We start from the raw sequence: 57,535 nt of genomic DNA, 5'->3' as shown, positions 1-57,535 counted from the left end.
ACGGGTGACGACACTGCCCGCACCGACCACGGTGTCCTCCCCGACCGTCACCCCAGCGCACACGGTGACACCCCCGCCGAACCAGACGTTGTCGCCGATAGTGATGGGCGCGGCACTCTCCCACCGCCGCCGCCGCGCCTCGTGATTCTCGATCGGATGCAGAGCAGTCAGCAACTGCGCGCGCGGTCCGATCGACACGTCGTCACCGATCCGGATCGGTGCGCAGTCGAGCAGGATGGCGTCGTAGTTGAGGAAACTGTTCGAGCCGATGTCGATCAGGTAGCCGTAGTCGCACTGGAACCGCGGCATGATCCAGGAACCGTCCCCCAGGGAGCCGAGCAGCCTGCGCAGCACCCCGTCCCGCCGGTCGGTCTCCTCCGCGCCGGTGCCGTTGAACTCGTCGACCAGAGCCTGCGCCCGGCGGCGATCGGCGATCAGCTCCGGATCGCTGTCCTGGTACAACTCGCCGCGCAGCATGCGGTCCTTGTGCTCTCCCATGCGCCGCGACGCTACCGGGCCCGCGACGGCCGCGTGGCCGGGCCGGAGGAGGATGGCCGGGGCGACCAGGAACGAAACCGGTCCGCCGCACCGAACCACGGAACGGAGCCGCCGTGCCCATCGACCCCGCCGTCGCGATCGGGGCGGAGCAGCCCCCCGTCCCGTTCTCCTGGACGCGATCGGACGTCCTGCTCTATCACCTCGCGCTGGGCGCCGGCGCCGATCCGCTGGATCCGCGGGAACTGCGTTACGCCTACGAAAGCGACCTGCGGGTCCTGCCGACCTTCGCGACCGTCGCCGCGGAGCCGCGCACCTTCGAGCCTCCGGCCGTGACGTTCCCGGGCGTGCGCCTGGACCTCGCGAACGTGCTGCACGGCCACCAGGAAGTGGCGGTGCACGGGCCGATTCCCGCGGCGGGCCGGGGAATCCGCCGCAGCCGCGTCGTCGAGGTACTCGACAAGGGCACCGCCGCGGTGATCGTCGTCGAGACCACCGCCTCGCTCGACGACGGAAGTCCACTGTGGACGACAAAGGAAGGGATCTTCGCCCGGGGTGAGGGTGGATTCGGCGGCGAGCGCGGCCGTTCGCCCCGGATCACGCCGCCGGCACGGCAGCCGGACGTACTTCTCGACGTGCCGACGCTGCCGCAGCAGGCACTGCTCTACCGGCTGTGTGGCGACCTCAATCCCCTGCACGCCGAGCCGGAGTTCGCCCTGGCGAGCGGTTTCGACGCACCGATCCTGCACGGCCTGTGCACGTACGGGATGGCCGCCAAAGCCGCCACGGACGCGATGCTCGACGCCGACGTCACCCGGATCCGTTCGTTCACGGCCAGATTCGCGGGGCCGGTCACCCCGGGCGAACGGCTGCGCGTGGCGGTCTGGGACGAGGGCGACCGATTCCCGCTCACCGTCACCGTCCCCGCACGCGGCGAAGCGCCGGTGCTGACCGACGCCGTCCTCGTCACGGACTGAGCCCACCCGTGCGGCGAACCCGCCAGGTGCGGCCGGGTTAGGCTCGGACGATGCGTCCGACGTTCGTCACCCGTCGAGCCGTGCAGCTCGCACTGGCCGCCAACGCGCTGCGGCCCGCCAGGACCCGGTTTTCCGCGATCCCCTCGTTCTTCGCGGGCTGGCTCACCGCCGAACTGGCCCCGCACCTGCTCGCCGTCACCGCCGCCGACACCGTGGCTCACCTGGCCAGGCGCGGGCTGCACACGCGCTCGGACCGCGCCGGGCTCATGCTGGCCGGGCTGAGTGCTGCCGCGCTGGGCAGGCTCGTGCTCACCGCGCACCGTGCCCGCGACGAGGTCGAGGACGCACTCACCGGCGCGCTCGGCGAGGACTACGCCACCGGCCTGGCGGAACCGCCGGAGGCCGAGGATCTCGCGACACCGTGGAAACAGCTCGTGCTGCCGTTCCGGATGAGCGCTCCCGGAGTGCGTCGCGACCGCGACATCGCCTACGCCCCGGGCGGCAGACGGTTCCTGCTCGATGTCTACCGCCCCGACGACAGCGAGAACGAGGACCCGGCAGAAGGGCGGCCGGTGCTGCTGCAGGTGCACGGTGGCGCGTGGATGCTCGGAAGCAAGGACCAGCAGGGCGTACCCCTGATGCAGTACCTGGCGCAGCGCGGCTGGGTGTGTGTCGCGATAAACTACCCGCTCTCACCGACCGCGCACTGGCCGGACCACATCGTGGCAGCGAAACGCGCCGTGGCCTGGATCCGGGAGAACATCGGCGAGTACGGAGGCGATCCGTCGTTCCTGGCGGTGACCGGTGGTTCGGCGGGTGGCCACCTGGCGGCGCTGCTCGCGCTCACGGCGAACGACACCCGGCTGCAGCCCGGTTTCGAGGACGCCGACACCGGCATCTCCGCCTGCGTCCCGCACTACGGCGTCTACGACTTCGCCGCCAGCACCGGCTCGCGCGCCAGCCGCTACCGGCTGCAGGCCGTCCTCGCCCGCTACGTCGTCGGCAAGGACCCGGAGGAGTTCCTCGACGAGTACGTCGCCGCCTCACCGCTCGACCGGGCGGCGGACACCGCGCCGCCGTTCTTCGTGATCCACGGTGACCAGGACACGGTGGTGCCGGTGGCCGAAGCACGCGGCTTCGTCGACCGGCTGCGTGAGGTGTCCGCGAACCCGGTCGCCTACGCGGAGATCTCCGGCGCGCAGCACGCGTTCGACGTCTTCCCGTCGATCCGCAGCGCCCATGTCGTCCGCGGGGTCGCCCGCTTCCTGGACTGGACGTACCGCTCGGCCCGGCGCTGAGCGGCAGCCCTCGCCGGCCCTGTCACGGCCGCCGGCTGTCAGGCGGTGAGCTTCGGGATCACCTCGCGGCCGAAGGTCTCCAGCCACTCCTTCTGGTTGCGCCCCACGTTGTGCAGGTAGATCCGGTTGAACCCGGCGTCGACGAAGCGCTGCAGCGCCGCCCGGTGCTTGTCCGGGTCCGCCGAGATCACCATGCGCCCCTCGAAGTCCTCGGGGCGCACCAGTTTCGCCATCTGCTCGAAGTCGAACGGCGACCGCACGTCCGCCTTGGGGAACTTCATGCCGCCGTTGGGCCACTGCTCGATCGCGTTCGACAGCGCCTCCTCGTCGGTGGCCGCCCAGGACAGGTGCACCTGCAGCAGTTTCGGCATCGTGTCCGGGTCCTTGTCGGCCTTGCGCGCGCCCTTGCCGAAGTTGTCCAGGATGCCTTCGAGCTTCTCGATGGACGCGCCCGGCGTGATGATGCCGTCGGCGAGTTCACCGGTCTTACGGGAGGTGTACGGCCCCGCGGAGGCGATGTAGATCGGCGGCGGCGCGTCGGGCAGCGTCCACAGTCGCGTGTTGTGCAGCTTGAAGAACTCGCCGCTGTGCTTGACATCCTTGCCGGAGAACAGCTTCCGGATGACCTCGAGCGCCTCGAACATCCGGCGGACTCGTTCCGGGGCCTCCGGCCAGTAACCGCCGACGATGTGCTCGTTCAGCGCCTCGCCGGAGCCGATGCCCAGCCAGGTGCGCCCCGGATAGGTGGCCTCCAGCGTCGCGGCCGCCTGCGCCACCATCGCCGGGTGCAGCCGGAACGACGGGCAGGTCACCCCCGGACCGAGATCACCGGCGGTGTTCTCGGCCAGCGAGGCCAGCACACTCCAGACGAAGGAAGCCTCACCCTGGGCGGGTACCCAGGGCTGGAAGTGATCCGCCGCCATCTGACCGGAGAAGCCGTGCTGCTCGGCCAGCGCCGCCAGTTCGATCGACTCTCTCGGCGAGAACTGCTCCAGCGCGGCCGCCATCCCGATCTGAACGTCACTCACAAGCGTGTCCCATCCCTCTCAACACCGTTGTTCCCTCTTTCGCCAACCTACCGCGCCGGTGGCCCGGCCGACGGCTCGTCAGCGGTAGCCCTGCGTGAGTCCGGCCAGCTCGTCCAGCTTCCGCAGCGTCTCGTCGTAGGGCTTGGTGCCGAGGATGAACGCGACCCGGTCGACACCCGCGCCGGCGAAGCCGTCCAGGGCGGCGGTGTCCCGCCCGGCGCCGAAGATGCTGACCGGGACCTCGGGCTTGCCCTGATCGGCCAGCCAGGCGCGGACCCGGGTGATCTCGGCCGGGGCGGTGTCGGCGCGGGGCAGCCAGTGATCGCCGAAGTCGGCCAGCCTGCGCAGCGCGGCCTCGCTCTCGCCGCCGATCAGGATCGGCGGGTGTGGCTTCTGCACCGGCTTGGGCCAGGCGTACATCGGGTCGAAATCGACATGGGTACCGTGGAACTCGGCTTGTTCCTTGCCCCAGATCTCCTTCAGCGCGGCGAGTTGCTCATTGAGCAGGGCACCCCGGGTGCGCGGATCGGTGCCGTGATCGCGCATCTCCTCCCGATTCCAGCCCGCACCCACCCCGAACAGCGCACGGCCGCGTGAGATGAGGTCGAGGCTGGCGACCTCCTTGGCGGTGTGGATCACGTCGCGCTGCATCAGCAGTGCGATGCCCGTCCCCAGGAGCAGGTTCTCCGTGGTCTGTGCGGCCGCGGTCAGCGCGATGAACGGGTCGAGCGTTCGGTAGTAGACGTCCGGCAGGTCACCACCACCCGGATACGGCGACTCGCGGCTGGCCGGGATGTGCGAATGTTCGGCGAGGAACAGCGAGTCAAAACCGCGTTCCTCCAGCGCACGGCCCAGATCGTCCGGGCGGATCCCCTGGTCTGTCACGAAAGTGGCGATACCGAATTTCATACGCTGTGCCAACGACCGCCGCGCCGCCACTATTCCGGACCGAAGCCCATGCCGTGTCGCGCGCCTGGGCATGCCGTGTCGGGCATCTCGGCATGCCGTGTCGGGCACTGTCGTAGCCGGACTCAACCGGGGACGCGGGTAGACGCGGCGTGCATCCGACGTGACGCCGCAGATGCCGTGCACATCGGACACACGCCACCCGTTCCGTCGCCGCACAGCAATTTGCCGGCGAACGGCTACGGTCGACGCCGCGATACGGGGTGCCGGATCGCACGACACGGCATGCCGGCCCGCACGACACGGCATGCCGAAGCGCGCGACACGGTTGCGCTGGAATGCGTGTCGGTTCCGGTGGGGCGGCTGCTCAGACGTTGCGGCGGTACTGGCCGCCGACCTCGAAGAACGCCTCGGTGATCTGCCCGAGCGAACACACCCGCGCGGCATCCATCAGGGTGCCGAAGAGGTTGCCACCCCGGGTGGCCGCCTCCCGCAACTCGCGCAGCGCGACCTGCGCCTCGTCGTGGTGGCGCCGCTGGAAGTCGGCGAGCCGATCGAGCTGCGACTGTTTCTCGTCCTCGGTCGCCCTGGCCAGCTCGACGGTCTGGTTCTCCTCGTCCGAGTGCGGGTTGCGGAAGGTGTTGACGCCGACGATCGGCAGCGACCCGTCGTGCTTGAGCCGCTCGTAGAGGATCGACTCGTCCTGGATCTTGCCGCGCTGGTACCCGGTTTCCATCGCACCCAGTACACCGCCCCGTTCGGAGATGCGGTCGAACTCGGTGAGCACCGCCTCCTCCACCAGATCGGTCAGCTCGTCGATGACGAACGATCCCTGCTGCGGGTTCTCGTTCTTCGACAGGCCCCATTCCTTGTTGATGATCATCTGGATCGCCATCGCGCGGCGGACCGAACTCTCACTCGGTGTGGTGATCGCCTCGTCGAACGCGTTGGTGTGCAAGGAGTTCGCGTTGTCGTAGAGCGCGCAGAGCGCCTGCAGGGTGGTGCGGATGTCGTTGAAGCTCATCTCCTGCGCGTGCAGGGAACGCCCCGAGGTCTGCACGTGGTACTTGAGCTTCTGCGCCCGGTCGTTGGCCCCGTAACGCTCTCGCATGGCCACCGCCCAGATCCGGCGGGCCACCCGGCCGAGCACCGAGTACTCGGCGTCCATTCCATTGGAGAAGAAGAACGACAGGTTCGGCGCGAAATCGTTGATGTCCATCCCGCGAGCGAGGTACGACTCCACGTAGGTGAACCCGTTGGAGAGAGTGAACGCGAGCTGCGAGATCGGGTTCGCCCCGGCCTCGGCGATGTGGTAGCCGGAAATGGAGACCGAGTAGAAGTTGCGGACCCCGTGGGCGATGAACCACTCCTGGATGTCGGCCATCATCCGCAGCGAGAACTCGGTGGAGAAGATGCAGGTGTTCTGCCCCTGGTCCTCCTTGAGGATGTCCGCCTGCACGGTGCCGCGGACGTTGCGCAGCGCCCATTCGCGCAGTTCCGCAGCCTCGGCCTCGTCCGGCTTGCGGCCGTTGTCCCATTCGAACGCCGCGAAGCGCTGGTCGATCGCCGTGTTGAGGAAGTACGCCAGGATCGTCGGAGCGGGCCCGTTGATCGTCATCGAGACCGAGGTGGACGGCGAGGTCAGATCGAAGCCGTCGTAGAGCACCTCCATGTCCTCGAGTGTGGCGATCGAGACACCGGAGGTACCCACCTTGCCGTAGATGTCGGGGCGGGTGTCGGGATCGTGGCCGTAGAGGGTCACCGAGTCGAACGCGGTCGACAGGCGCTTCGCCTCCGAATCCGCGGACAGGTACTTGAACCGCCGGTTGGTGCGGAAGGGGTCCCCCTCCCCGGCGAACATGCGCGCCGGGTCCTCACCCTCCCGCTTGAACGGGAAAACGCCTGCGGTGTAAGGGAAGTACCCGGGAAGGTTCTCCCTGCGCAGGAAGGACACCAGTTCGCCCGGATCGCTGTAGCGCGGCAGCGCCACCCGTGGGATACGGCTGCCGGAGAGGGTGTCCCGCCAGAGCTGGGTGCGCAGCTCCTTGTCCCGGATCTTCACCACCAGCTCGTCTTCGCGGTACGAGGCCGCGAGCTCGGGCCAGCCGGTCAGCAGCCGGTCGACGTCGGCGTCCACATCGGACTCGACGGCGGCGAGAAGACGGTCGATGGCCTCGATGTCCGCGCCCTCGGCGGCCAGCGCCCGCTTCGCCTCGGCGAAGTGCTCCCGGCGGCGGACGATCGCGGCCTGCGCCCGGGTGTACTCGTGGTAGCCGCGCACGGCCTCGGCGATGTCGGCGAGGTAGCGCGCCCGAGTGGCCGGAATGATCGTACTGGCGTCCGTGGACACCTTGCCCTGCACGGGCGGAAGCATTCCCGGCGAGACGACCAGACCCATCTCCGCGAGCGAGTCGCGTAACCGCTGGTACAACGCGGTGACGCCGTCGTCGTTGAACTTCGCCGCGCTCGTGCCGAAGACCGGCATGTCCTCCGGCGAGGAGTGGAACTCCTCCCGGTTGCGCACGAGTTGCCTGGCGACGTCGCGGCGTGCGTCCTCGGCGCCGCGGCGTTCGAACTTGTTGATCGCCACCGCGTCGGCGAAGTCGAGCATGTCGATCTTCTCGAGCTGCGAGGCCGCGCCGAACTCCGGTGTCATCACGTACAGCGCGTGGTCCACGTGGTCGACGATGCCGGCATCGCCCTGTCCGATACCGGGAGTCTCCACGATGACGAGGTCGTAGCCGGCGGCCTTGCAGGCGAGCACCGCCTCGTCCAGTCCGACCGGAATCTCTCCGCTGGTCGTCCGCGTGGCCAGGGAGCGGAAGAACACCGGGGAACCGTCGAGGCAGTTCATCCGGATCCGGTCACCGAGCAGGGCACCGCCGCCTCGACGGCGCGAGGGATCGACGGCGAGCACGGCGATCCGGAGCTTGTCCTCCTGGTCGAGGCGGAACCGGCGGACCAGCTCGTCGGTCAGCGAGGACTTCCCGGAACCACCGGTGCCGGTGATGCCCAGCACCGGCACGGTGCGCGCCCTGGCGGCGTCGGCGATCGCCTGGTGCCACTCACGCGGCAGGGCGTCCCGCTGCAGCGCGGTGATCACCCGCGACAGTGTGGGCACGTCGCCGGAGATGAGCTGGTCGACCGTGCCCGGCACGTCCGCCGCCAGGTCGACGTCGCAGGCCTTGATCATCGAGTTGATCATGCCCGGGAGGCCCATCTCGTAGCCGTCCTCGGGAGAGAAGATCCGCGCCACCCCCCTGGAGTGCAGCAGATCGATCTCGTCCTGCACGATGACCCCGCCACCGCCGCCGAAGACCTTGATGTGCCCGGCACCGCGCTCGGCGAGCAGCTCCACGAGGTAGCTGAAGTACTCGACGTGCCCGCCCTGGTAGGCGCTGATCGCGACGCCCTGGACGTCCTCCGAGATCGCGGCCGTGGCCACCTCGTCCACCGACCGGTTGTGGCCGAGGTGCACGACCTCGGCCCCCTGGGACTGCAGGATCCGGCGCATGATGTTGATCGAGGCGTCGTGCCCGTCGAACAGGCTCGAGGCGGTGACGAACCTGACCGGGTTCACGGGCCTGTGCAGTTCGGAAGTCATGCCACCAAAATACTTGGACTTCCTACTATTTCACAGTCGTACTTGCCTGTGATGACGGTCTCAGTGCCGGAAAGACGCCCTGGGCAGGCGAATCAGTGTGCCTGGGCGGCAGCCGCCGAACGCACGGCCAGCCACTGGCGCATCGCGTACTCGACCATGGTGATCAGCGTCTGCTTCGTCGACTCCCGGTTGCGGGCGTCGCACGGGATGATCGGCACGCTCGGATCGATCGACAGCGCCTCTCGGACGTCGTCGACCGAGTGCTGCCGCAGTCCGTCGAAGCAGTTCAGCCCGACGATGTAGGGCAGCCCCCTGTCCTCGAAGAAGTCGACCGGCGCGAACGAGTCCGCGAGCCTGCGGGTGTCGGCCAGGACCACGGCACCGATGGCACCCCGGACCAGGTCGTCCCACATGAACCAGAAGCGCTGCTGCCCCGGCGTGCCGAACAGGTACAGGATCAGGTCGTCGTCAAGCGACACCCGGCCGAAGTCCATCGCCACCGTGGTGGTCGACTTGTTCGGGGTGGAGTCGAGGTTGTCGATGCCGGTACTCGCGTCCGTCATCATCGCCTCGGTGGTCAGCGGCATGATCTCCGAGACCGAGCCGACGAAGGTCGTCTTGCCCGCGCCGAAGCCTCCGGCCACCACGATCTTGGCCGAGGTCATCGTCCTGGGAGCGTTTGACCGCGGTGCTTTATAGCCGACGGAGTCCACTCAAAACCCTTTCCATCAACGTAAAGTGCGCCTCGGCGCCGTCACTGCCGGAGATAGTCTTGTGCACGGTGACCAGGCCCGCGTCAGCCACGTCGCTGATGAGCACCCGGGCCACCCCGAGGGGGACCCGGAGCAACGCGGCGATCTCGGCGACCGATCGTGGGGTCTGGCATTCTTCCACGATTGATCGGTGCTCCATGTGATCGGGGACGCTTAACGTACCGTCGACATGGTTGGTGGAGATCAGTGTCTCCAGCTCCAGCGCATGACTGGAGCGTGTCCGTCCGCCGGTCAGCGCGTAGGGACGGACGAACCCCGTCTCCTCGGCCGCCGAGAGCGGCTCCGGCTCCCCCGGCCTGCTGTTCCGGCGCACGGCGCCCTCGAAGACACCCGTACCCCACCGCGGCGCCATGGCCGGACCGGGATCGCGCGGGGCGGGTTCCCGTTCCGGTGGCGGCGCGGTGGGCCACTGTGTCGCGTGGGGCTCGACGTACGGCCGTTCGGCCTGCTGCGAGCCCGCGGGCGACGGGGCATCGTGCTCGGCGGTGGGGTATGGGGGTTGCGGGGCGTACTGCTGCCGCGCGGGCTCGGCGCCGGTCTCGTCGGCGTCCTCGCGCTGCTTGCGCTTACGCCGCCCGCGCACGGTGCCGAACGAGAATCCGTTCAGCACGTCGGCGAAGGTGCCGTCGTCCTGCCTGCCGGCGCGGGGCGGCGACCCGTCGCGGGATTGCCTCCCCGCGTCGGGTTCATCACCCTGGAAGCCCGGTCCGGTCGTCATCGGGTCATCCGACCGGCTGGCCGATCAGCGGGCCGCTCGTGCCTTGCAACTGGGCCCGCAGTTCCGGGGTGAGAATCTGGCCCACCCGGTCGACGAGCAGCGTCATCTCGTACGCCACCTGGCCGATGTCGCAGTTCGGCGCGGCGAGCACGGCGAGGCAGGAACCGTCGCTGATCGACATGAGCACCATGACGCCGAGTTCCATCTCGACGACGGTCTCGTTGACGGCGCCCGCCTCGAAGCAGCGCGCGGCGCCCTGGGTGAGGCTGACCAGTCCCGACGCCACCGCGGCGAGCTGGTCGGCCCGGTCCAGCGGCAGCCGGTGCGAGGCGGTGAGCAGCAGTCCGTCCGCCGAGACCACCACGGCGTGCGCGACACCGGGGACCCGTTCGGCGAATTCGTTGACGAGCCATCCGAACTGGTTCTGCTGGGGCTGGGCCCGATCCGGCGAGGTCATTCACCCTCCACTTTCTCTTGGTTGCCGTCGGCCGACTGAGCACTGTGGTGCCGACCTCGGCGAATACCTTGCTGGAAGCTACTGAGCCGTCCGCGCACATCGTGAGCGTCGCGGGCGGTACGGGGCCCCGAGGCCGGGGCGGACGACGCCGCGCTGCCGGGCATCAACTGCTCGCCCCGGCGCCGCCGCGGCAGGCCGGACTGCGTGAAGCTCACCGGAGCCGACTGCGAGACGCTCTGCACCGTCCGCCAGCGATCGTCGGCCGCGAAGTTCCAGCCGTCCGCCGCGGACGCGGGACTCTCCCCCGCCTGCGCCGGTGTCGTGGCCACCACCTGGGACTGCGCGGAACCCGCCTCGAGTTCCGGATCGGTGGTCTGGCCGCCCGGCCACTGCGCCTGCTGGGCGAAGTCCCCGGCCGTCGTCCGCGCCTCCGCGGTCACCTGCGGCCCCGGATCCGCGGCCTGTGCACCGGCGGAAACGGCGGGCTGGGGTGCCGTCGTCTCCGGTGAGATCTCCGGCGGGGTCTCGGCGGGGGCGCTGACCCGGGGCTCCGGTGCCGGTACGTGCGGGGCCGCGAGGTGCGAGCCCTGGGCTTGCGCGGCCGGGCCGTGCGTCTCCGGAGCGTGCGTCTCCGGGGTGGTGGCGGACTCCTGCACGTCCGGTTTCCCGGCCGGCGGGGTGACCGCGGGGGACGCGGTGCCGGCCACGGCCGGCGTCTGCTCCCCCTCGGCGGCCCGCGCGCGCCTGCGCCCTCGGCTGACTCCTTGCTGGAAGCTGCTGAGGCGACCGCGGATCTGTGCCGGATCGCGCACCGGTACGTCCGGGCCGGACGCGGTGTCCGGTTCGGTGGCCCGGGTGGGCGTGCCCGCTGCGCTGCCGGGCAGGAGCTGTTCACCGCGACGCCTGCGCGGCAGGCCGGAGTCGGTGTAGCTCTCCGGTTCCGTCTTCGAGACGGCCTGCACGGTGCGCCAGCGTTCGTCAACGGCGAAGTCCCAGTTGCCGTCCTGTTCGGCGGGTGCCGCGTCGGGCGTCCGGGTCGGGCTCGCCGCGGGCGTCGCGGGCTCGGCGCGGAACCACACCGACAGCATCGCATCGAAGATCGGCGTCGTCTCCGAGAGCGGAGGCCGTTCGGCGGCCCGCGCCGCGCGCTCGGCATCGGCTGCCGTCGTCTCCGCCTTCCACCACTCGGTCAGGGCCGAACTGTTGGCGGCGAACAAGGTCTTGCCGCCGGGCAACGCGTCCCAGGACGGTGTCCGGCCGCGCGCGGTGCCGGAGTCTCCGTTCACCGACCGAGCCGATTCCTGTTCCTCGCCCGCGGACTCGGTGTCGTCCGCCGGTTTCGGGGTGGCCGACTCGACGGCCGGCTCCTCGGACTCCGGGCTGGCGGGCGGTTCCTCGGTGCCGGGTTCGGCCACCGGGCTGAACAAGGAGGTACCGGTGATCTCGACCTCCGGCGGCCGTCCGGCCGTGCCGGGCCGGGGCGTGACGCCGTTGGCGCGCGGCGCGGGCAGGCCGGTGCCGTTGGTGCGTTCGATCGCCGGGGCACCGGGCTGGGCCGCCACCTCCGCCTGCGGCGAGAAGTGCGCGAGCATCCCGGACCTGCCCGTCCCGTTGGACGGGGGCTGCCTGCGGGGCAGCGACCCGGACGAACGGTCGACGCCGGACAACGGCGGCGCGGGGCGTTCCGGCGGGGCCCCGGGGCCGGGTGGACCGAGCACCAGCTCGGCGGAGACGGTGACCGTGGCGCGGACACCGGTGATGTCCTTGCCACCGTGCAGCCTGACCTGGACACCGTGCCTGCTGGCGAGCCTGCCGACCACGAACAGGCCCATCCGGCGGGAGGTGGCCAGGTCGACCGTCACGGCCTCGGACAGGCGCGTGTTCGCCTCGCGGACCTCCGCCTCGTTCATCCCGATGCCCTTGTCCAGGATGTCGATCGAGAGCGAACCGTCGTCGCCGCGCCTGGTGGAGACCGTCACCTTGGTCTCCGGTGCGGAGAACGCGGTGGCGTTGTCGAGCAGTTCCGCGATGAGCCGCATCAGGTCGCTGGCCGCGTATCCGAGAATGCGGCTCGCCGGGGGCGTCTGGACAACCACCCGCTGGTACTGCTCGATCTCCGAGACGGCGGCGCGGAGCACGTCGGTGGTGCTGATCGGCGAGCCCGACCGGCGACCCGGTTCGGAACCGGAGAGCACCATGAGGTTCTCGTTGTTGCGGCGCATCCGGGTCGCGAGGTGGTCGAGCTGGAACAGGGTGGCGAGCTGGTCGGCGTCCTCCTCGTCACGCTCGAGACGCTCGATCAACTGGAGCTGGCGCTGGACGAGGCTCTGGCTGCGACGCGACAGGTTGACGAACACGGTGCTGTAGCCGGTACGCATGGCGGCCTGGTCGACAGCGAGCCGCAGCGCCTGGCTGTGCACCTCGTCGAAGGCCCGGGCGACCTCACCGACCTCGTCGCGGGAACCGACCGCCACGGGGGTGATCTCGGTGCTCTGCACCTGCCCGTCCTGGATGTTCTGCACCGCCGCGGGAAGCTGCCGGTCGGCGATGTCGAGCGCGCCGGTGCGCAACAGGCTCAGTGATCGCAGGAGCTGACGGTTGATCAGGAAGACCACGGCCGCCGCGAGCAGCAGCGCGCTGAACAGCAGCACGGCCAGCAGTCCCGCCGCGCTGCTCGCCTCGGACACCAGGTCCCCGGAGACCGAGCCCACGGCGCTGCCGAGCCTGCCGCTGACATCGGCGACCCGCTGGATCACCGCGGACGAACTCTCCTGCCACTGCTCGGCCGAGGTCGTCCGCAGGGCCTCCTCGCTCGGCAGCTCTTCCTCGCCGAGGACCGTCTGGATCAGCCGCTCGCGGGTCTGGAAGCTCGGGCCCGCGGCCGTGCTGTCGAAGTCCTGCCGCTGGATCTGGCTCGCGGAGGCGCGGAAGTCGGTCAGGCGATCGTTCAGCCGGACCTCCGCGGTGCGCAGCTGCGAGATCTCGCTGGGGGCGAGGTTGCCCCGCGCGATCCCGTAGGCCACCAGCGCCCGCTCGACCGAGAGATCCTCCTTGGCGACATCGAGGTCGTGCATCGCGCTCGGCGCACCGCCGATGGCGGCATCGCTGATGCCGGCCACGATCGTGGTGTCGAGTTTGAGCAGCGCCGTGGTGACGACCGTGTAGTCGTTGACGGCCTGGACCGGATCGAGCTGGCCCGCCACCGCCGCGTCGCGGATGCCGCGCAGCCGGTCGAGCTGGTCGGACAGTTCGGTGCTCGGCCCGATCACCCTCGGGTCGTACTCGCCGCCCTTCTCGGCGGCATCGCGCAGCGGCGCGATCGAGGAGTCGACCTCACCGCGGACGGCGTCGAGGGCGGGCGATCCGCCCACCGAGCCCGCCGTGAGCACGGCCGCCGTCTCGGTGCGCTCGCGCTGCAACCCGTCGAGTGTCGCCCGCACCTTCTCGTTGAGGGTGACCAGCCGGTCGATGCGCTGGTAGCTGTCGGCGCGCTCGACCTGGTTGGCGATCGTGACGACGCCCAGGATGAGCGCGATGACGATCGGCACCAGGGTGATCGCCGCCAGCTTGACGGGAAGCTTCCAGTCTCGCCATTGCAACACCGCGTGCCACCGGGACGGACGTGGCGGTTGCTGGCCGAGGAGGGTGCCCACGGGCACCTGGCCCTCTCCTGCATCGGTCACGAAGGGGACTCCCTGTTCAGCATGTGGGGTCGGGAAGTACGAATCATCGTGCGAGGACGACCGGACGCGCTCCGGCGCACCGCTGGGACATGGTGTTGTTCAGCCGCATCCGATCCATCCTCGTTGTCCGCGCTCAGTCATCCGCGCTCAGCGCCTCGTGAACTCGTTTCGCCCACCGACGCCGACCTCGACCGAACTGTCGCGGGCGCCGGGCATCCCATCAACAAGCTTCGAGAATGTCGGGATGCCACCACCCGCCGATCACAGCGGTCAGCGTGATCAACAGATCGTACACCCGGGACCGAATTCCCCATTCATTCTCCGCACACGGGTGCTGACCAGCAGAAATGGCAGGAACAATCGGTTTTCTGACACTGGGACGGTCATCGTTAGAGGGACACCGTGTGCGCTTCGTGAATGCGATCGGTATGGTTGCGAACAAAAGCCGAGCATCGTCACCCGTTCGGGTTATCAAGCTGAAAATGCGCCGGGATCTGCACTACTCCCCGTGTATATCTCCGGCCGGTTCGCCGGAAAGTGCCCACGATGTCGTGGCTTTTTCGATGAACGACCGCGCGGCGCGAGCATGTCAGCCTCAGCGCCCTGTCCAGCGGATTTCCACCCAGCCGGTTTCTGACATGCCGCCAACGATCGCGCCATCACCCGATGACACGGAACGTGATCATCAGGGCCGGGTGACCGGCAGGCGATCCACCCGCTGCCGCCGCATAAACGGGAAACGACACAATGGGTCACCAATTCGCCCACTGATTCGGGTGACAAATGACGGAGTGGGCACCGCGGCCGAAGAAAAGGATCATCGGTGAACCGAAGATCGTCACCGCGATCCCGGACAACCCCGTTAATCCCCGGCTGGACAGATCGTTACGCTGTGCCCCTCACAGATCCGCGCAGAACACGATCCACCGAATCGACCGGCGAGAGAACGTGGCCAACCAGGCACGTTCGGGAATTCGTCCCGGGATTCGATCGGCAAGGACGCGGATTTTCGGTTCGTTCAGACGGCGTGATCGATCAGCGCGCGCCCGGAGGTACTCATGCAGAACGTCACGCACTCCCCCGTGACCCGCGGCTCGGCAGAGGACACGGGACAGATACCCGTGGTCATGTTCGGCGGGAGCGCACCGCCCGGGCCACCGGAGCCCGCACCCACACCCACCGGGCCCGACTATCCGGCGATCCAGGCCAGTCCCGAGTTCCGGGCGCTGCGCTCCCGGTTCCGCCGCTTCGTCTTCCCGATGAGCCTCGCCTTCTTCGTCTGGTACATGACATACGTGCTGCTGGCCGCCTACGCGCACGACTTCATGAGCATCGCGGTGTACGGCGAGGTCAACATCGGGATCGTGCTGGGCGTGTTGCAGTTCGTCTCGACGATCGCGATCATGATCGTCTACGTGCGCTTCGCCGACCGCAGGATCGATCCGCGGGTGGCCGACATCCGCCGCCAGGCCGGGGTGTCCGAGGCATGATCACCACCATCGCCGCTCCCGGCACCGAGGACGCTGCCAACCCCGTCCTGAACACTCTGGTCTTCGCCCTCTTCGTCGCGATCACCCTCTACGTGGTGTACCGCGCCAGCAGCCGCAACCGGACCACGGCGGACTACTACGCCGCGGGCAGCGTGTTCACCGGGCGGCAGAACGGAATCGCGCTCTCCGGGGACTTCCTGTCTGCGGCCTCGTTCCTCGGCATCGCGGGCGCGATCGCCATCCACGGCTACGACGGGTTCCTGTACTCCATCGGGTTCCTGGTCGCCTGGCTGGTCGATCTGCTGCTGATCGCGGAACTGCTGCGCAACACCGGCCGCTTCACCATGGGCGACGTGCTCAGCTTCCGGATGAAGCAGCGCCCGGTGCGCGCCGCGTCCGCCACCTCGACCCTGATAATCTCGTTCTTCTACATGCTCGCGCAGATGGCTGGCGCGGGCGGCCTGGTCGCCCTGTTGCTCGACATCCACGGCGGGATCGGCCAGGCCCTGATCATCGGCGTCGTCGGGCTGATCATGGTGCTGTACGTGCTCGTCGGCGGGATGAAGGGCACCACCTGGGTGCAGATCATCAAGGCGAGCATCCTCATCGTCAGTGCCGTGCTGATGACGGTGTTCCTGTTCGGCAGGTTCGGCTTCAGCCTGTCGAACCTGCTGTCCGCGGCGGCCGAGAACAGCCCCAAGGGGGAGAGCCTGCTGCAGCCCGGCGGGCAGTACGGCGCGTCCGAGACGACCAAGCTCGACTTCGTGTCGCTCTCGGTCGCGCTCATCCTCGGCGCCGCGGCCCTGCCGCACGTGCTGATGCGCTTCTACACCGTCCCCAACTCCAAGGAAGCGCGCCGGTCGGTGGTCTGGGCGACCTCCTGCATGGCGCTGTTCTACCTGTGCACCCTGGTCATCGGTTTCGGTGCCGCCGCACTGGTCGGCGCGGACGACATCAAGGCCGCACCGGGCGGGGAGAACTCGGCGGCGCCACTACTGGCGCTGGAGATCGGCGGGACACTGCTGCTGGGCATCATCTCGGCGGTCGCCTTCGCCACCATCCTCGCGGTGGTCGCCGGCCTGACCATCACCGCCTCCGCCTCCTTCGCACACGACGTGTACGCCAACGTCGTCAAACGCGGCAAGGCGGAACCGACGGACGAGGTGCGGGTCGCCCGGATCACCGCGGTGGTCGTCGGCGTGCTCTCGATCGTCGGCGGGATCCTCGCCAACGGGCAGAACATCGCGTTCCTGGTCGCGCTGGCCTTCGCCGTGGCCGCCTCGGCGAATCTGTCGACCCTGCTGTACTCCCTGTTCTGGAAGCGCTTCAACACCACCGGAACCCTGTGGGGCATCTACGGCGGGCTGGCCGCCTGCCTGGTATTGGTGTTCTTCTCCCCGGTGGTCTCGGGTGCGCCGGAGTCGATCTTGCCCAACGCCGACTTCGCCTGGTTCCCGTTGAAGAACCCGGGCCTGATCTCCATCCCGTTCTCCTTCCTGTGCGGGTTCCTTGGCACGATCTTCGGCAAGGACAGGGCGGACGAGCGCAAGCAGGCCGAGATGGAGGTCCGTTCCCTCACCGGGATCGGTGCCTGACACCATCTCGGGGTGCCCGACACCCTCCGCCGGTTCCTCGACGAACACGCGCCGCCGACGCCGTGCCTGGTGGTCGACGTCGACGCCGTGCTCGCCGCCTACCGGCGCACCGTCGCGGCGTTTCCCGCGGCCAGGGTGTTCTACGCCGTCAAGGCGAATCCCGCGCCCGCCGTCGTCGCCACATTGGTGGCGGCGGGCGCGGGATTCGACGTGGCGAGCCCGGCCGAGGCGGACCTCTGCCTGCGTCTCGGCGCCGATCCCGCGTCACTGTCCTACGGCAACACCATCAAGAAGGCCGCCGATGTCGCGTACGCGCACGCGCTCGGGGTGCGCGAGTTCGTCACCGACGCCGCGGACGATCTGGCGAACATCGTGGCGAACGCCCCCGCCGCGCGGGTCACGGTGCGGCTCGGGTTCGACGGTCCTGCCTCGGCGACGCCGTTCGGCCGCAAGTTCGGCTGCGATTCCGCGACGGCGGCCGAGCTGCTGACCCGGGCACACGACGAGGGCCTGCTCGCGACCGGGATCGGTTTTCACGTCGGATCGCAGCAGCTCGACCCGGCGGCCTGGGACGGCGCCATCGCGACGGCGGCCGAGGTGAGCCGGGCGCTGCCCGAGCGGGTGCCCCGGCCGGTGCGGTTGAACGTCGGCGGCGGTTTCGCCGTGCCCTACACCGGTCCCGCGCCCTCGCGGACCGAGTACGCCGCCGTGATCGGGGCCGCCGTGCGGCGGCACTTCGGGGCGGCCGCGCCGGAACTGGTCCTCGAACCCGGCAGGCTGCTGGTCGCCGAGGCGGGCCGGATCCGCACCGAGGTCGTGCTGGTGGCCCGCCGTTCGCCGGGCGAGAGCCCCCGGTGGGTCTACCTCGACATCGGCCGCTACAACGGTATGGCGGAGGCCGAGAACGAGGCGATCGCCTACCGGTTCGAGCCGGTCTCGGCCCACGGGGAGGACGGCCCGGTGATCCTCGCCGGCCCCACGTGCGATGGTGACGATGTGCTGTACCAACACACGCCCTACCGGCTGCCGCTGTCGCTGCGGTCCGGCGACCTGCTGGACATCCCGTCCACCGGCGCCTACACGGCCAGCTATTCCTCGGTCTCCTTCAACGGCATCGCACCGCTGCGGACGTACTGTCTCTCCGGGGGAAAGGTCACCGATGACGGCTGAGCCCGCTCCCGTCGGCACTTTCGCGGGCCGGCACGTGCTCGCCGAGCTGAGCGGCGTCGCACCGGAGAAACTGAACGACATCCCGTTTCTCCGCGATGCCCTGACCCAGGCTCTGGTGGCCGCGGACGCGACGGTCTGCCAGGTGATCGCACACCGGTTCCAGCCGCAGGGCGCGACGGTGCTGGCACTGCTCGCCGAGTCGCACGCCTCGATCCACACCTATCCGGAGATCGGTGCCGCCTTCGTCGACGTGTTCACCTGCGGTGTCCGCGCCGATCCCGAGGTCGCCGTTCACCTGCTCGCCGAGGCGCTCGGCGCCATGGCGGACTCGGTGTCGGTGGTCGACCGCGGCCGCGAACCCGCGCACCACCGCCGGTGAGCCGCCACCCCGGCACACAGCCCGATCCTGCACAGCGAGGAGCACCATGTCCAGCGGCCGTACCATCGTCGAACCCTTGGGCCCCGGGCTGTCCCGGGTATGGGAACTCGGGGACGTCCTCCTCGACACTCGTACCGACTTCCAGCACGTGGTGATCGCCAGGACCGCCCAGGGCGTCACGCTCTTCTGTGACGACGACCGGCAGAGCACCGAGCAGAGCCAGCTCGTCTACCACGAGGCGCTGATGGTGCCCGCCATGCTGCTGGCCGAGCAGGTGCGGCGGGTGCTGATCATCGGTTCCAGCGAGGGCGTGCTCGGCGAACTCGCCCTCGAGGGGGGCGCCGGCCACGTCGACCACGTCGACATCGACCGCGTGGCCGTCCGGGCGTGCGCCGAGCACCTGCCCTACGGCTACACCCCGGCCGTACTGGACGCCGCCGAGCGCGCGGCCGCCGACCCCGCCGCGGCTGGGATCCGGGTGCACTACCGCGACGGCTGGGAGTTCCTCGCCGAGGCGGCCGCGGGCGAGACTCGCTACGACCTGGTGGTGATCGACCTTCCGGACGAGAACGCCGACCCGGAGGCGCAGCACAATCGCTTGTACGGCAAGGATTTCCTGTCCCGGTGCGCCGCCGTGCTGACGCCGGGCGGGGTGGTGGCGGCGCAGGCGGGCTGCCCGACGCTGTGGCGCAACGACACCCTGCGCGCGGCCTGGGCCCGCTTCCGCGAGATGTTCGGCACCGTCGTGTACTTCGGTTCCGACGAGCACGAGTGGGCCTTCCTCAGCGCCCGGGCGGACCGGGTCGAGGACCCGCTGGGCGCCATGCTCGCGGCGCTGACCACTTCCGGGATTCGTCCGTCCACTGTGGACGCCGAGGCCCTGCGCGGCTGCACGGTTCCTCCGTACAGCCTGCGTCCCTAGAGCTTCTCCCCCGCCGTCACCTTGCGCGTCACCCAGCGCTCGACGGCGAAGGACACGAAGGGCACGCATCCGGCGAGCAGGACAAGCACGGCGTTCTTGACCGACCAGCGCGCCTTGAGCGCCAGGTCGACGGTGAGCACCAGGTAGATCATGTACAGCACACCGTGGATGGGCGAGTACACGGCGGACGGGCCGGGCATGTCCATGCCGTAGCGCAGCACCATCACCACCAGGAGCCCGAGTAGGCCCACGCCGGTCACGTACGCGGCGATCCGGAAGCGCTGCAGTGGCCCGCGCAGCGTCGCGGCCGGCGGCTGGTCCTCGGTTCGCGTGGTCATCGGCTCTGGTCGCCTCTCTGGTCGGGGTAACGGCGCGGGCAGGCGGCGGGACGGGTCAGGGTCCACGCCGCCGTGGGGTCGAGGTGTCCGCGCGGTGCAGTTCCGCGAGGTACCGGTTGTAGCGGGCGAGCTCGTCGTCCTCGATGTCCCGCTCCGCGCCGGTCTCGCCCTCCCGGACGAGGGGGCGAGCCCGGTTCGCCGGGGCGGGCGCGGGGGCACCGGCGTCGCGCGGACCCTCGGCGAGGACGGGCTCCTCCACAGCGTCCGCCTCCCGCGCGGCGGCCTGGTCGCGCAGTGTGCGCAGCCGCCAGAACATGAACGCCGGGAACAGGCCGAACAGCGGCCACTGCAGCACGTATCCGAGATTCTGGAAGGTCCCGTTGGCCGAGGAGAACCGCTCCCACTGCCACCAGGCCAACCCGCAGCAGGCCACGACGGACACCAGGCACACGCCGACGATCAGCAGCCGGCGGGTCAGAGTCGGGCTTACCTGCACAATTCGACGCTAGCACCCGGCACGGCGTGATCTCGCTCGCGCCCGGGACCGCGGGTGGGCGGTCAGCCTCCGGCGACCGTGCGGGCGGCCTTCGCGTACCCGTCCGCGAGGCCGAACACCTTCTGGGCGTACTCGGTCGAGTTGTTGTAGGACAGGATTCCCGACCACCAGCCCTCGGCGTCGGCCATGTCGCGGTCGCCGACGCAGAGGTAGCGGCCCGCCCCGAGCGCGGCGTCGTCGATCTGCTGCGGGTCGCCCGCGCCGTCGTTGTTCCCGTCGGAGGCGTACCGGTTCCACGTCCCCGGGATGAACTGCATCGGGCCGACCGCCCGGTCCTGGGTGGTGTCGCCGTCGAAGCGGCCGCCGTCGGTGTCGGCGATGGCCCGCACACCGGGCGATCCGTCCAGGGGGACGCCGATGATCGGCTTCGACGGGTACCCGTCCTCCTGCAGGGTCGCCCCGCCGTACTGACCGTGGTACGACTCGATCCGGCCGATGCCGGCCAGCGTGGCCCAGGAGATCCGGCATTCCGGGTGCTCCGCGCGCATGGCGAGTTCCGCCTGCCCGTAGGCGATCAGCGCCCTGGCCGGCACACCCGCGACCGGGGCGACGCGGTCGGCCCAGCCGGCGAGGGAGTCGGTGCCCTGCTCGGCTTGCGGCGTGACCGGATCGGGTTCGGGCTCGCCGGGGCCGGCGGCCGGACCGCCGCCGATGGTGACGCTGCTCGCGGGGGCGATCGTGCCGGGTTCGACCGAGGCCGCCTCGACCCGGAGGGCCGGGATCTCCGTCGTCGTCGGACCCGCGGTGGGCGTGGACGCCCTGGCGACCAGCCAGACACCGCCCGCGCCGAACGCGACGACCGCCGTGATCACGAGGAGCCTGCGCAGCACGGCCACGCCGGTGCGGCCACGCGAGCCACCGAGGGTCAGGGTGTTGCGCACCAACAAAAGCCTCCAGCCGGCCCGGCCTAGTGGGATGACGTCGTGGGATGTCCGCTGGGACGACCGTAGCCGACCCCACCCGGACAACGACGCCGGGCGGGTCCGCGTTACGGCCCCGCCACCCGGCCGGTCGGTTATCCCGCGGCGTCGCGGCGCTGACGGGCGAGCCGGGCGACGCACCAGGCCGGGGCGCTGCCCCTGCGCAGGTGCTCCAGCACCGTCAGCGGACCGAGCCGCCTGGCCAGGTCGTCCGGGGTGAGCCCGGCCGCCCGGTAGTCGAGCGCCCGCTGGTCGAGCGGGCTCATCCCCGCGTCCCACCAGCGCTCCGCCTCGTCCACATCGCCGACCATCTGCCACCAGCCCGCGGCAGCGGTGATGAGTTCGGCGGGAACGCCGGGAAGGCGCTGCCGCATCGCGGCCAGCAGGCCGGGATCGGTGGCGTCCACCTGTTCCCACCGCGAGGCGCCACCGCGCCCACGCTGTCCGGGAATCCCCGGCGGGACCTGCGGCGCCTCCGCGAGCCAGGCGGTGGCGATGCGGTCCACCTCCTGGTCCTCGGGGCTCCGCTCACGCTCGGCGGCCCACTGCCGGATCAACGCGTCGACTCCGGGATCTCCGGTCATCCGTGCCTCCTTCACGTCGCCACGACCGCGGAACCTCAGCGGGTTCGCGTTATGGCGACGATCTCCGATGATCTGCACGGTCCTTGCCCGGCCGTGCGGGGAATCAACTGCTCACGCAATGTGAGCACCGTAGGGCGGCGAGTGTGCGGTTCGCCAGTCCCGAACGGCAATCAAATCCCCGACATGCGGCTCATCCGGTCGAATCCACCCGGATGGTCCAGTGATCCGCGCGCCGACGCCGCAACGTTCACGCACGGTCATCACAAGGCCGTGAACAGGAACGATGCCGGTCCCGCGAGCGCGGTACCGGCATCGGCCTCAGTGTTTCCGGGTCTAGGAGAAGACGTCCTTGACGAAGGTCACGATCGCCTCGGCACCGTCCCTGAGCCATCCCAGCGCCGTCTGCACCGCGTCGGCAGACTGATTCGGCTGGCTGATCAGAAAGAACAACACGAGCGCGATAACGCCGACAATAAGGACCTTCTTGACCTTCGGCGACATAACTCCATCCGATCACGGTTCGTGTGGCCCCGCGCCCACCGCGAGGTCTCGTCCACTTTGGCACCTCGAGCAGCCGGAGTGCGAGCCTGCCGCCACTTCGGGACGGACAATCACGCTATCGGCGGCTCTCAGTAACGCCCAGTGTGCGGTGCGTCGTCATACAGCCTAGGGAACGACCTTGGTAGGGCGTCGCCCCGGCCGGGATCAGGAACTCGCGGCTACTTCGCGATCACCCCGGATGCGCGCAGATCGGCCAGTTCGGCCGTACCGAGCCCCAGACCGGCGAGGACGGACCCGGTATCGGCGCCCTTCGGGTGCGGCGCCGAGGGCACGGCGGACGGGGTCCGGTCGAATCGCGGGGCCGGGGCGGGCTGGGTCACCCCGCCGATGTCGACGAAGGTGCCGCGAGCCTTGTTGTGCGGGTGCTCGGCGGCCTCCCATGGCGAGAGCACCGGAGTGAGGCAGGCGTCGCTGCCCTCGGCCCTGGCCACCAGCTCGTCCCGGGTGAACTCGCCGATCCGGGTACTCAGCATCTCCCGCAGGGCGGGCCACTGGTTCTTGTCGAGATGGAACGGCACCTTCTCGGCGTCCAGTCCGAGCACGCGGAGCAGGTCCGCCCAGAACCGCGGTTCGATGGCCCCGACCGCGACATAGCGGCCGTCGGAGGTCTCGTAGGTGTCGTAGAACGGCGCGGCGCCGTCGAGCATGTTGTCGCCGCGCCCGCCCGGCCACAGGCCCGCCGCGCGCATGCCGTGCAGGTGGGTGGTGAGCAGGGCGGCACCGTCGACCATCGAGGCGTCCACCACCTGCCCCCTGCCGGACACGGTCCGTTCGAACAACGCGGCGAGCACACCCATCGCCAGCAGGAGTCCCCCGCCGCCGAAGTCGCCGACGAGGTTCAGCGGCGGCACCGGACGCTCCCCCGCCCTGCCGACCGGCTCCAGCGCGCCCGCGATGCCGATGTAGTTGATGTCGTGCCCGGCCGCCGGGGCGAGCGGGCCGTCCTGGCCCCAGCCGGTCATCCGCCCGTAGACGATCCGCGGGTTGCGCGCGTGCACCTGTTCCGGGCCGAGGCCCATCCGCTCGGCCACGCCGGGCCGGAAACCCTCCACCAGCACATCCGCCCCGTCGAGCAGCCGCAGCACCAGTTCGACCCCGCGCGGGTCCTTGGTGTTGACGCCGATGGTCCGGCGTCCGCGCATCAGCGGATCGCCGTCGAAGCCGAGCATGTCCGCCCCCTGGGCGGCGCGATCCACCCGGATCACCTCGGCACCGAGGTCGGCGAGGACCGTGCAGGCGAACGGCGCCGGGGCGAGTCCGGCCAGCTCGATCACGGTGAGCCCGTGCAGCGGGCCCGTGCCGCCGGTTCCGTTCGTTCCGGGCGTGGGCGGTCCGGCAGTCATCCGTCGTTCCTCTCCGGTGGGTACTCGGCGATGGTGTGGTCTGCGATGGGTGTTCGCGATGGGCTGCCCGGCGACGGACGCCGAGGCCCGGTTCACAGCGTGCGGGAGATGATCTCCTTCATGACCTCGCTGGTGCCGCCGAAGATGCGCGAGATCCGCAGATCGGCCCACGCGCGGGCGATCGGGTACTCGGTCATGTAGCCGTAGCCGCCGAAGAGCTGCAGGCAGTCGTCGACGACCCGGTTCACCCGCTCCGTGGTCCACAGTTTCACCATCGCGGCGCCCTGGATGTCGAGTTCGCCGCGCAGGTGCCGTTCGATGCACTGGTCGAGGAAGGCCCTGGCGACCGCAGCCTCGGTGGCGGCCTCGGCGAGGGTGAACTTGGTGTTCTGGAAGTTGAACACCGGACGGCCGAACGCCGTGCGGTCCTTGGTGTAGGCGATGGTCTGGTCGATCGCAGCCTCCATGCCCGCGACCGCGGTCACGGCGATGATCAGCCGCTCCTGCGGGAGTTGCTGCATGAGCTGGATGAAGCCCTGCCCCTCGGCCTCGCCGAGCAGGTTGCCCGCGGGCACCCGGACGTCGTCGAAGAAGAGCTCGGCGGTGTCCTGACCCTTGAGGCCGAGCTTGTCGAGCACCCGGCCGCGGCGGAAGCCGGGAGTGTCGGTCTCCACCACGATCAGCGAGACGCCCTGGGCTCCGGCGTCGGGGTCGGTCTTGACGGCGACCACGACGACATCGGCGAGTGCGCCGTTGGTGATGAAGGTCTTGGCCCCGTTGATCACATACGAGTCGCCGTCGCGCACCGCGCGGGTCTTGATGCTCTGCAGGTCGGAGCCGGTGCCGGGCTCGGTCATCGCGATCGCGCCGACGGACTCGCCGCTGGCGAACCTGGGCAGCAGCCGCTGCTTGATCTCCTCGGAGCCGTACTCCAGCAGGTAGGGCGCGACGATCCCGCTGTGCACGGAGACCCCCCAGGCGCTGTCGCCGGAGCGGGCCTGCTCCTCGAACAGAATGGCCTCGTGGGCGAAGGTGCCCCCGCCGCCGCCGTACTCCTCCGGGATGGAGAGCGCGAGCAGGCCGACCTCACCGGCCTTGTTCCACAGCTCGCGGTCGACCTGTTTGGCCTCGGCCCACCGTTCCTGGTGAGGGGCGAGTTCCTTCTGGCAGAACGTGCGCGCCAGCTCGCGGAAGTCCTTCAGGTCCTCGTCACACCAAGAGCTCGGCTGGATCTGCAACGCCACGGCGGGCCTCCTCGTCGGTTGCGCGGGTAGAAAACATTCCAAGCAGAATGTAAGTTCTATCCGGAATGTACAGTCGCTCCGTTCGACGGTAAAGGGCGGGACAGGAGGCGCAGGTGACCGACGCGACGCGCCCGCGCGCACACCGCACCCAGGCGCAGCGCCGGGAGCGGACCCGTTCCGCACTGCTCGACGCGACCATCGGCGCGCTGGTGGAGATCGGCTACGCGCGGACGTCGATCCAGGAGGTCTGCGCCCGGGCGGGGGTGTCGAAAGGCGCCGTACAGCACCATTTCTCGGCCAAGGCGGAGCTGATGGCGGCGGCCGTCGTGCACCTGACGCGGCGGTTGCGCGAGCAGCGGCTCACCTCGGTTCGCGAGTTGCCCGCCGGCCCGGAGCGCATCCCCGCCGCCATCGACCTGCTGTGGGAGGCCTACTCCGGGACGCTGGCCACGGCGGTCACCGAGTTGTGGGTGGCGGCTCGCACCGACCCCGAACTGCGCGCCGCGATCCGTCCCGTGGACCGGGCGCTCGGGCGTTCGACCCTGGAGGCGATCGTCGCCGTCGCCGGCGACGTTCCCCGCGAGCGGATCGAGACGCTGTTCTGGCTGACCGTGAACTTCACCCGGGGCCTGGCACTGGACGCCGAACTCGGTGGCGACCCCCGCCGGCGCAAGCAACTACTGGAGGAGTGGAAGCGGGTGGCCGCGAGGATCGCAGTCGCCGACTGAGGTCCGCGGCCGCGAGCGGCTGGGGATGGCGGGCCGGCCCGGCCCTCGTCTCGGACCGGCCCGCCACGTACTGAGGAGATGGCCGTTCCGTCCCAATCGTGACGCTTGCCCGGGCGAAAGTTTCACCCGTTTCCGACCGCCGCAGGTCAGCGCGTCCGACATCCGCACACCCGCCGCATTCCGTACCGTCGGTATGCTTTACTCGCCGGTAACAATCAGTGCAGAGGATGTCGAGGGAGCGCCATGACCAGTACAGCCGAAAGCCACGCGCGTACCACCGGACCGCTCGGCGGCATCGCGTCGGCACCCCCCGCCACCCGTGCCGCCGCACTGACCGCGCGGGTCGCCGACGGGCACGACGGCGATCCGGTGCGCACGACCGCCCCGTTCACCGGGCAGCCGGTCGGCACACTGCCGCAGGCCACCGACGCGGGCGCCAGGGCGGCGTTCGCCCGCGCCCGGCGGGCACAGCCGCAGTGGGCCGCGCTCGGCGTGCACCACCGGCAACGGGTACTGGCACGCCTGCACGACCTGGTCCTCGACCGGCAGCGGGAAGTCCTCGACCTGATCCAGGTGGAGGCGGGCAAGGCCCGGCTGGACGCCTTCGACGAGGTCTCCGCCACCGCGCTGGTCGCCGCGCACTACGCGCGGCACAGCGCGCGGATCCTCGCCCCGCGGCGCGTGGCCGGGGTGCTGCCGGTACTCACCCGGGCAGCCGAGATACGGCACCCCAAGGGCGTGGTCGGGATCGTCTCGCCGTGGAACTACCCACTCGCCCTCACCGCGATGGACGTGCTGCCGGCGCTCGCGGCGGGCAACACCGTCGTGCAGAAGCCGGACAACCAGACCGCGCTCTCGGCGCTGTGGCTGCACGAACTGGCCCAGGAGGCCGGGCTGCCCGCCGGTGTGTGGCAGGTGGTGTTCGGGCGGGGTTCCCGGATCGGCGACGCCTTCGTCGAGGAGTCCGACCACCTGTGCTTCACCGGTTCGACGCCCACCGGACAGGATCTGGCCGCGCGGATCGCTCCCCGACTGGCCGGGTACTCGCTGGAACTCGGTGGGAAGAACCCGATGCTCGTGCTCGCCGACGCGGACGTGCGGCAGGCCGCGGCCGGCGCGGTGACCGCCTGTTTCGCCTCGGCCGGCCAGCTCTGCGTATCGGTGGAGCGGATCTACGTGCACGAGGACATCCGTGCCGAGTTCATCCGGGAGTTCGTCGCGCGGGCCGGGGCGTTACGGCTCGGTGCGGGCCTCGACTACACGGCGGGGATGGGCTCGCTCACCTCCCCGGAGCAGCTCGCGACCGTCTCGGAGCACGTGACGGACGCGAAGGCCCACGGCGCGACCGTGCTGACCGGCGGACGTCCGCGACCCGACGTGGGCCCGCTGTTCTACGAGCCGACCGTGCTGACCGGGGTCACCGACCGGGCACGCCTGTTCCGCGAGGAGACGTTCGGGCCGGTGGTAGCCGTATACGGCTACTCCGGTGTGGACGAGGCGATCGCACGGGCCAACGACACCGACTACGGGCTCAACGCCAGCGTCTGGTGCGGCGACACCCGGGCGGGACGGGCGGTGGCGGCCCGGCTGAAGGCGGGCACGGTGAACGTCAACGAGGGATACGCGGCCACCTTCGGCAGCGTGGCCCTGCCGATGGGCGGGATGAAGCGCTCCGGTGTCGGCCGCCGCAACGGCGCCGACGGCCTGCTGCGCTACACCGAGTCGCAGTCGATCGCGGTGCAGCGCGGACTGCGGTTGCGTCCGGCGAGAGGCGTTCCGGCGACCGTGTGGACCCGGGCGCTGACGGCCGGACTGCGCGCGCTGCGGCGGCTTCCCGGCCGGTGAGCGGTGGTCACGTCCGGGGCGCGGCGGGTACAGGCGGGGAGGTCAGCAGGCCGCGGTCGTAGGCGATCGCCACGGCCTCGGCTCGCCGGTGCGCGCCGAGCTTGGCCATCACCCGGGACAGGTGCACGCTGACCGTCTTCTCGCTGATATACAGTTCGGCGCCGACCTGACGGTTGGTGTGGCCGAGCGCGACGCGTTCGAGGACGGACCGTTCGCGCTCGGTGAGCGGGTCGACGACATCGCGGCGTACCGGCGCACCGGGCAGGTCGACCCGGGCGCGCGCAGCCAGGTCGCGCACCGCCGCGCGCAGCGGGACCGCGCCGAGCCGGGCCGCCACCGTGTGCGCGGCGAGCAGCTCCGCCTCCGCCTCCGCCGACGGTGCCCCGTCCTCGCCGTGGCCCAGCAGCGCCTCGGCGTGGTGCAGCCGGCACACCGCCTGCTCGTAGACGGCGCCGTAGCCGAACGCGCGGACCGCCTCCGCCCAGAGTCGCGGGTCGGCCGGTCCGCGCAGGCCACTCGCCGCCGCGGCGGCCCTGGCGGTCCAGGCCCTGCCCTCTCCCTCGACCACCTCGCCGTGCGGCACGCCCAGCTCGGCGCACTCCCGCGCGTAGGTCGCGAACTCCTCCCCCGCGGTCACGGCCCCGGTGTCCTCCCGCCCGTGACGCCGGGCGGCGGCCGCGGCGGCCACGCACGCCGCCAGGCCCAGTGCGGCGATGCGCACTCCGGCCAGCAAGTGGTCACCGAACTGGTCGAGCCAGCCGGTCGTCTCACTGGCCCTGGCGATCGCCTGCTCGTGCTTTCCTTGCCAGTACGCCGATTCCGTGCCCGCGGCGCCGACCGACACGGCGACGATGACGTCGGTATGCCACTGCTGGCGCATCTCGGCCACCAGCCGTTCGGCCTGTTCGTGATCGCCCCGGGCGACGTGGAAGTAGACGCCCGCGGCGGCCATCCGGGCGGCGACGGCGATGGGCACCCGGCGTTCGGCGCGGGCGGCGGTGGTCCGCTCCGGCCAGTCGCCGGAGACGTAGCGCAGGTACAGTTCCCGCGCCCGCAGCTCCAGGCCGTAGCCGCCCCAGGTCAGCCCGGTCTCCCTGGCCCTGGCCATGCCCTCGCGGTAGTGCCGGAGCGCGGCGTCCAGTTCGGCCTTGTCCTCGTAGCTCAGGCCGAGATTGTGCCGCGCGCGCAGTTCGACGGTCAGCGCACCGGCCTGCCGGGCCTTGCGGATCGCCTCGTGCAGACGCTCCCGCGCGCACCCGGTGTCGCCGGTGCGCTCGGCGGTACGGGCGAGGGTGACCAGCGCGTCGGCCTCCGCCCCGGTGGCGCCCACGGCGTGCGCGTCGGCGATCGCGGCGTGCGCGCTCTCGACCGCCTGCTCGTGCCCGCCGGTGACCCGCCGGATCGCCGCCAGCGTGGCCAGCACCCAGGCCCGGTCCCGGCTGGGTACGGCATCGGCCACCAGCGACCAGGCCCGCTCGATCGCCTCGACTGCCTCCTGTTCGGTGCCGTCGAGGGCCACCAGGGTCTGCGCCAGCCGCCGCCAGAGTTTCGCGGCGCGCTCGGCGCCGACACCCTCGCCGAGGTTCTCCAGGGCCGAACGGGAGTAGGCGATGGCACGTTCGGGCTCACCGGACGTACCGGCGAAGTACGAGGCCTCGTCGAGCAGCCCCGGTTCGTCGAGCTCGGCTGGCCGCGCGGATTCCGGCACCGCGTCCCAGATCGCCAGCGCCGCCTCGACGTGCCGCAGCGCCACACCCGGGGCACCGGCCCGTTCGGACTCCTCGGCCGCCCGGAGCGAGGCGGACAACGCGGTGGGCAGGTCGTTGCTCTCCCGGCTGTGGTAGGCGAGCCGGGCGGCGTCGCCGCGGCCGGAGGCGCGGGTACGCAACCGCTCGGCATAGGCCGCGTGCGTGCGGACCCGCTCGCCCGGCAGCAGGTCACCATAGACGGCCTCGCGCAGCAGTGCGTGCCGGAACGTGTAGTACTGACGCTCGACGACGAGCACGTGGTGCTGCACGGCCTCACGCATCGCCTCGTCCAGCTCGTCCTCGCCGATCCCGGCGACCTCGGCCAGCGCGGCGTGGCTGACGCCGCCGTCGGCGACGGAGACGACGCGCAGCAGCCTGCGGGTCGTGGCCGAGAGCCGTTCGACCCTGGCGAGCAGCACCTCGGCGAGGCCGGCGGGCAGGTCGACGCCGTGCACGCAGGAGGCGAGCAGTTCCTCGACGAAGAACGGATTGCCCTCGGAGCGCTCGGCCACGTCGGCGGCCAGGTCCGGGTCGAGCGGTTCCTCGGCGAGCGCCTCGACGAAGGCGAGCGCGTCTGCGGGCCCGAACGGGCGCAGTTCCACCCGCTCGACGGTGGCGAGCCGGACGAGTTCGGCGAGCAGGGCGCGCAGCGGATGCCTGCGATGCACGTCCTCCTCGCGGTAACTGCAGAGCACGAGCAGCCGCTGCTCGCGCAGCCGGGACACCAGGAAGGACAACAGGTTCCGGGTGGAGCCGTCGGCCCAGTGCAGGTCCTCCAGTACCAGCAGCACGGGTCGGTCGGCCGCGAGTTCGGTGAGCAGGCCGATGACGGCGTCGAAGAGCTGGAGCTGACCGATGTCGTGCTCGCCCCGCGCCCGGCGCGAGGTCTCCGGATCGGCGGTGGCCATGGTGGCGTGCTCGGTGTCGCGCGGGATGGAGGCGAGCTCCGGCAGGAGCCTGCGCAGTGCCGGCCGGGACCGCACCGCACGGACGACCTCCGGGTCGGCCGAATCCAGCAGCGGGCCGAACGCGCCGGCGAAGGGCAGGTACGGCAGTCCCCCGTCGACGACGTCCAGCCCGCGTCCGGTGAGTACCAGCGCCCCGCGGGCGCTCGCGAGCGCGCCCAGCTCGGCGAGCAGCCGGGTCTTGCCGACCCCGGCGTCACCGGAAACGAGCACCGCCCCCGGTTCGCCCTCCTCTGCCCGGGCGAAGGAGGCGCGCAGCGTGCGCATCTCGTCCACGCGGGCGACGAGCGGGATTCCGGATCCGAGTCTGGGCACGATCGACATTGTCGTCCATCCGGCCGACAGTCCGCGCGTGCTTTCCGTCTCGGCCGGTCCCGCGCTCACCTGATGTCCGCGCCGAACGTGTCGTGCGCGCCCTCGCGCGGTGCGGGTACCCCCGCGATCCGGCCCCGGAGGAGCCGGCGCCGTGCCATCCGCCTGCTGCGCGCGACGTGGAACAGCCGCCCCGCCTTGAGCAGTTCTCCCTCGCGGTAGACGATCTCGGCCTGTACCGCGTCCAGCAGCCAATCCCGTGACATGGTGTCCCTCTTCCTCCGGTGTCGCTGACGGACTCCAGAGTCGTGCTGAGGGACAGGTCGGGACATCGGGCGTGTACGCACCGCAGCGCCCGTTCGCGTCCCTTACCCCCGCCCGCCCCTGTCCGGGCGGGGGTAAGGGATACGTGACAGCCGGGTCAGCCCGGGTCGAGCGCTCCGGAACGCGCGGAGCGGAGCAGCCCGTCCCAGCCGCGGGCGGACACGGTCAGCCCGCCGCCCCGCCGGTCCTTCGAGTCACGCACGGCGGTCGCCCCGCCGGTGAACGCGACCTCCACACAGTCGTTGCCGCCACCACTGTGGCTGCTGGTCCGCCACCGCACCGCCGCGAGCTCCCCAGCTGCATCGTTGTCGTTCATCGGTTTCCCCACTCCTTACCTCGTGCTCCCGCGCGGCGCGGTCGCCCCGCGGGCCTGCTCGAGGCCACCGGCAGCGCCGGCAACCCCCCTCGACCGCGAGCGGGTCATCTCCCGTGACCGTGCTCGCGGCCGACGACTCGGTCGGCGGGCCTCAGCCCGTCCGGCCGGACAGCCCGTCCGCCGTCGCGGCGATCAGCGTGTGCGAGTCGTCCGGTTTCAGCGCGGACGCCCTGAGATGATCGAACATCAGCGAATAGCGCTGGACGTCCTCCGGTTCCTCCAGGTACACGCCGCTGGCGGTGCAGTCGACATAGACGACGTCGGGATCGGCCTGTTCCGGGTAGCCGAGGATCAGGAACGGTCCCTCCATCCCCGGATGCGCCCCGGCGCCGAACGGCACCACCTGGATCGTCACGTGCGGCAGGGCCGAGAGCGTGCGCAGGTGCTGGAGCTGCTCGGCCATCACCTCCGGACCGCCGACCACCCGGTGCAGGACCGCCTCGTCGATGACCGCCCAGAAACACGGCGGCGAGGGGTCGGCGAGTAGCTGCTGGCGCGCCATCCGGGCGTCGACGCGGCGGTTCAGCTCCTTCTCGTCGGCATCCGGCCGCATGGCGCGGATGACCGCGCGGGTGTAGTCCCGGGTCTGCAGCAGCCCGGGTACCAGCAGCGCCTGGAACGCGCGCAGCGAACTGGCGTCGGATTCCAGGCCGACGAAGGCGCCGGTGAACACCTCGTTATACGCGTGCCACCAGCCGCGCTTGCGCGCCTCGCGGGCGAGCTGGACCAGTGCTTCCTGCGCGTCCCCGGAGATGCCGTACAGCTCCAGCAGGTCGCGGACGTCGCGCGGGGTCACCCCGACGTGCCCGGTCTCGATCCGGCTGATCTTCGACGCCGAGCACTCCAGCTTCTCGCCGACCTCGTCGATGGTCAGTTCCGCGGTCTCGCGCAGCCTGCGCAGTTCGCTGGCCAGCCTGCGGCGGCGAACGGTCGGACTCTGCCCACGCGTCATCGCCTTACCTCCAGCACACTCATGGCTCATATGTACCAGCGGGTGTGACACCCGGTGAGCGATTCACGAAATCCTGTTCCGGCCGCCCCCGCGTCCCGCACTCCCCTGCGGCACGATCATCGCAGGTAGCGGGCTCAGGATCGGACCGGGGCGAGAGTGACGACTCCCCCGGATGGCCCAGCTCACCCGATCGGTCGACGCGATCAGCAGGACTTGGTCCAGGCGCACTCCAGCTCCGGGGCGGGGTCAGCGTCACGCGGCAGCGGGAGGCCGGCGGGGCGACGCGCCTCGCCGGGCCCGGTGTACTCGGCGAGCCTGATCGCGACGGCGTCCTCGACCGCCCTGGGACTGCCACCGAGCACCTGGTTCGCGACCAGCGAGAACACCAGTTCCTCGCCGCCGGCCGCGGTGACGTATCCGGACAGGGAACTGACACCGGTGTACGAGCCGGTCTTGGCACGCACCTTCCCCTCGGCGGGAGTGCCCACCATCCGGGAGCGCAGGGTGCCGCCGACGAGCCGGTCGGCGGCACCGGCCACCGGCAGCGCCGCCTGGAACCGGTCGAACCACGGTTCCCCGCGCGCCGCGAGCAGCAGCGAGGCGAGCTGCGAGGGCGTGAGCTGATCCATTCTGGACAGACCCGATCCGTCCACAATAGACGTCATGGCCGGGTCGATTCCCAGAGCCGGAAGGGTCTTGGCCATGGCGTCCAGTCCGGACTGCCAGCTCCCCTCGCCACCCGACTCGCGACCGGCGGTTTTCACCAGCGCTTCGGCGTGCGAGTTGTTGGACAGTTTGAGAAACGGTGTGAGCAGCTCGGCCACCGGCATCGACCGGTGCTCGGCGAGGACGGTGGCGCTGCCCGGGGTGGCGCGGCCGACGGTGTCCCGGACGACCTCGACGCCGTGTGCCGCGAGACGCTCACGGAAGACCGAGGCGGCCAGCCCGGTGGGCTCCCACACGGCGATGTACTCCTCGACGGGGTCGGCCCCGGCCGGGATCGACCCGCTGACCGTGACGGTGTTGCCGCCGTGCGCGCGGTCGACGGTGATCTCGGGCGTACCGCCCTCGGCGGTGGTGGTGGCCTCGTTGACGAGGGTGACGTAGCCGGTGGGCGGCTCGGTCTCGACCGTCGCCGGTGCCCCGTCGGTACCGGGGCGGACCCGGACGATGATCGAGCCCGCGTCGAAGTCGCGGTCCGGGGCGATGGTGAGTGCCGAGGTCTGCGGGTTGTAGTAGTACGGCTCGTCGTCCCATGCCCAGCCGAGTCCGAGGCGCACGTCGTCGAAGTAGGTGTCGTCGGCGACCAGTTCCCCCGTCACGGTGCGGATCCCCGCGTCGGCGACCTGCGCGGCGAGTCCGTCGTAGTCGGCGGCGAGCATGGTCGGGTCGCCACCTCCGCGCAGGAACAGGTCGCCGCTCAGCACGCCGTCCGACCGGGTGCCGGCGGTCTCCACCGTGGTCCGGAAACGGTGCTCGGGCCCGAGCGTCTCCAGCGCCGCGGCGGCGGTGAGCAGCTTGCCGTTGGAGGCGGGCTGGCGCCTGCGGTCGCTCTGCCGGTCGTAGAGCACCTCGCCGTCCGCGGCCCGCCGGACGACGAGACCGATGTCGGCTCCGGTCAGCGCGGGATCGGCGAGGATGGCGTCGATGTCCTGACCGAGTGGATTGCCGACCTCGGCGGTCGGGGAACCGACCGGCACGGTGAGCAGAACCGCGAGCAGGGTGGTGGCCAGGATCGCCCGGCCGGTACGTGAGAGCGACATGAGGTCCCCGTTCACCAGCAATAAGCGCGGATAGTAAACGATCCACGCCGCTGAGGGGAACGGTTCGGACGCGGCGTCACCGCACCCGCAGCAGGCCTTCCTGGACCACGGTGGCGATGAGCGTCCCGTCGGCCGCGAAGAACCGGCCGTTGGCCAGGCCGCGAGCACCGGAAGCGGTCGGCGAGGCGCAGTCGTAGAGGAACCATTCGTCGGCGCGGAACGGCCGGTGGAACCACAGGGCGTGGTCGAGGCTCGCGCCGAGCACCTGGTCGAGACCCCAGTAGACGCCGTGCCGGGCCAGCACCGAGTCCAGCAGGGTCATGTCCGAGGCGTAGGTGAGCACGCAGACGTGCAGGAGCTGCTCGTCCGGCAGCACCCCGTCGGCCCGCATCCACACCTGGTTGCGGGCGCTGCGCTCACCGGTCTCGCGGGTGACCCAGGGCGGGTCGTTGACGTAACGCAGGTCGATCGGGCGTGGCATGACCATCGCACCGACCCGGTCGGCGATCTCTTTGGTCCGCTCGGGCAGCGTCGGCAACGACTCCGGGCCGGGCACGTCCGGCATGTCGTCGGCGTGCTCGATTCCCGGCTCCACGGTCTGGAACGACGCCGAGAGCGAGAAGATCGCCTTGCCGTGCTGCACCGCGATCACGCGGCGGGTGGTGAACGAGCGGCCGTCGCGGATCCGGTCGACCTCGTAGACGATCGGCACCGACGGGTCGCCACCGCGGATGAAGTAGGCGTGCAGGGAGTGGACCTTGCGTTCCTCGGGCACCGTGCGGCCCGCGGCGACGAGTGCCTGACCCGCGACCTGTCCGCCGAACACCCGCGTGGGCGAGTGGGCGGGGCTGACGCCGCGGAAGATGTTCTCCTCGATCTTCTCCAGATCGAGGAGGGCGACGAGCTGGTCCAGGACGGGCTGGCCGCCCTCGGGGACATCGGTGTCGAGCCGCGATGCGGCGTGCCGGGCGGCCTCAGTCATGCCGACGACCCTAACGCCGGGACGGCCTCGCGGACCCTAGGCGTGGTCCTCTTCACCAAGGCGGTGCACCCGGATCAGGTTCGTCGAGCCGACCGTCCCCGGGGGTGAGCCCGCGACGATGACCACCTGGTCACCGGCCTGGTACTTGCCCATCTCGATCATCGAGTGGTCCACCTGGCGGACCATCGCGTCGGTCGCGTCGACCTTCGCCACGATCCGGGTGGTCGTGCCCCAGGTCAGGGAGAGCTGGCTGCGCACGCTCTCCTCGGGGGTGAAGGCCAGCAGCGGCAGCCGGGTGTGCAACCGGGCGAGCCTGCGCACCGTGTCCCCGGACTGCGTGAACGCGACCAGAGCCTTCGCGTTGAGGCGTTCACCGATGTCGCGGGCGGCGTAGGAGATGACGCCGCGCTTGGTGCGCGGGACGTGGCTCAGCGGCGGCACCGTCGGTGAGTCCGTCTCCACTGCCTCGACGATGCGGCTCATCGTCTCGACCGTCTCGATCGGGTACCTGCCGACGCTGGTCTCACCGGAGAGCATCACGGCGTCGGTGCCGTCGAGCACCGCGTTGGCGACGTCGGAGGCCTCGGCGCGGGTCGGCCGGGAGTTGTTGATCATCGAGTCGAGCATCTGGGTGGCGACGATGACCGGCTTCGCGTTCTCCCGCGCGATTTGGATGGCCCGCTTCTGCACCAGCGGGACCTGCTCCAGCGGCAACTCGACGCCCAGGTCGCCGCGGGCGACCATGACGCCGTCGAAGGCCAGCACGATCGCTTCGAGGTTGTAGACCGCCTCGGGCTTCTCCAGCTTGGCGATGACCGGCACGCGGCCCTTCCCGACGCGGTCCATGACCTGGTGCACCAGGTCGATGTCGGCGGGCGAGCGGACGAAGGAGAGTGCGACGAAGTCGACGCCGAGTTCCATCGCGAACTCGAGGTCCTCGATGTCCTTGTCGGACATGGCGGGCACGGAGACGTCCATGCCGGGCAGGGAAACGCCCTTGTTGTTGCTCACCGGGCCGCCCTCGGTGACCTCGCAGACGACGTCCGAGCCCTCGACCCCGCGGACGACCAGGCCGACCTTGCCGTCGTCGACGAGCAGCCGGTCGCCGGGTTTGGCGTCCTTGGCGAGCCCCTTGTAGGTGGTGGACACGCGATCGTGGGTGCCGGCGACGTCCTCGACGGTGATCCGGACGACGTCGCCCGTCCGCCATTCCACCGGTCCACCGGCGAAGGTGCCGAGCCGGATCTTCGGGCCCTGCAGGTCGCCCAGGATGCCGACCGCCTTGCCCGTGGCGGCGGCCTCGGCCCGGATCAGGTCGTAGACCTGCTTGTGGTCGCCGTGGCTACCGTGACTGAAGTTCATCCGGGCGACATCCATACCGGCGTGCACCAGAGCGTGCACTTTCTCCACGGTGGCTGTCGCAGGGCCCATGGTGCAAACGATCTTCGCGCGTCGGCTCACGTTCGCACAGCCTAGTCGCTCGACGTCCGCACGTCTGTACCGATCCCGAAATTCGCGGTTCAGCGGGCGGGTAGCTCGCTGATGCCCACGTGGTCGAGCGCCCATTCGTTGAACTCGCGCAGTTCCCGCCAGGAGGCGCGGACCCGGTCGATGCACGCCCGCTCGTGCAGGGTGTCGTCGGGCTCCCAGGTGCGCACCGCGCGCAGGGTCCGGTGACGCAGCAGTTCGAGCCTGGGATGCACGGGATCGACGCCGCGCGGTCGGGTGCGCAGGGTGTCGCCGCCGAGGTCCCAGCCGGAGCGACGCAACCGGGCGACGATCTTCTCCAGTGCCGTCCCGTGCACCTCGGAGTCGACGGCCTTCCGGAAACGCGCGAGCTGGTCGGTGGCGAGCCGGAAGCAGCCACCGCCGGTGCGCAGACCCGCCGGCCCGACCTCGACGTAGTAGGCGCCCGCGCCGCGGCCCGGTTCGATCACCGCTCCGCAGTGCGTCTTGTAGGGCGTCTTGTCCTTCGCGAACCGGACGTCCCGGTACGGGCGGAACACCTTGCCGGAGCCGAAACCGGGACCGAACTCGGTTTCCAGTTCGGCGATCAGCTCCTGCATCGGGGCGCGCACGTCGGTCTTGTAGACGGCGACGTTGTCGTCCCAGTACGGCTTCGAGTTGTCGGCGGCGAGCCCGTCGTAGAAGTCGATCGCGTGCTCACCGAATCCCGCGAATGTCACGCGGGCACCGTAACCGCGCCGCCCGTGGCCGCGCCGGGCGGCGTCGTGCCGGTGGCCCGGCGACGCCGGCCCGCCGGGGGTGTACACAGGCGGCATGAACAGTGTCGTCACCCGCGGCGCGGTGGACGCCGCCCAGTCCCCGCCCCTCGTCGTCGATGGCCGGAACCTGACCTGTGCGGACGTGGTGGCCGCCGCTGCGGCGGCGGGTCCGGTACGGGTCGTGCCCGAACCGGGGGCGCTCGCGGCGGCGGGCAGGGCGTGGGCGCTGGCCGATGATCTGAGCACCCGCCGGATGATCTACGGCCGGACCACCGGGGTGGGCGCCAACAGGGAGGACTCCGTGGAGGCGGGTGACTCGCGGGCCCACGGCTTGCGGTTGCTGCGCAGCCACGCGGGCGGCAGCGGGGACGAGATGTCGCCCGGTCAGACACGGGCCATGATGCTGGTGCGGCTCAACCAGCTTCTGGCCGCGCACTCCGGGGTGGCACCACACGTGATCACCGCGCTGGCGGAGGCACTCGACGCGGGTGCCTCGCCGCTGGTGCACCGGCTCGGGGCGATCGGCACCGGCGATCTGGCGCCGCTGGCGGAGCTGGCGCTGGCGCTGGCCGGTGAAGGCGCGTGGCGGACCGGATCGGTGCTGCCCGTGGCGGTCGACGCGGGCGATGCGCTCGCTTTCATGAGCAGCAACGCGGCGACGCTCGCCGAGGCGACCATGGCCGGTGTGGAGCTGGACCGGCTGGCCGGTGCCAGCCAGGTCGTGGCCGCGTTGTCCTACATCGCACTGGACGGCAACCCGGAGGCGTACGCGACACCGGTGCACGCGGCGAAACCGCATCCAGGGCAGGTGGCCTGCGCGGAACGGATGCGCGGACTGCTCGGCATGGAGAGCACGCCACCACCGGGCAGGCGGATCCAGGACCCGTTCGGCCTGCGGGCGTTCCCCCAGGTGCAGGGGCCCGCGTTGGACGCGCTGCGGTACCTGAGGGAGGTGCTGACGGTGGAGATCAACGCGGGCACGGAGAACCCGATGATCTCGGCCCCGCACGAGGACGCGTACCACCACGCGCACTTCCACACCGCTTACGTGGCATCGGCGCTCGATCAGGCGCGGGCGACGGTGCACCAGGTGGCGGAGTTGTCCGCGGCGCGGCTCGGGGACCTGGTCGAGCCGGAGTTCACCGGTCTGCGGCCGTTTCTGGCGTCCGGCCCGCCGGGCAGTTCGGGGGTGATGATTCTGGAGTACATCGCGCACGACGCGCTGACCGAGCTGCGGCAGGCGGCACTGCCGGTGACGCTCGGCACGGCCGTGGTCTCCCGTGGCATCGAGGACCACGCCAGTTTCTCCACGCAGGCGGCACGGCAGGCCGTGGCCGCGGCAGGTGCCTACCGTCGGCTGCTTGCCTGCGAACTGGTGGCAGCGGTGCGTGCGCTGCGGATGCGCGAGGCCGAGCTGGTGGATGTGCCCGTGCGCGGCGCGTTCGAGCTCGCCTGCGAGCGGCTGGACGCCCGGCTGGAGGATCGTCCGCTGACGGCCGACATCCACGCCGCGGCTCTGCTGCTGGACGACCTGGCCGAGCTCTGACGGGCCGCGAACCCATACACCCCAACGCTTTCGCGCCAACGGCACACACCGGCGCAGCCACGGGCCAGCCGCGGTGACCGGCACAGAGCAGACGCCGGACCGGACCCGGGCACGGGGCCGGGCATCCCCCACCGCTCCCTGGGGGGCGTCCCCATGCCAGCGTATCGCCGCCCGCGGCGCACCGGGGGCCGCGGCGACATCTGTGGACAACTTCGGCGCGCGGGAACAACTTCCGGCCGGCAGCGCGCCGGGCCGGGCCGGGCCGGGCCGCCAAGAAAGCACGGCAGCGACCCGGCACGCCGCCGTCGCCTCAGCCGAAGAAGACCTCCGCCTCGGCGTAGCGCTCGGCGGGAACCGTCTTGAGTTCCGCCGTTGCCTCGGACAGCTTGACGCGAACGATATCGGTGCCCCGCAACGCGACCATCGTGCCGAAGTCCTTGTCCGCCACGGCATCCACGGCGTTGAGGCCGAACCGGGTGGCGAGCACGCGGTCGTAGGCGGTGGGAGTGCCGCCGCGCTGCGTGTGCCCGAGCACCACCGCGCGCGACTCCTTGCCGGTGCGCTGCGCGATCTCCTCGGCGAGCCAGGTGCCGATGCCGCCGAGCCGGACGTGCCCGAAAGCGTCCTTCTCCCCGCTCTGCAACATCTCCGCGCCACCCTCGGGAAGCGCGCCCTCGGCCACGACGATGATCGGCGCGTACTCGCGCTCGAACCTCCGCTCCACCCACTCGACGACCTGCGGCACCGAGAACTGCCGCTCCGGCACCAGGATCACGCTCGCCCCGCCGGCCAGACCGGAGTGCAGCGCGATCCAGCCCGCGTGCCTGCCCATCACCTCGACGACGAGCGCACGGTGGTGCGACTCGGCGGTGGTGTGCAACCGGTCGATGGCCTCGGTCGCGATGTGCACCGCGGTGTCGAAGCCGAAGGTGTAGTCGGTGGCACCGAGATCGTTGTCGATGGTCTTCGGCACGCCGACGACACCGATACCGTCGTCGGTGAGCCGCTTCGCGACGCCGAGCGTGTCCTCCCCGCCGATGGCGATCAGCGCGTCGACCCCGTCCTTCGCCAAGGTCGCGCGGATCTGCTCGACCCCGCCGTCGGCCTTGTACGGGTTGGTGCGCGAGGAACCGAGGATGGTGCCGCCGCGGGTGAGGATGTCCTCGACGGAGTCCAGTCCGAGCGGCTTGGACTCCCCCGTCATCGGTCCCTGCCAGCCGCTGCGGTACCCGATGACGTCCCAGCCGTGCGCGTCGATGCCCTTGCGCACCACCGCACGGATCACCGCGTTCAGACCCGGGCAGTCTCCGCCGCCGGTCAGCACCCCGATTCGCATGCGTACGCACCTCTCGTCAGTCATGGCTGGAAAGTCGCAGCCTTATGTCGTGGCTCACAGCGTCGCCGCAAGGGTAGCGGCATCCACTTGATCGGTGCAGGGGCGGTCCACGCGCTGCTACAGTGGCGTCCGTGCAGCGCTATCAGTGGTTCAGCAGGCCGGCCCCGGGTGGGCCCGCCGGCGACCCTGTGCGCTGACGACCTCACCCGAGCCGGGCACGACGCCGGCTCGACGGATGACGGGTTGGCTGTACCTGCCAAGGCTCCCGAACGAAGGAAGCCCGTCATGACGTTCATCGCAGGCCCCGCGCGCGCATCCGGTGCGGCGCTGGACGACCAGCGCACCACCGGCATGAGTCCGCTGATCCCGCCGGCCCTGCTACGGCAGGAACACCCCCTCGACGCCGCCGCCGCGAAAACGGTCGCCCAGGGCAGGGCGGAGACCGTGGACATCCTCGACGGCCGGGACGACCGGCTGCTCGTGATGGTCGGCCCGTGCTCCGTGCACGACCCGGCCGCCGCCCTCGACTACGCCACCAGGCTGGCCGCGCGGGCCGAGGCCCTGCGCGACGACCTGCACATCGTGATGCGCGTCTACTTCGAGAAGCCCCGGACGACGCTGGGCTGGAAGGGCCTGATCAACGATCCGGGCATGGACGGCAGCTTCACCGTCAACCAGGGCCTGCGGATCGCGCGGAAGCTGCTGCTGGACGTCTCCGCGCTGGGCCTGCCGGTGGGCTGCGAGTTCCTCGATCCGATCACGCCGCAGTTCATCGCCGACACCGTCACCTGGGGCTCGATCGGCGCGCGGACCGCAGCGAGCCAGGTGCACCGGCAACTCTGCAGCGCGCTGTCGATGCCGGTCGGGATCAAGAACTCGACCGAGGGCGACGTGCAGGTGGCCGTGGACGCCACCCGCGCCGCGGCCGCGAGCCACGTGTTCCCCGGCGTCAACGCCGACGGGGTCGCCGCACTGGTCACCACGGCGGGCAACCCCGACTGCCACGTCATCCTGCGCGGAGGCACCGAAGGACCCAACCACGACGCGGCGACCGTGCGGGAGACACTCGGCCGGCTGCGCGCGGCCGGGTTGCCCGAGCGGGTCATCGTCGACGCCAGCCACGGCAACAGCGGCAAGGACCACACGCGGCAGGCGGACGTCGTACGGGAACTGGCCGGAAGGCTCGCGGACGGCGAGCACGGAGTCGCCGGACTGATGCTGGAGAGCTTCATCGAGAGCGGCAGGCAGGACCTTGAACTCGGCCACCCGGAGGGCCTGGACTACGGGCGCAGCATCACCGACGCCTGCATGGGCTGGGACACGACGGCCGCGCTCCTCGACGAACTGGCAGGTGCGGTGCGGGCCCGCCGGTGAGGCTTCAGGACCGGGTGGCGAGCACGTCGCCGACGAACGCGTGCAGGTTCGCGTCGAGGCGGGCGATCCGCTCGTCGACGGTGACGCTCTCGTTGCCCTGCGGCACCTCCACCCTGCGCAGCCTGCGGACGTAGAGCGAGCAGGCGAGGTCCGCGCAGAGGTAGGTGCCGACGGTGTTGCCGTTCTTGCCCGCGCGGCCCGCCCGCCTCGCCGAGAACAGGGCGACGTCCACCGCCCCGTGCACGGTGAGGCACACCGAGCACATCGACGCGCGCAGCCGGCTTCGCGGCGGGGTGGTCGCGCGCAGCGCGACGCCGACCAGCTCGTCGTCCCGGCGCAGCACCAGGTATCCGCGTTCCGGCGCGCGACGGTCCCGCCAGGCGAGGAAGTCCAGGTTCGGCCAGTCGGCGCCGTCGAGCGGGGACGGCAACGTCAGCCCCTTGGCTTCTCCCTTGGAGCAGTTGACGAACGATCCCCTGATCTCGTTCTCGGTCAGCGGCAGCACGCCGTCTCCCCTTTCCACCGGCCGTCCGGGCCGGAGCGGACTCTAGGAGACCGCCGCGCGCGGCGGCGAGTCATTTTCCGCCCGGCGCGCCGGGCGGAGGGACTCAGCGGAGAAAGCGGTGCCTGCGGGCGTCCTCGATGACCTGCCAGCGCTCCAGGTTGTGCCGGGCGTCGGCCAGTGCGTCGTGGGCGTCGGTCGGCGGAGTCGGCAGTTTCGGCTTGCCGACGTCCTCCCAGCGCTGCCGCAGGTCACGGGTGAAACGCGGGAGCTGGCGGGGCAACGCGGGCATGGCACCCCAGAGCTGGGCGAGCGCCACGTGGTCGTACGCGGCGAACCAGGCCCACAACTCGATCCCGCCCGGCGGCTTGCCGAAGAAGTCGAGCAGATCGGCGCGGATCCGTTCCCGGCTGCGCCACGACGGGTCCGACGGTGACGGCAGCTTCGGCAGCACGTTCTCCCGCACCCACGGCCCGGCCCTGCCCGGATCGAAGTCGGTGGACACGGCGTAGAAGTCCCGCCCCCGTGCGTCGACGACCCCGATCGAGACCAGGTCGATGGTCACGCCGTCCTCGATGAACTCGGTGTCGTAGAAGAATCGCACCGATGCACCCTAGTGGGACCCGGCGACGCCCGGGACGGCCGGTGCGCCCGATCAGCTCGCCTTCGACTCCGGCACCCTGGCGGCGTCACCGGCGACCGGCGCGGAGGGCTGCGCCGGCACCGCGGGACGGACCCCGGCCGCGTCGGCGGCGGCGAGTTCCTTCGCCCTGGCGGCGTAGATGTCCACGTATTCCTGACCGGACAGTTCCATCAGCGAATACATGATCTCGTCGGCGATGGACCTTTCGACGAACCGGTCACCGACGAGCCCGTCGTACCGGGAGAAGTCGAGCGGGGCGCCGAACCTGATCTCGAGCCTGCGCGGCCACCACATCTTCGAACCGATCGGATTGACCTTGTCGGTGCCGATCATGGCGACCGGCACCACGGGCACGTCCGCTTCGAGGGCGACCCGCGCGACTCCGGTCTTTCCCTTGTACAGCCTGCCATCCGGGGACCGCGTGCCCTCCGGGTAGATACCGAGCAGGTGCCCGTCGCGCAGAACCCGGATCGCCGTGTCCAGCGCCGCCTGCGCCGCGGAGCCGCCGGAACGGTCGATCGGAATCTGTCCGAGCCCGCTGAAGAACCATTTCTTCAGACGGCCCTTCACACCTTTCTCGGTGAAGTACTCCTGCTTCGCCGGAAACGTGACCATCCGCCGGACGTGCAGAGGCATGAAAAAGGAGTCGGCGACGGCGAGATGGTTGCTGGCGATGATCGCGCCACCATTCTCGGGGATGTTCTCGGTGCCGGTGACCCTGGTCGGCCACAGCAGCCGCAGCACCGGGCCGAGCAGCACGTACTTCATCAGCCAATACAGCACCGCGTCAGGTCCTCCTCGCAGATTCGTCCACCCCGCCGATCCTCAACAGTACGAACCGCGACGGCAACCGCACAACGGCTGATACGCGGATGAGACGGCCGGGCGACCGATCTCACACAGCGACGGACGTCCGGGACGGGACCGCAACCCGCCCGGCGACCGGCCCCGGGACAAGGGTCCGTACCGGGCCCGGCGAATCACCTCCGGCACGGGGGCGACCCCGGGGCCGACCCGTGCGAACATGGGGGCAGGACACGCCCAACGGAAGGCGATCGAGGATGCCTGTGCTCGCCGGCGCGGAGCCCTTCTCGCACATCGGGTCGACCGGTGTCGGGGTGCTGCTGTGTCATGGATTCACCGGTACCCCCGCGAGTATGCGGCCCTGGGGCGCCCGGCTCACCGAGGCCGGGCACGCCGTGCGCGGGCCGCGCCTGCCCGGGCACGGCACCACCTGGCAGGAGATGAACCGCACCCGCTGGCAGGACTGGTACGGCTGCGTGCGCACCGAGTTCGAGGCACTGCGCGCCGAGTGCGAGTCCGTCTTCGTCTTCGGCCAGTCGATGGGCGGCACCCTCACCCTGCGGATCGCGCAGGAGTTCGGCCCCGCCGTCAGCGGACTGGCACTGGTCAATCCCTCGGTCACCTCGCTGCGCAGGGACGTCAAGCTGCTTCCGCTGCTGTCCAGGGTGGTGCCCTCGATCAAGGGAGTGGCCGGCGACATCCGCAAGCCGGGCGTGGCCGAACTGTCCTACTCGCGGGTGCCGGTGCGCGCGGCGGCGAGCCTGGCCGAACTGTGGCGGCTCACCCGTGCCGACCTGGCGAAGGTCACCCAGCCCCTGTTGCTGGCGCACTCGACCGTGGACCACGTGGTGGAACCGGTCAACTCGGAGATCGTGGCGCGGGGTGTCAGCAGCACCGAGATCACCGATCTGCCGCTGCCGGACAGCTTCCACGTCGCCACCCTGGACAACGACGCCCCGCTGATCTTCGAGCGGAGCCTCGAGTTCATCGCGGCACACACGCCGGCGGCCGCCCGGTGAGCCGGCTCGACGACCACGGCGACCACGGCGGCCAGGACGATGTGGACGCCACCTTCGAGCAGATCGTGGCCGGCCTGCGCGCACAGGGCGTGGGCGGCGACGGCGGCGTCGCCGACCTCGTCGAGCGACCCGAGCGACCCGAGCGCCGGGAACGGTCCGGTGACACGGGCGGCAGGACCGACGCGGGCGAACGGGACACCCTGCCGGAACGGACCGAGCCCAGCACGCCCCCCGCGGCGAACTGGCGCACCGGCGGCGCCGAATGGGACTCGACCGTGCTCGGCGGTGATCCGGCGGACGACGACGAGCACTACGTGCCGCCCGAACCTCCCCCACTGCCCCGCCCGCGCAAGGGCGCGTTCGTCGTGCTGCTGTTCTTCGTCGTCGGGCTGCTGCTGCTGATCGCCCCCGGGGTGATCGGTCTCTCCTCCTCGGTCGGTCTGCCCCTCGGCATGCTGGCGCTGGCCTCGGGCATCACACTGTTGCTCCTGCGCGTCAAACAGGGCCCACCGGACGGTGCCGACCCGGACAGTGGCGCGCAGGTCTGAGCACAGCCCTACGCGACACACGAGGGGAACAGGGCGCGATGCGCATCGATTTCACGCCGTCCAGACGGTCCACGGTCGGCGCCGAATGGGAGATCGCACTGGTCGACCGGCGCAGCGGTGAGCTGACGTCGGTGGCCGAGCGGATCCTGACGGCCGTCCGGCCGGACGGCGAACCGGAGCATCCGAAGATCCGGCAGGAACTACTGCTGAACACCGTGGAACTGGTCACCGGGGTGTGCGACACCATCGGCGAACTCGGCGAGGACCTGGCCGGCTCGCTGGACGAGTTGCGCACCATCACCGACCCGCTGGGTGTCGAGCTGTTCTGCGCGGGAACACACCCGTACTCGACCTGGTACCAGCAGAAGGTCACCGACAAGGAGCGCTACGCCAAGCTGATCGACCGCACCCAGTGGTGGGGCAGGCAGATGTTGATCTACGGCGTGCACATCCACGTCGGGCTCGATCACCGGGACAAGGTGCTGCCGGTGCTCGACGCGCTGCTGAACTACGCCCCGCACCTGCAGGCGCTGTCCGCCTCCTCGCCGTACTGGGGTGCCGAGGACACCGGCTACGCCTCCAACCGGGCGCTGATGTTCCAGCAGCTCCCCACCGCCGGGCTGCCGTTCCAGTTCCGCGAGTGGTCCGAACTGGAGAGCTACGTCGACGACATGTTCGTCACCGGCGTGATCGACCACTTCTCCGAGATCCGCTGGGACATCCGGCCCGCCCCGCACTTCGGCACCATCGAGATGCGCGTCTGCGACGGGCTGCCCACGCTGGAGGAGGTCACCACGATCGCCGCGTTCACCCAGTGCCTGGTGGACGACTTCTCCGCGCGCCTCGATCGCGGCGAGTCGCTGCCGGTGCTTCCGCCGTGGCACGTCCAGGAGAACAAGTGGCGGGCGGCGCGGTACGGGATGGACGCCATCATCATCCTCGACGCGGCCGGGCACGAGCGACTGGTCACCGACGATCTCGCCGACGTGCTGGAGCGGCTCGAACCCGTGGCGAAACAGCTCGACTGCGTCAGCGAGCTGCGCGGCGTGGAGACGATCATCGAACTCGGTGCCAGCTATCAGCGTCAGCGCGCGGTCGCCCGTGAACACAACGGCAGCCTGAAGGCCGTACTGCACTCACTGATCGCCGAGATGCGCAACGGCATCGCCCGGGAGTAGCCGGGGTGCGCGCCCCGGATTCGCCCGCTTCGGTGGCCCGGGAGCGGAACCGTTCCCGGGTGACCGGGTCAGGCCTCGTCGAGCAGTCGCAGCAGTGAGCCCGGGCCGAGGACGCCCGCGCCGGCCGCGGTGACCCTGGCGCGCAGTTCCCGGTCGGCGGTCACCACGACGACGTGGTCACGCGGCCGTGCCGTGACGGCGGCCGCGGCGACCTCGACGATCGCGCTGTCACCGTCACGTTCCGCGGCGACGACCTCGACACCGTCCGCAGGGGACACTCCGCGCGCGGGCCCCTCGACGACCAGAACCGGGCGCGGCCACCACGCCCACGCGGCCGAAGCGGGCAGACCGGGATCGTGCACGCCGGCCCGGACGAGCGCGGCGAGCCGGTCACGCAACCGGGCCGAGGCCCCGGCGCGGTCCCGCCACCAGCCGTCCGGCCGCGATCCGACAACGTTGGCCGCGTCCACGACCAGCACCAGCCGCCTGCCGAGCTGCTCGCGCAGCGAGGGCCAGGCCGCGGCGAAATCGCGGTGCAGCGGGTATCCGGCGACATCCTCGGGCAACACCCAGCGCAGTTCGGCGCTTTCGGTACCCCGCATACGCTCCTCGACCGAACCGTGCGCGTCGGCGAGAACCGTGGTGTAGCGCCAGTTTCCGTGGTCCACAGTGGACTCGGCGGTAGCGGTGACGGTGCCAGCGTCGATCCCGGCCTCCTCCTCGGCCTCGCGCAGCGCGGCCCGCAACGCGCTCTCCGACGAGTGCACCGCACCCCCGGGCAGCGCCCAGGTGCCGCCGTGGTGGGTCCACCAGGCTCGGTGCTGCAGCAGGACACCGCGCTCCGGGTCGTGCAGCAGCAACCCGGCCGCGCCGTAGAGACCCCAGTGGCGGGCCCCGCAGGTACACCGGACGAAACCGTCGCCGTCGCCGCGCAGCATCCGCTCAGCCCACCCCCGCGCTCACGTCAGGACCTTCTCCCTGGCGAGGGCGGCGACACCGATGATGGCGGCCTCGTCGCCGAGTTGCGCGGTACGGATACGGGCCAGGGTGCGGTAGCTGGAACCGGTGATGGCCCCCGCGTAGTGTTCGCGCGCCTCGTCCAGGAACAGCGGGGCCGACTCCGACACACCGCCGCCGACCACCACCACCTCCGGGTCGAAGACGTCGGCCACCAGTGCCAGTCCCTCGCCGAGCCATTTGGCCAGTTCGGCGACGGCCCGCTCGGCGACCGGATCGCCCTCCCTCGCCGCCCTGGCCACCCGCCGTCCGGTGACCGAACCGGGGTCACCGGTGGTCTCCCTCGCCAGGACCGTCGACGCACTGGAGTCGCTGGAGAGCAACTCGACGGCGGTGGTCGCCAGCGCCGTACCGCTGCAGTAGCGCTCCCAGCAGCCGCGCTTGCCGCAGGGGCACGGCCTGCCGCCCGGGACGACGCAGAGGTGGCCCAGTTCGGGGGCGACGCCGTAGGCGCCCCGGTACAGCCTGCCGTCGAGCAGCAGCCCCGCACCGATGCCGGTGCCGAGCGCGACCAGGCAGGCGACGGCGGCACCGGTGGCCGCGCCGAAGCGGTGTTCCCCGACTACGGCGGCGTTCGCGTCGTGCTCCAGGGTCACCGGAAGCCCGAGGCTGCCCGCTACCCGGTCGGCGACGTCGGCGCCGCGCCAGGCCAGGTGCGGGGAGAACGCCACGGAACGCCGGTCGGTGGTGACGAATCCGGCCACGGCCAGCCCGACCGCGCCGATCCGGTGCCGGTTCTGCAGTTCCTTCACCGCGCTCGCGATCGCGTCCTCCAACGCGGCTTCTCCCGCCGGGGTGGCGACCCGGGTGGTGTCGAGCAGTGAGCCCTGTTCGTCGACGACGCCTGCCCGCAGGCTGGTTCCGCCGACATCGATTCCGACGGCGAGCACGTCAGCGCTCCCCGGCCGGTTCGTCCCACCGCCCGCGCACGGCGATGTGCTGCACGCGAGATGGTGAGGCCTGCGCGGACGGGCCGTCCTCGGGCCGCGCGGACGGCCGCGGTGGGTCCGGACGCGGGGGCGGCTGGTAGCCCGGCATGTGCACGCCCTCCCCCGGCTCCCAGCGATCCGCCAGTACCGCCCGCAGCAACGCGATGAGCTGCGCCGCCTGGTCGAGCACGCGGGCCGCGATCTCGGGTCGTTCCCCGCGGACGAGGGCGACCAGCGCACACAGCGGGCACCATCCGCAGCCCGATCCCGGGTGCGTGGACTGCTCCTGCTGCTCGCCGGTGGCACGTTCGGCACCGTGGCCCGCGGCGATCACGCCGTCCAGCCATGGCGCGGCGCGGTCCACCACGAGTTCGACGAGCAGCCGGATCTCGTCGGCGAGGGAGGCGCCGTCGCGGCCGGTGTCCTGGTGGTGCGTTCCGGTCACCGTGGTTCCTCACCCTCGGGGTCCGGCCCGTGGCGGGCGTCCTCGAGATGGACGACGAGGCCGGCGGCGGACGCGTCCGCGCCGGTGATCCGGCAGGGACGCAGCAGTTCGGGCAGCGCGATCAGCCTGCGGACACCGTCCACGGTGACGGCGAGGTCGTCGTCGACCCTGGCCAGGTCGATCGCGGCGGACGGTTCGAGCGCGAGCCGGACGGTCAGCCGGTGCCCGCGCTCCGACGCGGCGACGTCCAGCAGGGGCGCGACGGTGGCGCCCCTGGGTTCCAGCGGATCGTCACCGCCGTACAGCTCGTCGGCGATGCGCAGCAGTTCCGGCAGGCCGACGGGTTCGACGGCGCGATGCTCGACGGTCCGCATGCCGCTGTCGGCGATCCCGGAGGCGAGCAGGTCGGCGATCACCGCGTCCTGCCCGGATCGCCTGGTGCGCAACCACTTCGCGGCCGCGCCCCGCCAGATCCCGGGCGCCGGCATCAGCCGGTTGACGATCAGCCCGTCGACGCCGATCCCGCGCAGCGCGAGTGCGGTGAGGGTGCGCCGCGCCTCGGCGGCGACCACCCGTTCCGGGGTCAGCACCAGCCGGACGGTGGTGACGGCCGGGTCGGTGAGCATGGTGCGCAGGGACGCCACGTGGGCGCCGAGCCTGCGTACCGCCTCGCCGGTGCGGTTCCACCGGCCGAGCAGGCCGAGCGCGGACGGCTTGCCGAACAACCGGTCCAGGTAACGTTCCATGGCCTCCGGCAGCGCGAGCAGGCGCAGGGTCTCGGCGGTGGGCCCGCAGTCGACGACGACGGTCGTCCACGGACCGTTCCCGGCCAGGCGCCGCACCTCGGTCAGTGCCAGGAGTTCGTCCACCCCGGGCAGGACGGTGAGTTCCTCCGCGTCGAGCGAGTCGAGGCCGGCGCCGGCCAGCGCGGAGCGGAGCTGCTCACGCAGTTCCAGCCAGACACTGTCGACGAGCGCCCGGGAATCGACCTGCGCGGCGTGCAGGCAACTGTCCACTTCGGATGGTTCGGCGCCGAGCGGGAGGCCGAACGCGTCCGCGAGGGAGTGCGCGGGATCGGTCGAGACGACCAGCGTCTTGTCCCCGCGCGCGGCGAGCGACGCGGCCGTCGCGGCCGCGAGCGTCGTCTTGCCGACGCCGCCCTTGCCGGTGAACAGCAGGATGCGCACGCCCGCCGTCCCCTCGGCCGCCACGCCCGATCGAGGCACTGCCCCTCCTCCTCGCCCGGCGGCCGTGCACGGCCCAGGCACCTAGCGCACTCGCTACCGCTGTTCCTCGGCGCGGCGCTTGAGATCCTTCAACGCCGTGTCCATGATCATCTTCTCGGCCTTGCGGCGGAGCAGGCCGATCATCGGCAGGGCGAGCTCGACGGCGAGCGTGTAGGTGACCTTGGTGCGGCCGGAGCCTTGCGGCTCGAGCAGGTACCGCCCGTTCTGGGACTTCTGCATCTGCCCCTTCACCAGGCGCCAGTCCACCGACAGGCCGTCCGCGGCCCAGGTGTACTCCAGCGTGTAGACGTCCTTCACCGGCCCGGCGTCGAGTGTGAAGGTGACCTCGGTCGCCCTGCCCTCGTCGTCGCTGGCCAGTACCTCGGTCTCGCGGACACCCTTGGCCCACTCCGGATACGCGGGCAGGTCGCCGATCACCGCCATGATCCGCTCGGGCGCCGCATCGACCTCGATGGATTGCGTGGACTGGTCCGCCATGGGGCCAGAGCGTAGCCGCTCGCGGCGCGGAGGTGGCGACGACCGGCCGCTGGAAGCGCTCACCAGCGCAGGACCCAGGGCCGTCCGGTCTCCTTGAAGTGGCCGACGTTGCCGCACTCGGTGTACCCGCGCCGCACCCGCGCGGCCAGTGGCTGGTGCACGTGCCCGAACAGCGACCACCGCGGCCGCTTCTCGTCGATGAGCTCCAGCAGGGCCGTGGAACCGAGTTCCCGGCGCCGGGCGACGACGTCGTAGGTCAGCTCCGGCAGCGCGGGCGGGATGTGGCTGCACAGCACGTCGATCCCACCGGCGCCTGCCTGTTCCCCCAACGCGGCCACGGAGGCGTCGAAGTCCTCCCGGGTGCGCAGGTACGGCTGCCAGACGGCGCCGCGGCGCGGTGTGGCGCCGTCCGGCAGCAGCGCGCCGCCGACGAACCCGAAACGCAGCCCGCCGATCTCGGCCACCTCACCGTCGAGCAGGTGCACTCCGGGCCCGGCGAACTCCGGCCAGAGCGCGGGGGTGTCGACGTTGCCGGGAACCGCGTAGGTGGGCGCCGACATCGCGCCGAAGAGCGTCGCGTACTGGCCGCGGATCGCCTCGTCCACGGCGGCGCCGGGATCGTCGAGCGAAGCCCAGAGCGAACGGGCGAACGCCAGCGTCTCGTCCCGACCGGCCTCGCGGCGCAGCCGGGCGAAGGTCGCGACCTGCTCGGCGCCGAACAGCTCACCGAGGATCCCGCGGCCGTGCTGGTGGTAGTCGACGAAATCGAGCAGGTCGCCGAGGACGATGAGGGCGTCGGCGCCGTCGCCCGCCCTGGCCAGTGCCTCGGCATTGCCGTGCACATCGGAGACGACGTGGATCCGCACCGGGCCAGCCTACCCAGCGGCGGGCGGGACCCCCGGCTCGCGGCCGTCCTCGAGGATCTCCTTGAGTCCCAGGGCGATCGCCTTCGCCGCGCGGGCCCTGTGGTCGAACTCCCGGCGCAGCGCCCGCGGCCCCGGGGCGCCGTGCGGGGAGGCGCGCAGGAAGTAGTGCAGCAGGGTGCCGTCCAGCACGGGCTCCAGCCACACCTCCATGGTGCCGACGAGCGTGCCACGCACCGTCCAGCGCAGCCCTTCGTCACCGCGGTCGGTGTAGAGCTCCAGCACGAGGTCCGGCCAGTACCGGGTCCACGCCGCCGGATCGGCGAACACCGCCGCGACGGTCGAGGGCGGGACGGCGAGGAAGGTCTCGTCGACGATGTCTAACGTGGCTGCCTGCCCGGCTGCCTGGTCTGTGGTGGACACGAGGTGGAGAATGTCACGTCAGGGATCGATTCCCGGAAACCCGGCATGGCCAGTCGGCCTGCGAAAGGGTTAGGTTAACCGCGAGTAACAACCGTGCCTGCTGCAAACTCGGAGGTCCACGTGCGCGAATACAGCGCTCCAGCAACCCGGACTGTGTCCGACGACGAGAACCTGTCCGACGTCGTGTGGGCGAATGCCGAACGCTTCGGGGATTCGGTCAGTTTCCGCAAGCAGGTCGACGGTACCTGGCTCGACGTGACCGCGCGCGATTTCGCCGCCGAGGTGCTCACCGTCGCCAAGGGCCTGATGCGGGCGGGCGTCGAGCAGGGCGACCGCGTCGCGCTGATGTCGAAGACCCGGTACGAGTGGACCCTGTTCGACTTCGCGATCTGGGCGGCGGGCGGCGTCACCGTCCCGATCTACGACACGTCCTCCGCCGAGCAGGTGCACTGGATCGTGTCCGACTCGCAGGCGAAGGTCGCGCTGCTGGAGACCGACGAGCACATGGCGAAGCTCGAAGAGGTCCGCGGCAGGCTCGACGGGCTCGTGCACGCCTGGCAGATCGACGGCGAGAAGCCCGCGGTCGGCGAACTCACCACCCTCGGCGCGGACGCCGCCGACGACGAGGTGCACGCCCGCCGCCGTGCCGTCACGGCCGCGGAGATCGCCACCGTCGTCTACACCTCCGGCACCACCGGGCGCCCCAAGGGCGTCCAGCTCACCCACCACAACCTGCTCTCCGAGATCCGCGCCGACATCGAGGCCTTCCCGCAGCTCATGGAACCGGGCAACTCGTTGCTGGCGTTCCTGCCGATGGCGCACATCCTGGCCAGGGCGATCTCGGTGACGGCGCTGACCGCCAGGGTCACCCTCGGGCACACGCCCGACATCAAGAACCTGGTCGCCGACCTCGGCACCTTCCGACCGACCTTCGTGGTCGCGGTGCCGAGGGTGTTCGAGAAGGTCTACAACAGCGCGAAACTCAAGGCCCACTCCGAGGGCAAGGGCAAGATCTTCGACGCCGCCGAGGCCACCGCCGTGGCGTACAGCCGGGCGCAGGACACCGGGGGCGCGGGCCTCGGACTGAAGGTCAAGCACGCGCTGTTCGACAAGCTGGTCTACACGAAACTGCGGGCGGCGCTCGGCGGCCGCTGCAAGGCGGCCGTCTCCGGCGGGGCCCCGCTCGGCGAACAGCTCGCGCACTTCTTCCGCGGCATCGGCGTGCCGGTGTTCGAGGGGTACGGCCTGACCGAGACCTCGGCCGCCGCGAACGTCAACACCGAGAGCGCGTTCAAGGTGGGAACCGTCGGCAGGCCGGTGGCGGGCACCTCGGTGCGCATCGCCGAGGACGGCGAGGTGATGCTGAAGGGTGCCGTCGTGTTCGGTGCCTACTGGAACAACGCCGACGCCACCGCCGAATCGCTGGAGGACGGCTGGTTCCACACCGGCGATCTGGGCGAGCTGGACGAGGAGGGTTTCCTCCGGATCACCGGGCGGAAGAAGGAGATCATCGTGACGGCGGGTGGCAAGAACGTCGCCCCGTCCGGCCTCGAGGACAGCATCCGGGCGAACCCGCTGATCAGCCAGGCGATGGTGGTCGGTGACCAGCGGCCGTTCATCGGCGCGCTGGTCACCATCGACGAGGAGTTCTTCCCCACCTGGAAGTCCCAGCACGGCAAGCCCGAGAACGCCACCGTCGCCGAACTCGCGGGCGACGAGCAGCTCCGCGCGGACGTACAGGCGGCGGTCGACGAGGCGAACAGGGCCGTCTCGCAGGCGGAGGCGATCAGGAAGTTCAGCATCCTGCCCGCGGACTTCAGCGAGGCCGGCGGCGAGATGACCCCGAGCCTCAAGCTCAAGCGCAACGTGGTCAGCAAGAACTACGCCGACGACATCGAATCCCTGTACCGCAAGTGATCCACGGCCGTCGCGCCGGTTCCGGTCCGGAACCGGCGCGACGGTCCGGCAGGCGCGCGCGCCTGCCGGACGGCTCAGCCGCGCTGCCCGTCCACCCAGCGTGAGACCACGTCACCGAGCACCGACAGCGGCAGGTTTCCGTTGCCCAGCACGACATCGTGGAAGGCGCGGATGTCGAACCGCTCCCCCAGTGCCTCGGCCGCGTCGGCCCGCACCCGCTCGATCTCCAGCCGTCCCACCATGTACGACAGTGCCTGCGCGGGGTTGGCCACGTAGCGGTCGATCTCCGCCTCGATCTCCAGCCCGGACATCGGGGTGTTCGCGGCGAGGAACTCCACCGCGCGCCCCCTGCTCCAGCCGAGCGCGTGCAGCCCGGTGTCCACGACGAGCCGCCCGGCGCGCATCGAGTCCTGGGTCAGCATCCCGAACTTCGCCACGTCGTCGGAGTAGAGCCCCATCTCGTCGGCCAGCCGTTCGGCGTAGAGTCCCCAGCCCTCGATGAAGGCGTTGACGTCGGCGAGCCTGCGGAGCAACGGCATCTCGGTCTGGCCGAGTGCGATGCCGAGCTGGAAATGGTGCCCGGGAACGGCTTCGTGGAACGCGATGGCCTCGGCCGTGTGCCGGAAACGCTGGGTGGCCTCGAAGGTGTTCGCGAAGTAGACGCCCGGGCGGGAACCGTCCAGAGCGGGAAGCTGGTAGTAGGCGATGGTGCCGCCCACCGCCTCCGCGGGCGGGACCGGACGCACCTCGCACTGTCCGGCGGGAAGCAGTCCGAACCACTGGGGCGCAACGGCTTCCGCGCGGCGGATGGCCGAGCGCGCCGCCTCCAGCAGCTCGTCGCCGTCGCGCCAGCGCAGCGCCGGGTCGGTACGCAGCCGCTCGAAGATCTCGGCCAGGTCGGTGCTGCCGAACACCCGCTCGCCGAGCACGCGGTACTGCGCGGCCAGATCCTCGATCAGCGCGAGACCGATCTCGTGCAGTTCGTGCGCCGAGCGGTCGGTGGTGGTGTGCACCCGGATCAGGCCCTCGTAGCGTGCCGCGCCACCCGGCTGCGCGCCGAGACCCGGCCGGTCGGCCGGCACCGCGTGCGGCGCGAGTTCGTCGCGCAGGAAGTCGCGGTACCGGGCGTAGGCCGGGCGGACGGCATCAGCGAGCAGGCGGTCGCGTTCGGCGGCGAAGTCCGGCAGATCGATCTCGGGGTCGATGGCCAGCGGGTCGGTCTCCGGGGCGCCGAGGTAACGCTGCGCGTAGTCGACACCGGCCTGTACCAGGAAATCCGGTGGGACGAGGCCGTCCGCCAGACCGCGGCGCTGGCGGTCGGCGACGGCGTCCAGATAGGACGGCAGCGCGGCGAGCCTGGCGAGGTACCCGCGGGCCTTCGCCTCGTCGTTGAGGGTCAGGGAGGGCAGCATGGTCAGCGGCGAGTAGGCGGGTGAGGAGAGACCGTCGCTGACGCTGAACTCGACCAGCCGCGAGTCCAGGGTGTCCAGCGCCGCGTTCGCCTGCTGCACCACCACGTCCCGGGTCACCGCGCGGACCTCGTCGAGGCCCGACGGGTCGATCGCGGCGGCCCGGCCGGCGATGTCGCGCATCGCCGACCGGATCCGGTCCTCGGCCGCCGGGCTCGGATCGGGCAGCCGGTCGTGCGTCCCGTCCAGCCCGAGTACCGACGGCCACAGCGGCTCCATCTCGAACAGGACATCGACGTACTCCTCGGCGAGGCGGTCGACCTCCTGCCGCACCGGCACCCGCGTTCCCGTCTCCGTCCCTGTCCTCGTGTCGTCAGTCACTCGCTCCACCTTTCCGCACCCATTCGGTGACGATGTCGTCCAGTACCGACAGCGGCAGCGCCCCGCCGCCGAGCACGAGGTCGTGGAAAGCGCGCAGATCGAAGCGCTCGCCCAGCGCGGCCGCGGCCCGGGCGCGGATGCGCTCGATCTCCAACCGTCCCACCATGTACGCCAGCGCCTGCCCCGGCCACGCGATGTATCTGTCCACTTCGGACTCGATCTCGACCGGCGGCATCGGCGTGTGCGCCAGCAGGAAGTCCACCGCCTGCTGCCTGCTCCACCCGTGCGCGTGCAGGCCGGTGTCCACGACGAGCCTGCCCGCACGCATCGAATCGAGCGCCAGCATGCCGAGCCGCGCGACATCGCCGGAGTACAGCCCCATCTCGTCGGCCAGCCGCTCGGCGTAGAGCCCCCACCCCTCGCTGTAGGCGGTGAACTCGCTGATCCGCCGCAACAACGGCAACTCGGCCAGCTCCAGGGCCAGCGAAAGCTGGAAATGGTGCCCTGGAACGGCTTCGTGGAAGGCGACCGCCTCGGCGGCGTGCCGGAACCGTTCGGTCACCTCATGGGTGTTGGCGAAGTAGACACCGGGCTGCGCCCCGTCCGCGGACGGCGGCATGTAGTAGGCGGGCGGGCCGCCCGGGGCCTCGGCTGCGGGCACGGCCTCGACCACACAGGGCTGCGGCGGCACGGCGCCGAACCAAACAGGTGCGGCGTCCTGGGCTCTGCCGATCGCGGCCCGCGCGGCGCCCAGCAACTCCTCGGCGTCCCGCCAGCGCAGCTCCGGATCGGTCCGCATCCGTCGGAAGACCTCGGCCTGCTCACCGGTGCCGAACACCCGCCGGCCGATCTCGGCGTACTCGGTACCCAGCCGTTCGATGATGTCGAGGCCGGTGCGGTGCAGTTCGGCCGGTGTGCGGTCGGTGGTGGTGTGCACCCGCGCGAGCGAGGCGTAGATCTCCGCGCCGCCGGGAAGCCAGCCGATCCCGGGACGCTCGGCCGGCCTGCCGTGCGGCAGCACCTCCGTCTCGAGCGCGTCCCGGTAGGCGGCGAAGGCAGGGCGCACCCGGGTCGCGAGCAGGCCGCGGCGTTCGCTCTCGAACTCCTCGTCCGGCGCCTCCTGGCGCAGCAGTGGATCCGCGTCCGGGTCGGCTAGGTACCGGTCGAGGTGCGCGATCGCTGCCCGTACCAGGTGCGCGACCGGCAGCAGACCATCGGCGATTCCCGCCCGGTGGCGTTCCAGTGCCTGCTCGAGATGGACCGGGATCGCCGCCAGCCTGCCGAGATGCGCGTCCGCCTCGTCCGGCTCGGTCACCGTGATCATCGGCAGCATCATCAGCAGGGCCACGGCGGGCGAGACGAACAGGTCGGTGACCGCGAAATCGGTCAGTCTGCTGTCGATGCCCTCGACGTGTGCCCGCGCCTGGGCCAGGATCACCCGGCGGGTCACCCGCTCCGGCGGGTCCAACGTCTCCGGATCCACTGCCCTGGCGCGATCGGCGAGACCGGTCAGCGCCGCCCGCTGCCGCCTGCCCGCCTCCGCACCGAGGTCGGCCAGCCCCTCGGCGGCACGGTCGGTGCCGAGCAGCGCGGGCCAGATCGGATCGGCGGCGAACATCAGCCCGACGAGTTCGTCGGCGAGCGCGCTGATCGGCGAGCCCGCCGCCTCGGGGCCGGGCTTCTCGGAACGCGACCGGTCCTGACCGGTCGCCGGAGTCGACGGTGACATGTACCCGAGCCTAGGGGGGTCCGGGTGTCCGCCGCCGGGCTTTCCGGCAGTCGCCGGGCGCGGCCACGCCGGAGGGCCCGAGGCGGTAGCGTGCCAGCCGTGGCCGTGACCGATCCCGTGGATGCGCGCCTGCTCGCCGCGCTGGCCGAGCAGGGCAAGGCCGCCGTGCACGAACTGGCCGCGAAAGTCGGCATGGATCCGCGCGAGGTCGCCTACCGGCTCGTCGCACTGTCCGGCAGCGGCCTGCCGCTGCTCGTCGGAGTGGAGTGCGATCCGCAGGGCGTCCGCGCCGCCGTGTCGGGCTCCCGGGCACCCCAGCAACAGCCCGCCCAGCAACCCCAGCAGCAGCAGCCGCCCGCGCAGCCGCAGCAGGTGCGGGGGGCTCCGTCCGGGGCGTACCCGGTCGGGCAGCACACCCCCGGACCGCAGCACGTGCACGGCCTGCCCTCGGGCTCCTACCAGGTACAGGGAGTTCCGTCCGGGGCGT

52 protein-coding genes (2 of these 52 running past the window's edge) are annotated in these 57,535 nt (G+C 71.0%); 16 read left to right on the top strand and 36 right to left on the bottom strand.

The window, feature by feature from the left end; all coding sequences use genetic code 11:
• Window positions 1-498: the 5' portion of a sugar O-acetyltransferase gene (locus CFN78_RS05525; protein ID WP_094861470.1), read on the bottom strand. 60 nt of this gene lie to the left of the window's left edge; 498 of the gene's 558 nt are visible here — the first part of the coding sequence; the start codon lies at window positions 496-498; its stop codon lies beyond the left edge, outside the window.
• A 113-nt stretch (window positions 499-611) separates the two neighbouring features.
• On the opposite strand from CFN78_RS05525, the gene CFN78_RS05520 reads away from it, so the two are divergent.
• Complete coding sequence (locus tag CFN78_RS05520) at window positions 612-1,472, top strand: MaoC/PaaZ C-terminal domain-containing protein (protein WP_094861469.1); 861 nt, start codon at window positions 612-614, stop codon at window positions 1,470-1,472.
• A gap of 50 nt (window positions 1,473-1,522) precedes the next feature.
• Window positions 1,523-2,770: an alpha/beta hydrolase gene (locus tag CFN78_RS05515; RefSeq protein ID WP_094861468.1), complete on the top strand. Its 1,248-nt coding sequence runs from the start codon at window positions 1,523-1,525 to the stop codon at window positions 2,768-2,770.
• A gap of 38 nt (window positions 2,771-2,808) precedes the next feature.
• On the opposite strand, the gene CFN78_RS05510 is transcribed toward CFN78_RS05515, so the two are convergent.
• The 7 genes from CFN78_RS05510 to CFN78_RS05480 all read right to left on the bottom strand — a co-directional run bounded on the left by CFN78_RS05510 (window position 2,809) and on the right by CFN78_RS05480 (window position 13,939).
• The gene (locus CFN78_RS05510) at window positions 2,809-3,798 is read right to left on the bottom strand and encodes a TIGR03557 family F420-dependent LLM class oxidoreductase (RefSeq protein ID WP_094861467.1); all 990 of its coding nucleotides are present in this window, start codon (window positions 3,796-3,798) and stop codon (window positions 2,809-2,811) included.
• A gap of 78 nt (window positions 3,799-3,876) precedes the next feature.
• Window positions 3,877-4,707 carry an LLM class F420-dependent oxidoreductase gene (locus CFN78_RS05505; protein ID WP_094861466.1) on the bottom strand — a complete coding sequence of 277 codons (831 nt, stop codon included), beginning with the start codon at window positions 4,705-4,707 and terminating at the stop codon, window positions 3,877-3,879.
• A gap of 364 nt (window positions 4,708-5,071) precedes the next feature.
• Entirely contained in the window at window positions 5,072-8,308 is a 3,237-nt protein-coding gene (icmF, locus tag CFN78_RS05500) for a fused isobutyryl-CoA mutase/GTPase IcmF (RefSeq protein ID WP_094861465.1), read from the bottom strand.
• A 92-nt stretch (window positions 8,309-8,400) separates the two neighbouring features.
• Complete coding sequence (locus CFN78_RS05495; RefSeq protein ID WP_165777451.1) at window positions 8,401-9,021, bottom strand: GTP-binding protein; 621 nt, start codon at window positions 9,019-9,021, stop codon at window positions 8,401-8,403.
• A complete protein-coding gene (locus CFN78_RS05490; RefSeq protein ID WP_094861463.1) occupies window positions 9,002-9,799 on the bottom strand; it encodes a DUF742 domain-containing protein in 798 nt (265 codons plus the stop codon). The genes CFN78_RS05495 and CFN78_RS05490 overlap by 20 nt, the downstream gene beginning before the upstream one ends.
• A gap of 4 nt (window positions 9,800-9,803) precedes the next feature.
• Complete coding sequence (locus CFN78_RS05485; protein ID WP_094861462.1) at window positions 9,804-10,256, bottom strand: roadblock/LC7 domain-containing protein; 453 nt, start codon at window positions 10,254-10,256, stop codon at window positions 9,804-9,806.
• Window positions 10,253-13,939, bottom strand: a complete 3,687-nt coding sequence (locus CFN78_RS05480; protein ID WP_240519272.1) for a sensor histidine kinase — start codon at window positions 13,937-13,939, stop codon at window positions 10,253-10,255. Before CFN78_RS05480 ends, CFN78_RS05485 begins: the two co-directional genes overlap by 4 nt.
• 1,058 nt (window positions 13,940-14,997) lie before the next feature.
• Here CFN78_RS05480 and CFN78_RS05475 point away from each other — a divergent pair.
• From CFN78_RS05475 to CFN78_RS05455, 5 genes are read left to right on the top strand one after another with little or no spacing between them, the layout of a single operon-like run.
• On the top strand, window positions 14,998-15,429 hold the full coding sequence (locus CFN78_RS05475; protein ID WP_094861460.1) for a DUF485 domain-containing protein: 432 nt from the start codon (window positions 14,998-15,000) through the stop codon (window positions 15,427-15,429).
• On the top strand, window positions 15,426-17,024 hold the full coding sequence (locus CFN78_RS05470; RefSeq protein WP_094861459.1) for a solute symporter family protein: 1,599 nt from the start codon (window positions 15,426-15,428) through the stop codon (window positions 17,022-17,024). The genes CFN78_RS05475 and CFN78_RS05470 overlap by 4 nt, the downstream gene beginning before the upstream one ends.
• A 12-nt stretch (window positions 17,025-17,036) precedes the next feature.
• Window positions 17,037-18,194, top strand: coding sequence for a type III PLP-dependent enzyme (locus CFN78_RS05465; RefSeq protein ID WP_094861458.1), 1,158 nt, complete (start codon window positions 17,037-17,039; stop codon window positions 18,192-18,194).
• Window positions 18,184-18,573: an adenosylmethionine decarboxylase gene (gene speD, locus CFN78_RS05460; RefSeq protein ID WP_094861457.1), complete on the top strand. Its 390-nt coding sequence runs from the start codon at window positions 18,184-18,186 to the stop codon at window positions 18,571-18,573. The genes CFN78_RS05465 and speD overlap by 11 nt, the downstream gene beginning before the upstream one ends.
• Before the next feature lie 46 nt (window positions 18,574-18,619).
• Complete coding sequence (locus CFN78_RS05455; protein ID WP_094861456.1) at window positions 18,620-19,495, top strand: spermidine synthase; 876 nt, start codon at window positions 18,620-18,622, stop codon at window positions 19,493-19,495.
• Here the strand turns inward: CFN78_RS05455 and CFN78_RS05450 are convergent.
• The 7 genes from CFN78_RS05450 to CFN78_RS05425 form a co-directional block, all read right to left on the bottom strand.
• Window positions 19,492-19,833 carry a DUF3817 domain-containing protein gene (locus tag CFN78_RS05450; protein ID WP_094861455.1) on the bottom strand — a complete coding sequence of 114 codons (342 nt, stop codon included), beginning with the start codon at window positions 19,831-19,833 and terminating at the stop codon, window positions 19,492-19,494. The two genes, CFN78_RS05455 and CFN78_RS05450, sit on opposite strands and share 4 nt — an antisense overlap.
• Before the next feature lie 55 nt (window positions 19,834-19,888).
• Window positions 19,889-20,329: a hypothetical protein gene (locus CFN78_RS05445; protein WP_094861454.1), complete on the bottom strand. Its 441-nt coding sequence runs from the start codon at window positions 20,327-20,329 to the stop codon at window positions 19,889-19,891.
• Between the two features lie 62 nt (window positions 20,330-20,391).
• Window positions 20,392-21,273, bottom strand: coding sequence for a lytic transglycosylase domain-containing protein (locus tag CFN78_RS05440; protein WP_420807853.1), 882 nt, complete (start codon window positions 21,271-21,273; stop codon window positions 20,392-20,394).
• Between the two features lie 131 nt (window positions 21,274-21,404).
• The gene (locus CFN78_RS05435) at window positions 21,405-21,893 is read right to left on the bottom strand and encodes a transcriptional regulator (protein ID WP_094861453.1); all 489 of its coding nucleotides are present in this window, start codon (window positions 21,891-21,893) and stop codon (window positions 21,405-21,407) included.
• A gap of 333 nt (window positions 21,894-22,226) precedes the next feature.
• On the bottom strand, window positions 22,227-22,394 hold the full coding sequence (locus CFN78_RS29035) for a hypothetical protein (protein ID WP_165777450.1): 168 nt from the start codon (window positions 22,392-22,394) through the stop codon (window positions 22,227-22,229).
• A gap of 218 nt (window positions 22,395-22,612) precedes the next feature.
• A complete protein-coding gene (locus CFN78_RS05430; RefSeq protein WP_094861452.1) occupies window positions 22,613-23,797 on the bottom strand; it encodes a CaiB/BaiF CoA transferase family protein in 1,185 nt (394 codons plus the stop codon).
• Window positions 23,798-23,889: 92 nt separating this feature from the next.
• Window positions 23,890-25,041, bottom strand: a complete 1,152-nt coding sequence (locus tag CFN78_RS05425; protein ID WP_094861451.1) for an acyl-CoA dehydrogenase family protein — start codon at window positions 25,039-25,041, stop codon at window positions 23,890-23,892.
• A gap of 113 nt (window positions 25,042-25,154) precedes the next feature.
• Between CFN78_RS05425 and CFN78_RS05420 the strand changes: the two genes are divergently transcribed.
• Together CFN78_RS05420 and CFN78_RS05415 are read left to right on the top strand one after the other, a co-directional pair.
• Entirely contained in the window at window positions 25,155-25,769 is a 615-nt protein-coding gene (locus CFN78_RS05420; RefSeq protein WP_094861450.1) for a TetR/AcrR family transcriptional regulator, read from the top strand.
• 243 nt (window positions 25,770-26,012) lie between these two features.
• Entirely contained in the window at window positions 26,013-27,614 is a 1,602-nt protein-coding gene (locus CFN78_RS05415) for a succinic semialdehyde dehydrogenase (RefSeq protein WP_094861449.1), read from the top strand.
• 7 nt (window positions 27,615-27,621) lie between these two features.
• On the opposite strand, the gene CFN78_RS05410 is transcribed toward CFN78_RS05415, so the two are convergent.
• From CFN78_RS05410 to CFN78_RS05375, 8 genes are all read right to left on the bottom strand, one after another.
• A complete protein-coding gene (locus tag CFN78_RS05410; RefSeq protein ID WP_094861448.1) occupies window positions 27,622-30,651 on the bottom strand; it encodes a helix-turn-helix transcriptional regulator in 3,030 nt (1,009 codons plus the stop codon).
• Window positions 30,652-30,707: 56 nt separating this feature from the next.
• Window positions 30,708-30,905: a hypothetical protein gene (locus CFN78_RS05405; protein WP_094861447.1), complete on the bottom strand. Its 198-nt coding sequence runs from the start codon at window positions 30,903-30,905 to the stop codon at window positions 30,708-30,710.
• A 155-nt stretch (window positions 30,906-31,060) separates the two neighbouring features.
• Window positions 31,061-31,279 carry a DUF397 domain-containing protein gene (locus CFN78_RS05400; RefSeq protein ID WP_094861446.1) on the bottom strand — a complete coding sequence of 73 codons (219 nt, stop codon included), beginning with the start codon at window positions 31,277-31,279 and terminating at the stop codon, window positions 31,061-31,063.
• A 151-nt stretch (window positions 31,280-31,430) separates the two neighbouring features.
• Window positions 31,431-32,291, bottom strand: coding sequence for a helix-turn-helix domain-containing protein (locus tag CFN78_RS05395; protein WP_094861445.1), 861 nt, complete (start codon window positions 32,289-32,291; stop codon window positions 31,431-31,433).
• 203 nt (window positions 32,292-32,494) lie between these two features.
• Entirely contained in the window at window positions 32,495-34,054 is a 1,560-nt protein-coding gene (dacB, locus tag CFN78_RS05390) for a D-alanyl-D-alanine carboxypeptidase/D-alanyl-D-alanine endopeptidase (protein ID WP_094861562.1), read from the bottom strand.
• 76 nt (window positions 34,055-34,130) lie between these two features.
• Complete coding sequence (tesB, locus tag CFN78_RS05385) at window positions 34,131-35,036, bottom strand: acyl-CoA thioesterase II (protein WP_094861444.1); 906 nt, start codon at window positions 35,034-35,036, stop codon at window positions 34,131-34,133.
• Window positions 35,037-35,072: 36 nt separating this feature from the next.
• A complete protein-coding gene (gene pyk, locus CFN78_RS05380) occupies window positions 35,073-36,497 on the bottom strand; it encodes a pyruvate kinase (RefSeq protein ID WP_094861443.1) in 1,425 nt (474 codons plus the stop codon).
• A 59-nt stretch (window positions 36,498-36,556) separates the two neighbouring features.
• Window positions 36,557-37,222 (bottom strand): DUF2461 domain-containing protein, encoded by a 666-nt coding sequence (locus tag CFN78_RS05375; RefSeq protein WP_094861561.1) that lies wholly within the window; start codon window positions 37,220-37,222, stop codon window positions 36,557-36,559.
• 94 nt (window positions 37,223-37,316) lie between these two features.
• Between CFN78_RS05375 and CFN78_RS05370 the strand changes: the two genes are divergently transcribed.
• On the top strand, window positions 37,317-38,807 hold the full coding sequence (locus CFN78_RS05370; protein WP_094861442.1) for an aromatic amino acid ammonia-lyase: 1,491 nt from the start codon (window positions 37,317-37,319) through the stop codon (window positions 38,805-38,807).
• 310 nt (window positions 38,808-39,117) lie between these two features.
• On the opposite strand, the gene CFN78_RS05365 is transcribed toward CFN78_RS05370, so the two are convergent.
• Window positions 39,118-40,143 carry a 6-phosphofructokinase gene (locus CFN78_RS05365; protein ID WP_094861441.1) on the bottom strand — a complete coding sequence of 342 codons (1,026 nt, stop codon included), beginning with the start codon at window positions 40,141-40,143 and terminating at the stop codon, window positions 39,118-39,120.
• Between the two features lie 285 nt (window positions 40,144-40,428).
• Between CFN78_RS05365 and CFN78_RS05360 the strand changes: the two genes are divergently transcribed.
• Complete coding sequence (locus CFN78_RS05360; protein WP_094861440.1) at window positions 40,429-41,517, top strand: 3-deoxy-7-phosphoheptulonate synthase; 1,089 nt, start codon at window positions 40,429-40,431, stop codon at window positions 41,515-41,517.
• Window positions 41,518-41,521: 4 nt separating this feature from the next.
• Here CFN78_RS05360 and CFN78_RS05355 read toward each other — a convergent pair whose 3' ends face one another.
• From CFN78_RS05355 to CFN78_RS05345, 3 genes are all read right to left on the bottom strand, one after another.
• Window positions 41,522-42,022, bottom strand: a complete 501-nt coding sequence (locus CFN78_RS05355; RefSeq protein WP_094861439.1) for an FBP domain-containing protein — start codon at window positions 42,020-42,022, stop codon at window positions 41,522-41,524.
• Between the two features lie 103 nt (window positions 42,023-42,125).
• Entirely contained in the window at window positions 42,126-42,623 is a 498-nt protein-coding gene (locus CFN78_RS05350) for a polyadenylate-specific 3'-exoribonuclease AS (protein WP_094861438.1), read from the bottom strand.
• A 51-nt stretch (window positions 42,624-42,674) separates the two neighbouring features.
• Window positions 42,675-43,445, bottom strand: coding sequence for a lysophospholipid acyltransferase family protein (locus tag CFN78_RS05345; protein ID WP_094861437.1), 771 nt, complete (start codon window positions 43,443-43,445; stop codon window positions 42,675-42,677).
• Between the two features lie 278 nt (window positions 43,446-43,723).
• Between CFN78_RS05345 and CFN78_RS05340 the strand changes: the two genes are divergently transcribed.
• From CFN78_RS05340 to CFN78_RS05330, 3 genes are read left to right on the top strand one after another with little or no spacing between them, the layout of a single operon-like run.
• Window positions 43,724-44,485 carry an alpha/beta hydrolase gene (locus tag CFN78_RS05340; protein ID WP_094861436.1) on the top strand — a complete coding sequence of 254 codons (762 nt, stop codon included), beginning with the start codon at window positions 43,724-43,726 and terminating at the stop codon, window positions 44,483-44,485.
• The gene (locus CFN78_RS05335; RefSeq protein WP_094861435.1) at window positions 44,482-45,033 is read left to right on the top strand and encodes a hypothetical protein; all 552 of its coding nucleotides are present in this window, start codon (window positions 44,482-44,484) and stop codon (window positions 45,031-45,033) included. The genes CFN78_RS05340 and CFN78_RS05335 overlap by 4 nt, the downstream gene beginning before the upstream one ends.
• Window positions 45,034-45,071: 38 nt before the next feature.
• A complete protein-coding gene (locus tag CFN78_RS05330; RefSeq protein ID WP_094861434.1) occupies window positions 45,072-46,211 on the top strand; it encodes a glutamate--cysteine ligase in 1,140 nt (379 codons plus the stop codon).
• 68 nt (window positions 46,212-46,279) lie between these two features.
• Here CFN78_RS05330 and CFN78_RS05325 read toward each other — a convergent pair whose 3' ends face one another.
• The 7 genes from CFN78_RS05325 to CFN78_RS05295 form a co-directional block, all read right to left on the bottom strand.
• Window positions 46,280-47,149: an NUDIX domain-containing protein gene (locus tag CFN78_RS05325; protein WP_094861433.1), complete on the bottom strand. Its 870-nt coding sequence runs from the start codon at window positions 47,147-47,149 to the stop codon at window positions 46,280-46,282.
• 21 nt (window positions 47,150-47,170) lie between these two features.
• Window positions 47,171-48,103 carry an ROK family protein gene (locus CFN78_RS05320; protein WP_094861560.1) on the bottom strand — a complete coding sequence of 311 codons (933 nt, stop codon included), beginning with the start codon at window positions 48,101-48,103 and terminating at the stop codon, window positions 47,171-47,173.
• A 16-nt stretch (window positions 48,104-48,119) separates the two neighbouring features.
• Window positions 48,120-48,602 carry a hypothetical protein gene (locus CFN78_RS05315; protein ID WP_094861432.1) on the bottom strand — a complete coding sequence of 161 codons (483 nt, stop codon included), beginning with the start codon at window positions 48,600-48,602 and terminating at the stop codon, window positions 48,120-48,122.
• Window positions 48,599-49,789, bottom strand: coding sequence for an ArsA family ATPase (locus CFN78_RS05310; protein ID WP_094861559.1), 1,191 nt, complete (start codon window positions 49,787-49,789; stop codon window positions 48,599-48,601). The genes CFN78_RS05315 and CFN78_RS05310 overlap by 4 nt, the downstream gene beginning before the upstream one ends.
• 93 nt (window positions 49,790-49,882) lie before the next feature.
• Complete coding sequence (locus CFN78_RS05305) at window positions 49,883-50,326, bottom strand: SRPBCC family protein (protein WP_094861431.1); 444 nt, start codon at window positions 50,324-50,326, stop codon at window positions 49,883-49,885.
• 59 nt (window positions 50,327-50,385) lie between these two features.
• Window positions 50,386-51,192 (bottom strand): metallophosphoesterase family protein, encoded by an 807-nt coding sequence (locus tag CFN78_RS05300; protein WP_094861430.1) that lies wholly within the window; start codon window positions 51,190-51,192, stop codon window positions 50,386-50,388.
• 9 nt (window positions 51,193-51,201) lie between these two features.
• Window positions 51,202-51,612, bottom strand: coding sequence for a polyketide cyclase / dehydrase and lipid transport (locus CFN78_RS05295; RefSeq protein ID WP_094861429.1), 411 nt, complete (start codon window positions 51,610-51,612; stop codon window positions 51,202-51,204).
• A 120-nt stretch (window positions 51,613-51,732) separates the two neighbouring features.
• Between CFN78_RS05295 and CFN78_RS05290 the strand changes: the two genes are divergently transcribed.
• Window positions 51,733-53,529, top strand: a complete 1,797-nt coding sequence (locus tag CFN78_RS05290) for an AMP-dependent synthetase/ligase (RefSeq protein ID WP_094861428.1) — start codon at window positions 51,733-51,735, stop codon at window positions 53,527-53,529.
• A gap of 74 nt (window positions 53,530-53,603) precedes the next feature.
• On the opposite strand, the gene CFN78_RS05285 is transcribed toward CFN78_RS05290, so the two are convergent.
• Entirely contained in the window at window positions 53,604-55,319 is a 1,716-nt protein-coding gene (locus tag CFN78_RS05285; RefSeq protein WP_240519270.1) for a DUF885 domain-containing protein, read from the bottom strand.
• On the bottom strand, window positions 55,312-56,937 hold the full coding sequence (locus CFN78_RS05280; RefSeq protein ID WP_240519293.1) for a DUF885 domain-containing protein: 1,626 nt from the start codon (window positions 56,935-56,937) through the stop codon (window positions 55,312-55,314). Before CFN78_RS05280 ends, CFN78_RS05285 begins: the two co-directional genes overlap by 8 nt.
• A gap of 210 nt (window positions 56,938-57,147) precedes the next feature.
• Here CFN78_RS05280 and CFN78_RS05275 point away from each other — a divergent pair, with 210 nt between their 5' ends.
• Window positions 57,148-57,535 carry the 5' portion of an AsnC family protein gene (locus tag CFN78_RS05275; RefSeq protein WP_094861426.1) on the top strand. The gene runs 698 nt beyond the window's last position, so 388 of the gene's 1,086 nt are visible here — the first part of the coding sequence; its start codon is at window positions 57,148-57,150; its stop codon lies off the right edge, out of view.

The sequence above is a fragment of the Amycolatopsis antarctica genome, assembly GCF_002262875.1.
In the GTDB taxonomy this organism is placed as follows: domain Bacteria; phylum Actinomycetota; class Actinomycetes; order Mycobacteriales; family Pseudonocardiaceae; genus Amycolatopsis; species Amycolatopsis antarctica.
The sequence above is the reverse complement of the archived record's forward strand: the minus strand, read 5'-3'. Positions and strand labels throughout refer to the sequence as shown.

Coding starts and splice junctions, on each gene's coding strand:
- CFN78_RS05515 (WP_094861468.1), top strand. CDS start 1,523: ATGCGTCCGACGTTCGTCACCCGTCGAGCCGTGCAGCTCGCACTGGCC.
- CFN78_RS05505 (WP_094861466.1), bottom strand. CDS start 4,707: ATGAAATTCGGTATCGCCACTTTCGTGACAGACCAGGGGATCCGCCCG.
- icmF (WP_094861465.1), bottom strand. CDS start 8,308: ATGACTTCCGAACTGCACAGGCCCGTGAACCCGGTCAGGTTCGTCACC.
- CFN78_RS05490 (WP_094861463.1), bottom strand. CDS start 9,799: ATGACGACCGGACCGGGCTTCCAGGGTGATGAACCCGACGCGGGGAGG.
- CFN78_RS05485 (WP_094861462.1), bottom strand. CDS start 10,256: ATGACCTCGCCGGATCGGGCCCAGCCCCAGCAGAACCAGTTCGGATGG.
- CFN78_RS05475 (WP_094861460.1), top strand. CDS start 14,998: ATGCAGAACGTCACGCACTCCCCCGTGACCCGCGGCTCGGCAGAGGAC.
- CFN78_RS05470 (WP_094861459.1), top strand. CDS start 15,426: ATGATCACCACCATCGCCGCTCCCGGCACCGAGGACGCTGCCAACCCC.
- speD (WP_094861457.1), top strand. CDS start 18,184: ATGACGGCTGAGCCCGCTCCCGTCGGCACTTTCGCGGGCCGGCACGTG.
- CFN78_RS05455 (WP_094861456.1), top strand. CDS start 18,620: ATGTCCAGCGGCCGTACCATCGTCGAACCCTTGGGCCCCGGGCTGTCC.
- CFN78_RS05450 (WP_094861455.1), bottom strand. CDS start 19,833: ATGACCACGCGAACCGAGGACCAGCCGCCGGCCGCGACGCTGCGCGGG.
- CFN78_RS05435 (WP_094861453.1), bottom strand. CDS start 21,893: ATGACCGGAGATCCCGGAGTCGACGCGTTGATCCGGCAGTGGGCCGCC.
- CFN78_RS29035 (WP_165777450.1), bottom strand. CDS start 22,394: ATGTCGCCGAAGGTCAAGAAGGTCCTTATTGTCGGCGTTATCGCGCTC.
- CFN78_RS05430 (WP_094861452.1), bottom strand. CDS start 23,797: ATGACTGCCGGACCGCCCACGCCCGGAACGAACGGAACCGGCGGCACG.
- CFN78_RS05415 (WP_094861449.1), top strand. CDS start 26,013: ATGACCAGTACAGCCGAAAGCCACGCGCGTACCACCGGACCGCTCGGC.
- CFN78_RS05410 (WP_094861448.1), bottom strand. CDS start 30,651: ATGTCGATCGTGCCCAGACTCGGATCCGGAATCCCGCTCGTCGCCCGC.
- CFN78_RS05405 (WP_094861447.1), bottom strand. CDS start 30,905: ATGTCACGGGATTGGCTGCTGGACGCGGTACAGGCCGAGATCGTCTAC.
- CFN78_RS05400 (WP_094861446.1), bottom strand. CDS start 31,279: ATGAACGACAACGATGCAGCTGGGGAGCTCGCGGCGGTGCGGTGGCGG.
- CFN78_RS05395 (WP_094861445.1), bottom strand. CDS start 32,291: ATGACGCGTGGGCAGAGTCCGACCGTTCGCCGCCGCAGGCTGGCCAGC.
- dacB (WP_094861562.1), bottom strand. CDS start 34,054: ATGTCGCTCTCACGTACCGGCCGGGCGATCCTGGCCACCACCCTGCTC.
- tesB (WP_094861444.1), bottom strand. CDS start 35,036: ATGACTGAGGCCGCCCGGCACGCCGCATCGCGGCTCGACACCGATGTC.
- CFN78_RS05370 (WP_094861442.1), top strand. CDS start 37,317: ATGAACAGTGTCGTCACCCGCGGCGCGGTGGACGCCGCCCAGTCCCCG.
- CFN78_RS05365 (WP_094861441.1), bottom strand. CDS start 40,143: ATGCGAATCGGGGTGCTGACCGGCGGCGGAGACTGCCCGGGTCTGAAC.
- CFN78_RS05360 (WP_094861440.1), top strand. CDS start 40,429: ATGACGTTCATCGCAGGCCCCGCGCGCGCATCCGGTGCGGCGCTGGAC.
- CFN78_RS05340 (WP_094861436.1), top strand. CDS start 43,724: ATGCCTGTGCTCGCCGGCGCGGAGCCCTTCTCGCACATCGGGTCGACC.
- CFN78_RS05330 (WP_094861434.1), top strand. CDS start 45,072: ATGCGCATCGATTTCACGCCGTCCAGACGGTCCACGGTCGGCGCCGAA.
- CFN78_RS05325 (WP_094861433.1), bottom strand. CDS start 47,149: ATGCTGCGCGGCGACGGCGACGGTTTCGTCCGGTGTACCTGCGGGGCC.
- CFN78_RS05305 (WP_094861431.1), bottom strand. CDS start 50,326: ATGGCGGACCAGTCCACGCAATCCATCGAGGTCGATGCGGCGCCCGAG.
- CFN78_RS05280 (WP_240519293.1), bottom strand. CDS start 56,937: ATGTTCGCCGCCGATCCGATCTGGCCCGCGCTGCTCGGCACCGACCGT.